Annotated in this window: 52 protein-coding genes, 1 tRNA gene and 2 pseudogenes (2 of these 55 only partly in view); 36 read left to right on the top strand and 19 right to left on the bottom strand. The window is 65.2% G+C overall.

Annotated features, from left to right (window positions below; translation table 11 throughout):
* The 6 genes from AABA51_RS06520 to AABA51_RS06495 form a co-directional block, all read left to right on the top strand.
* Positions 1 to 348 carry the final stretch of a sensor histidine kinase gene (locus AABA51_RS06520; RefSeq protein WP_338275642.1) on the top strand. 1461 nt of this gene lie to the left of the window's left edge, so the window shows 348 of its 1809 coding nt (coding positions 1462–1809); its start codon lies beyond the left edge, outside the window; the stop codon is at positions 346 to 348.
* On the top strand, positions 345 to 1694 hold the full coding sequence (locus AABA51_RS06515; protein WP_338275636.1) for a sigma-54-dependent transcriptional regulator: 1350 nt from the start codon (positions 345 to 347) through the stop codon (positions 1692 to 1694). Before AABA51_RS06520 ends, AABA51_RS06515 begins: the two co-directional genes overlap by 4 nt.
* A 422-nt stretch (positions 1695 to 2116) precedes the next feature.
* A complete protein-coding gene (locus AABA51_RS06510) occupies positions 2117 to 3106 on the top strand; it encodes a TAXI family TRAP transporter solute-binding subunit (protein WP_338275633.1) in 990 nt (329 codons plus the stop codon).
* 184 nt (positions 3107 to 3290) lie between these two features.
* Positions 3291 to 5840, top strand: coding sequence for a TRAP transporter permease (locus tag AABA51_RS06505; RefSeq protein ID WP_338275630.1), 2550 nt, complete (start codon positions 3291 to 3293; stop codon positions 5838 to 5840).
* A gap of 163 nt (positions 5841 to 6003) precedes the next feature.
* Positions 6004 to 7170: a cytochrome P450 gene (locus AABA51_RS06500; RefSeq protein WP_338276466.1), complete on the top strand. Its 1167-nt coding sequence runs from the start codon at positions 6004 to 6006 to the stop codon at positions 7168 to 7170.
* 26 nt (positions 7171 to 7196) lie between these two features.
* Entirely contained in the window at positions 7197 to 7655 is a 459-nt protein-coding gene (locus AABA51_RS06495; protein WP_338275627.1) for a hypothetical protein, read from the top strand.
* Between the two features lie 5 nt (positions 7656 to 7660).
* Here the strand turns inward: AABA51_RS06495 and AABA51_RS06490 are convergent, their stop codons facing one another.
* From AABA51_RS06490 to dusB, 5 genes are all read right to left on the bottom strand, one after another.
* Positions 7661 to 9064, bottom strand: coding sequence for a sigma-54-dependent transcriptional regulator (locus AABA51_RS06490; RefSeq protein ID WP_338275624.1), 1404 nt, complete (start codon positions 9062 to 9064; stop codon positions 7661 to 7663).
* A complete protein-coding gene (locus AABA51_RS06485; protein WP_425328835.1) occupies positions 9061 to 11310 on the bottom strand; it encodes a sensor histidine kinase NtrY-like in 2250 nt (749 codons plus the stop codon). Before AABA51_RS06485 ends, AABA51_RS06490 begins: the two co-directional genes overlap by 4 nt.
* Before the next feature lie 69 nt (positions 11311 to 11379).
* Positions 11380 to 12765, bottom strand: a complete 1386-nt coding sequence (locus tag AABA51_RS06480) for a response regulator (RefSeq protein WP_338275622.1) — start codon at positions 12763 to 12765, stop codon at positions 11380 to 11382.
* Positions 12766 to 12768: 3 nt separating this feature from the next.
* Complete coding sequence (locus AABA51_RS06475; RefSeq protein WP_338275620.1) at positions 12769 to 13851, bottom strand: two-component system sensor histidine kinase NtrB; 1083 nt, start codon at positions 13849 to 13851, stop codon at positions 12769 to 12771.
* Positions 13848 to 14813, bottom strand: coding sequence for a tRNA dihydrouridine synthase DusB (dusB, locus tag AABA51_RS06470; RefSeq protein ID WP_338276463.1), 966 nt, complete (start codon positions 14811 to 14813; stop codon positions 13848 to 13850). Before dusB ends, AABA51_RS06475 begins: the two co-directional genes overlap by 4 nt.
* Before the next feature lie 202 nt (positions 14814 to 15015).
* Between dusB and AABA51_RS06465 the strand changes: the two genes are divergently transcribed.
* The 5 genes from AABA51_RS06465 to AABA51_RS06445 all read left to right on the top strand — a co-directional run bounded on the left by AABA51_RS06465 (position 15016) and on the right by AABA51_RS06445 (position 18272).
* Positions 15016 to 16179, top strand: a complete 1164-nt coding sequence (locus tag AABA51_RS06465; protein WP_338275617.1) for a bifunctional 2-C-methyl-D-erythritol 4-phosphate cytidylyltransferase/2-C-methyl-D-erythritol 2,4-cyclodiphosphate synthase — start codon at positions 15016 to 15018, stop codon at positions 16177 to 16179.
* Positions 16176 to 16670, top strand: a complete 495-nt coding sequence (locus AABA51_RS06460; protein ID WP_338275614.1) for a phosphatidylglycerophosphatase A family protein — start codon at positions 16176 to 16178, stop codon at positions 16668 to 16670. Before AABA51_RS06465 ends, AABA51_RS06460 begins: the two co-directional genes overlap by 4 nt.
* The gene (locus AABA51_RS06455; RefSeq protein ID WP_338275611.1) at positions 16667 to 17146 is read left to right on the top strand and encodes a CinA family protein; all 480 of its coding nucleotides are present in this window, start codon (positions 16667 to 16669) and stop codon (positions 17144 to 17146) included. Before AABA51_RS06460 ends, AABA51_RS06455 begins: the two co-directional genes overlap by 4 nt.
* An 81-nt stretch (positions 17147 to 17227) precedes the next feature.
* Positions 17228 to 17674, top strand: coding sequence for a hypothetical protein (locus AABA51_RS06450; protein ID WP_338275608.1), 447 nt, complete (start codon positions 17228 to 17230; stop codon positions 17672 to 17674).
* A 58-nt stretch (positions 17675 to 17732) separates the two neighbouring features.
* Entirely contained in the window at positions 17733 to 18272 is a 540-nt protein-coding gene (locus AABA51_RS06445; protein ID WP_338275604.1) for a TetR/AcrR family transcriptional regulator, read from the top strand.
* Here AABA51_RS06445 and AABA51_RS06440 read toward each other — a convergent pair.
* Both AABA51_RS06440 and AABA51_RS06435 read right to left on the bottom strand, forming a co-directional pair.
* Entirely contained in the window at positions 18257 to 18664 is a 408-nt protein-coding gene (locus AABA51_RS06440) for a DUF6314 family protein (RefSeq protein ID WP_338275601.1), read from the bottom strand. The genes AABA51_RS06445 and AABA51_RS06440 overlap by 16 nt on opposite strands.
* Positions 18661 to 19026, bottom strand: coding sequence for a hypothetical protein (locus tag AABA51_RS06435; RefSeq protein WP_338275600.1), 366 nt, complete (start codon positions 19024 to 19026; stop codon positions 18661 to 18663). Before AABA51_RS06435 ends, AABA51_RS06440 begins: the two co-directional genes overlap by 4 nt.
* 65 nt (positions 19027 to 19091) lie before the next feature.
* Here AABA51_RS06435 and purB point away from each other — a divergent pair, with 65 nt between their 5' ends.
* The 4 genes from purB (at position 19092) to AABA51_RS06415 (ending at position 22587) form a co-directional block, all read left to right on the top strand.
* Complete coding sequence (purB, locus tag AABA51_RS06430; RefSeq protein ID WP_338275597.1) at positions 19092 to 20399, top strand: adenylosuccinate lyase; 1308 nt, start codon at positions 19092 to 19094, stop codon at positions 20397 to 20399.
* A 147-nt stretch (positions 20400 to 20546) separates the two neighbouring features.
* Entirely contained in the window at positions 20547 to 20714 is a 168-nt protein-coding gene (locus tag AABA51_RS06425; RefSeq protein ID WP_338275594.1) for a carbohydrate-binding module family 14 protein, read from the top strand.
* Positions 20715 to 20862: 148 nt separating this feature from the next.
* Positions 20863 to 21417, top strand: a complete 555-nt coding sequence (locus AABA51_RS06420) for a tetratricopeptide repeat protein (RefSeq protein WP_338275592.1) — start codon at positions 20863 to 20865, stop codon at positions 21415 to 21417.
* A gap of 108 nt (positions 21418 to 21525) precedes the next feature.
* Positions 21526 to 22587 carry a FliG C-terminal domain-containing protein gene (locus AABA51_RS06415; RefSeq protein WP_338275589.1) on the top strand — a complete coding sequence of 354 codons (1062 nt, stop codon included), beginning with the start codon at positions 21526 to 21528 and terminating at the stop codon, positions 22585 to 22587.
* A gap of 27 nt (positions 22588 to 22614) precedes the next feature.
* Here the strand turns inward: AABA51_RS06415 and AABA51_RS06410 are convergent, their stop codons facing one another.
* A complete protein-coding gene (locus AABA51_RS06410) occupies positions 22615 to 23091 on the bottom strand; it encodes a type II toxin-antitoxin system RatA family toxin (RefSeq protein WP_338275585.1) in 477 nt (158 codons plus the stop codon).
* Between the two features lie 89 nt (positions 23092 to 23180).
* Here AABA51_RS06410 and hpt point away from each other — a divergent pair, with 89 nt between their 5' ends.
* The 3 genes from hpt (at position 23181) to AABA51_RS06395 (ending at position 25294) form a co-directional block, all read left to right on the top strand.
* Entirely contained in the window at positions 23181 to 23753 is a 573-nt protein-coding gene (hpt, locus tag AABA51_RS06405) for a hypoxanthine phosphoribosyltransferase (protein ID WP_338275582.1), read from the top strand.
* A 132-nt stretch (positions 23754 to 23885) separates the two neighbouring features.
* Positions 23886 to 24350, top strand: a complete 465-nt coding sequence (locus AABA51_RS06400) for a c-type cytochrome (protein ID WP_338275579.1) — start codon at positions 23886 to 23888, stop codon at positions 24348 to 24350.
* Positions 24351 to 24400: 50 nt separating this feature from the next.
* Positions 24401 to 25294, top strand: coding sequence for a cytochrome c (locus tag AABA51_RS06395; RefSeq protein WP_338276462.1), 894 nt, complete (start codon positions 24401 to 24403; stop codon positions 25292 to 25294).
* A gap of 4 nt (positions 25295 to 25298) precedes the next feature.
* Here the strand turns inward: AABA51_RS06395 and lipA are convergent, their stop codons facing one another.
* Together lipA and AABA51_RS06385 are read right to left on the bottom strand one after the other, a co-directional pair.
* A complete protein-coding gene (gene lipA / locus AABA51_RS06390) occupies positions 25299 to 26339 on the bottom strand; it encodes a lipoyl synthase (protein WP_338275576.1) in 1041 nt (346 codons plus the stop codon).
* Positions 26340 to 26381: 42 nt separating this feature from the next.
* Positions 26382 to 27500 (bottom strand): DUF6456 domain-containing protein, encoded by a 1119-nt coding sequence (locus tag AABA51_RS06385; protein ID WP_338275573.1) that lies wholly within the window; start codon positions 27498 to 27500, stop codon positions 26382 to 26384.
* Positions 27501 to 27784: 284 nt separating this feature from the next.
* Between AABA51_RS06385 and AABA51_RS06380 the strand changes: the two genes are divergently transcribed.
* Positions 27785 to 28027: a DUF6477 family protein gene (locus AABA51_RS06380; protein ID WP_338275570.1), complete on the top strand. Its 243-nt coding sequence runs from the start codon at positions 27785 to 27787 to the stop codon at positions 28025 to 28027.
* A 63-nt stretch (positions 28028 to 28090) separates the two neighbouring features.
* Here the strand turns inward: AABA51_RS06380 and AABA51_RS06375 are convergent, their stop codons facing one another.
* The gene (locus tag AABA51_RS06375; RefSeq protein WP_338275568.1) at positions 28091 to 29638 is read right to left on the bottom strand and encodes a trimethylamine methyltransferase family protein; all 1548 of its coding nucleotides are present in this window, start codon (positions 29636 to 29638) and stop codon (positions 28091 to 28093) included.
* A gap of 156 nt (positions 29639 to 29794) precedes the next feature.
* Here AABA51_RS06375 and guaA point away from each other — a divergent pair, with 156 nt between their 5' ends.
* The 3 genes from guaA to AABA51_RS06360 all read left to right on the top strand — a co-directional run bounded on the left by guaA (position 29795) and on the right by AABA51_RS06360 (position 32985).
* Complete coding sequence (gene guaA, locus AABA51_RS06370) at positions 29795 to 31381, top strand: glutamine-hydrolyzing GMP synthase (protein WP_338275564.1); 1587 nt, start codon at positions 29795 to 29797, stop codon at positions 31379 to 31381.
* Between the two features lie 174 nt (positions 31382 to 31555).
* A complete protein-coding gene (locus AABA51_RS06365) occupies positions 31556 to 32209 on the top strand; it encodes an FkbM family methyltransferase (RefSeq protein WP_338275561.1) in 654 nt (217 codons plus the stop codon).
* 92 nt (positions 32210 to 32301) lie between these two features.
* Complete coding sequence (locus AABA51_RS06360) at positions 32302 to 32985, top strand: YdcF family protein (protein ID WP_338275559.1); 684 nt, start codon at positions 32302 to 32304, stop codon at positions 32983 to 32985.
* Positions 32986 to 32988: 3 nt separating this feature from the next.
* Here the strand turns inward: AABA51_RS06360 and AABA51_RS06355 are convergent, their stop codons facing one another.
* On the bottom strand, positions 32989 to 34362 hold the full coding sequence (locus tag AABA51_RS06355) for a PQQ-like beta-propeller repeat protein (protein ID WP_338275555.1): 1374 nt from the start codon (positions 34360 to 34362) through the stop codon (positions 32989 to 32991).
* Positions 34363 to 34400: 38 nt separating this feature from the next.
* Positions 34401 to 35279 (bottom strand): hypothetical protein, encoded by an 879-nt coding sequence (locus tag AABA51_RS06350; protein ID WP_338275553.1) that lies wholly within the window; start codon positions 35277 to 35279, stop codon positions 34401 to 34403.
* Between the two features lie 279 nt (positions 35280 to 35558).
* Here AABA51_RS06350 and AABA51_RS06345 point away from each other — a divergent pair, with 279 nt between their 5' ends.
* A complete protein-coding gene (locus AABA51_RS06345; RefSeq protein WP_338275551.1) occupies positions 35559 to 36854 on the top strand; it encodes an efflux RND transporter periplasmic adaptor subunit in 1296 nt (431 codons plus the stop codon).
* Positions 36851 to 40597 carry an efflux RND transporter permease subunit gene (locus AABA51_RS06340; protein WP_338275550.1) on the top strand — a complete coding sequence of 1249 codons (3747 nt, stop codon included), beginning with the start codon at positions 36851 to 36853 and terminating at the stop codon, positions 40595 to 40597. The genes AABA51_RS06345 and AABA51_RS06340 overlap by 4 nt, the downstream gene beginning before the upstream one ends.
* An 85-nt stretch (positions 40598 to 40682) precedes the next feature.
* On the opposite strand, the gene AABA51_RS06335 is transcribed toward AABA51_RS06340, so the two are convergent.
* The 4 genes from AABA51_RS06335 to AABA51_RS06320 form a co-directional block, all read right to left on the bottom strand.
* Positions 40683 to 42185: a tripartite tricarboxylate transporter permease gene (locus AABA51_RS06335; protein ID WP_338275548.1), complete on the bottom strand. Its 1503-nt coding sequence runs from the start codon at positions 42183 to 42185 to the stop codon at positions 40683 to 40685.
* Between the two features lie 12 nt (positions 42186 to 42197).
* Positions 42198 to 42701, bottom strand: coding sequence for a tripartite tricarboxylate transporter TctB family protein (locus AABA51_RS06330; RefSeq protein WP_338275546.1), 504 nt, complete (start codon positions 42699 to 42701; stop codon positions 42198 to 42200).
* A gap of 63 nt (positions 42702 to 42764) precedes the next feature.
* Entirely contained in the window at positions 42765 to 43736 is a 972-nt protein-coding gene (locus AABA51_RS06325) for a Bug family tripartite tricarboxylate transporter substrate binding protein (protein ID WP_338275543.1), read from the bottom strand.
* A gap of 133 nt (positions 43737 to 43869) precedes the next feature.
* Positions 43870 to 44724, bottom strand: a complete 855-nt coding sequence (locus AABA51_RS06320; RefSeq protein ID WP_338275541.1) for a universal stress protein — start codon at positions 44722 to 44724, stop codon at positions 43870 to 43872.
* Between the two features lie 196 nt (positions 44725 to 44920).
* Here AABA51_RS06320 and AABA51_RS06315 point away from each other — a divergent pair.
* The 9 genes and pseudogenes from AABA51_RS06315 to AABA51_RS06270 form a co-directional block, all read left to right on the top strand.
* Positions 44921 to 45495 (top strand): annotated as a pseudogene (locus AABA51_RS06315) (IS66 family transposase); the annotation flags it as partial.
* Positions 45496 to 45832: 337 nt separating this feature from the next.
* Complete coding sequence (locus AABA51_RS06310) at positions 45833 to 46357, top strand: MarR family winged helix-turn-helix transcriptional regulator (protein WP_338275538.1); 525 nt, start codon at positions 45833 to 45835, stop codon at positions 46355 to 46357.
* Positions 46358 to 46479: 122 nt separating this feature from the next.
* Positions 46480 to 47472, top strand: coding sequence for a TRAP transporter substrate-binding protein (locus AABA51_RS06305; RefSeq protein ID WP_338275536.1), 993 nt, complete (start codon positions 46480 to 46482; stop codon positions 47470 to 47472).
* 4 nt (positions 47473 to 47476) lie between these two features.
* Entirely contained in the window at positions 47477 to 47980 is a 504-nt protein-coding gene (locus AABA51_RS06300; protein WP_338275534.1) for a TRAP transporter small permease, read from the top strand.
* Positions 47977 to 49281, top strand: a complete 1305-nt coding sequence (locus AABA51_RS06295) for a TRAP transporter large permease (protein WP_338275532.1) — start codon at positions 47977 to 47979, stop codon at positions 49279 to 49281. The genes AABA51_RS06300 and AABA51_RS06295 overlap by 4 nt, the downstream gene beginning before the upstream one ends.
* A 94-nt stretch (positions 49282 to 49375) precedes the next feature.
* Entirely contained in the window at positions 49376 to 50830 is a 1455-nt protein-coding gene (locus AABA51_RS06290; protein ID WP_338275529.1) for an aminomethyl transferase family protein, read from the top strand.
* Positions 50831 to 50883: 53 nt separating this feature from the next.
* Positions 50884 to 52302 carry a phenylacetate--CoA ligase family protein gene (locus tag AABA51_RS06285; protein ID WP_338275528.1) on the top strand — a complete coding sequence of 473 codons (1419 nt, stop codon included), beginning with the start codon at positions 50884 to 50886 and terminating at the stop codon, positions 52300 to 52302.
* Complete coding sequence (locus AABA51_RS06280; protein ID WP_338275525.1) at positions 52302 to 52718, top strand: acyl-CoA thioesterase; 417 nt, start codon at positions 52302 to 52304, stop codon at positions 52716 to 52718. Before AABA51_RS06285 ends, AABA51_RS06280 begins: the two co-directional genes overlap by 1 nt.
* A gap of 409 nt (positions 52719 to 53127) precedes the next feature.
* Positions 53128 to 53319: pseudogene (locus AABA51_RS06270) on the top strand (integrase core domain-containing protein); the annotation flags it as partial.
* Between the two features lie 130 nt (positions 53320 to 53449).
* On the opposite strand, the gene AABA51_RS06265 reads toward AABA51_RS06270, so the two are convergent.
* Positions 53450 to 53539 (bottom strand) — tRNA-Ser (locus AABA51_RS06265).
* 168 nt (positions 53540 to 53707) lie between these two features.
* Between AABA51_RS06265 and AABA51_RS06260 the strand changes: the two genes are divergently transcribed.
* The 3 genes from AABA51_RS06260 to AABA51_RS06250 all read left to right on the top strand — a co-directional run bounded on the left by AABA51_RS06260 (position 53708) and on the right by AABA51_RS06250 (position 55614).
* A complete protein-coding gene (locus AABA51_RS06260; protein WP_338275524.1) occupies positions 53708 to 54130 on the top strand; it encodes a DUF2852 domain-containing protein in 423 nt (140 codons plus the stop codon).
* Between the two features lie 96 nt (positions 54131 to 54226).
* On the top strand, positions 54227 to 54664 hold the full coding sequence (locus AABA51_RS06255; protein ID WP_338275521.1) for an RDD family protein: 438 nt from the start codon (positions 54227 to 54229) through the stop codon (positions 54662 to 54664).
* A 113-nt stretch (positions 54665 to 54777) separates the two neighbouring features.
* Positions 54778 to 55614, top strand: a complete 837-nt coding sequence (locus AABA51_RS06250; RefSeq protein ID WP_338275519.1) for an arginyltransferase — start codon at positions 54778 to 54780, stop codon at positions 55612 to 55614.
* A gap of 267 nt (positions 55615 to 55881) precedes the next feature.
* Here AABA51_RS06250 and AABA51_RS06245 read toward each other — a convergent pair whose 3' ends face one another.
* A protein-coding gene (locus AABA51_RS06245) for a TRAP transporter large permease (protein ID WP_338275518.1) crosses the window boundary here: on the bottom strand, positions 55882 to 56179 show its 3' portion. The gene runs 2054 nt beyond the window's last position; only the last 298 of its 2352 coding nucleotides appear in the window; the start codon falls outside the window, past its right edge — the gene reads right to left on this strand; the stop codon is at positions 55882 to 55884.

Here is a 56179-nt window from a genome sequence, read left to right as displayed (position 1 = left end):
CGCCTGCAACAGGTCATCGTCAACCTGATCGGCAATGCGCTCGACGCGATGGAGGATGTGCCCCATCCCGTCGTCACCCTGTCGCTCCATGTGACCGGTCCGCGCTGCCGGATCGAGGTCGAGGATCATGGCCCCGGCCTCTCCGACGAGGCGCTGGCCCAAGCCTTCGATCCCTTCTTCACCACCAAACCCCCCGGTCAGGGGCTGGGGCTGGGGCTCTCGATCTCCTACAACATCGTGCGCGATTTCAACGGGCGGCTCATGGCCGCCAACCGCGCGGGCGGCGGCGCGGTCTTCACCGTGGAACTTGACGTGACCGACCCGCCCGGCGAAATGGCCGCCCAATGACCACGAGTGCCCCCGTCCTGTTCGTCGATGACGAAGCGCCGCTGCGCCACGCAGCCAGCCAGGCGCTCATGCTGGCCGATCTCGCGGCCATCCCCTGCGACACCGGCCCCGAGGCGCTCGCCCATCTCGACCGGGACTTTCCGGGCATCCTCGTCACCGATATCCGCATGCCCGGCATGGACGGCCTGACCCTCATGTCCGAGGCGCTGAAGATCGATCCCGAATTGCCCGTGATCCTTGTCACCGGCCATGGCGATGTCGATCTCGCCGTCGCCTCGATGAAGGGCGGGGCCTATGATTTCCTCGAAAAACCCTATGCCCCCGCCCGCCTGGTCGAGGCCGTGGGCCGCGCGCTCGAAAAGCGCCGCCTGACGCTGGAAAACCGGCGCCTGCGCGCGGGCGGCACGGCGCTTTCCCCCGACGATCCGGTCGCTGTGCGCCTTCTGGGCCGCTCCGCCCCCATGGTGCGCCTGCGCGCGCAACTCCGTGCCCTTGCCGCCACGCAGGCCGATGTCCTGATCGAGGGCGAAACCGGCACCGGCAAGGAGGTCGCGGCCCGCGCCCTTCATGCCGCAAGCCCCCGCGCCGACCGCGCCTTCATCGCCGTCAATTGCGCGGCCCTGCCCGCCGAACTGATCGAAAGCGAGCTTTTCGGCCACGAGGCGGGCGCTTTCCCGGGCGCCACCCGCGCCCGCTACGGCAAATTCGAACATGCCCGCGGCGGCACCCTCTTTCTGGACGAGATCGACAGCCTGCCCTTGGCACTTCAGGGCAAGCTTCTGCATGTCGTCGAACAGCGCAGCGTCACGCGGCTGGGCTCCAACGACCCGATCCCGCTCGATCTGCGCATCGTCGCCGCCTCCAAGCGCGACCTCGCCGCCGCAGCCCGGGAGGGCGCGTTTCGCCCCGACCTTCTCTACCGGCTGAACGTCGTCACCCTGCGCCTGCCCCCCCTCTCCGACCGGCGCGAGGATATTCCCGAGCTCTTCCTCTCCCTCCTCTCCGCCGCCGCCACCCGCACCGGCCGCGACGCCCCCGAGGTGCCCGGCGCGGTTCTCGCAGCCCTTGCCGCCCGCGACTGGCCCGGCAACGTGCGCGAATTGCGCAACGCCGCCGAACGGCTCGCCATGGGTCTCGACGCGGGCCTCTGGCCCCTCGCCCCCGAGGCTGAGGGCACGCTCGCCGACCGCATGGCCGCCCATGAAAAGGCGCTCATCGCCGCCAGCCTAGCAGCCCATGGCGGCAGCCTCAAATCCACCTACGAGGCGCTCGGCCTCTCGCGAAAGGCGCTCTACGAAAAGATGCAGCGCCACGGCCTCAGCCGCGACAGCTTCCGCGAGGATTAGAGCCTGTCGCGCAAAAGTGGGAACCGGTTTTGCGCTCCCCGGACAGGCGGAAACACAGAGCCTGTCGCGCAAAAGTGGGAACCGGTTTTGCGCTCCCCGGACAGGCGGAAACACAGAGCCTGTCGCGCAAAAGTGGGAACCGGTTTTGCGCTCCCCGGGCAGGCGACAACAAAAGGTCAGGGAGCGGCGCGTTGATGCGGGTGAACGCGCCGCCCGGCCCGCCCACAGCCGCCGATGTGTCGCCACGGGAACATGCCCTCCCGCCCCATGGGTCGGATCGCACCCATCCCCCCGGCAAAACCCCGCGAATTCCTGCAATCCCGCCATGCAGGGCTTGCATGACGCCGCCATGCGCCCCACAACCCGCCGCCAAGCGGCCCGGAGGGAGCCGGGCGCTTTCATCGTCAATCAGGGAGAGTGACATGACCTTCACCCGTATCGCAGTCCTCGCGGCCACCACCGCGCTGACCGCCACCGCCGTCTTCGCTCAGGAAGACCGCACCGGCTGGCCCGAAAGCTTCACCGTCGGCACCGCCTCGCAGGGCGGCACCTTCTTCGTCTACGGCTCCGGCTGGGCGAACCTCGTGGCCGACGAGCTCGGCATCTCCGGCGGCGGCGAAGTCACCGGCGGCCCGATGCAGAATATGGCGCTCGTCCACACCGGCGAAGTGCAGTTCGGCCTGACCACCATGGGTCCTGCCGCCGAATCCTATGCCGGCACCAACCCGATCGCACCCGGCCTGCAGATGACCAATGCCTGCGCGATGTTCCCGATGTACCAGACGCCCTTCAGCGTCACCGCGCTGTCCTCCTCGGGCATCGAGACCATCGCCGACATCCCGGCGGGCGCGCGCATCGGCTTCGGCCCGGCGGGCTCCACCTCCGACACCTATTTCCCGCTGATGCTCGAAGCGCTCGGCGTGGAATTCGAGCGTCGCAACGGCGGCTGGGATGACCTCGGCGGCCAGCTTCAGGACGGCCTGCTCGACGTCATCGCCTTCGCGGCCGGCGTTCCGATCCCCGCCGTCTCGCAGCTCGAGGTGCAGACCGACATCAACATCATCGAGTTCACCGAAGCAGAGCAGGCCCAGATCATCGAAGCCTTCCCCGTTTCGGGCTTCCAGATCGCGGACAGCACCTACACCACGCTCGAAGCGCCCGCGCGCTCGGTCGCGATGTGGAACTTCGCAATCGCCAACTGCGACCTGCCCGAAAGCTTCGTCTATGCCGTGACGGACATCATCATGTCCGACAACGAGCGCATGATGGGCATCCACTCCTCGGCACGTGAAACCCTGCCCGAGCATTGGGACAAGAACACCGCGCTGATGTGGCACCCCGGTGCGGCGCGCTGGTTCACCGAAAACGCCGGTGCAACCATCCCCGCCGACCGTATCCACGGCTCGATGTAAGACCCTTGGCGGGGTGCGGGCCTGTCCCGCACCCCGTTTCCAGACCATGGCGCGCGCCCGACAGGGCGCAGGCCACAAGGGGCCGACAGGCCCGACAAAAACCGAACAAACCCGATAAGACAGGCCCAAAGGGCCGTCAGTGCCGTGAGGCCCCAAGCGGGCCATCCGTGGGGGACACCGTAAAATGACCGATCAGACCAGCCAGACCGACCAGGTCCTTGCCGAAGGCGTCGACGAGGAACCGGTAGAAAGCTACCGCCGCCTGTTCACGGGCCGCGCCTACATGCTCATCGCCGCGATCGCCTTTCTCTATGCCGCCTTCCACATGGCCGCCCTCAACGGGCTTTCGGTCAGCGGGCTGATCGCCTCGCCCTGGTCGGTGCAAGCCACCATCGCCGAACGCGCCACCCAGGAAGGGTTCGAGGATCTGCGCGCAGCCCTCGGCCCCGCGGGCGAGGAATTCTCCGGCAATTCCATGCGCCGCCTGATGGCGCTGGCAGGCGAGGTTGCCCAAACCGCCGACAATGCCGAGGAAATCACGGCGCTCATGGCCGACATCGAGATCGCGCAGGACGAGGCATCCGAACTGCGCCGCACCGCGCGCGATATCCAATCCGTCTGGGCCGACCGGTTCTTTTTCCTTCCCACCCTCCCGATGGAGCCGTGGAATTTCCGCATGATCCACATCGCGGGCGCGCTCGTTCTGGGCTTCCTGCTCTTTGCCTCCCACAGCTTCCCGGCCAATGCGCCGCCCGCCCGCGACACGAAACTCGTGACCTATGTCGCAGCCGCGCTCGCCCTTCCCGCGCTTGTCGCCGCCGTCACGACGCTGGGCATCATCCAGTATCTGGGCACCGATCAGGTCATGGAAATGGGCGGCCGCGTGCTCTGGATGTCCATGCCCGAAATCCCCGAGAATTTCTCGGCCTATGATTGGGTCTATGCGCGCGAAATCTGGTGGTTCGGCGTGCCGCTCCTGATCGCGACCTTCGGGGCCATCGTCACCGGCTGGTTCGAACGCCGCGACCGCGCCGCCTTCACCGCCTCCGACATCGTGCTGGGCTTTTGCGCGGTGATCGTCGCGCTCTACCTCATCCCGATCTACGGGACGGCGGCGCGCAACGCGGTCGGCACGCCCCAGGTTCCCATCGGCGTGGCCTTTGCCGCGACCGCAGGCACCGCGCTCATCCTCGAACTGACGCGCCGCGTCGCGGGTATGGCGCTTGTCGTCATCGCGGGCATCTTCCTTGTCTACACCTTCACCGCCCATATGCTGCCCTCGATCCTGCGGGTCGAAACCCCCTACACGTGGCAGCGCTTCTTCGGCACCGTCTATTCCGACGTGGGCATCCTTGGGACCACCACCTCGGTCTCCTCGACCTACATCATCCTCTTCATCATCTTCGCGGCCTTCCTTCAGGCGTCGAAAGTGGGCGATTATTTCGTCAACTTCGCCTTCGCCGCTGCCGGTCGCGCGCGCGGCGGCCCAGCCAAGGTGGCGATCTTCGCCTCCGGTCTGATGGGCATGATCAACGGCACCTCGGCGGGCAACGTCGTGGCGACCGGCTCGCTCACCATCCCCTTGATGAAAAAGGTCGGCTACAAGCCCAAGACCGCCGGCGCGATCGAGGCCGCGGCCTCGACCGGTGGGCAGATCATGCCGCCGATCATGGGGGCCGGCGCCTTCATCATGGCCGAGGTGACGGGCATTCCCTACACGGAAATCGCCGCCGCCGCGATCATCCCCGCGATCCTCTACTTCGCCTCGATCTACTTCATGGTCGATTTCGAAGCGGCCAAGCTCGGCATGCGCGGGATGCGCGAGGATGAATTGCCCAAGTTCAACAAGATGATCCGGCAGGTCTATCTCTTCATCCCGATCATCATCCTGATCGCCGCGCTCTTCATGGGCTATTCGGTGATCCGCGCGGGCACGCTCGCCACGGTGGCCGCCGCCATGGTCAGCTGGCTCACCCCCTACCGCATGGGCACGCGGGCCATCGTCAAGGCTTTCGAGCTGGCGGGGATCATGTCGATCCAGATCATCGCGGTCTGTGCGGCGGCGGGCATCATCGTCGGCGTCATCAGCCTTACGGGCGTCGGCGCGCGTTTCTCGAACCTGCTTCTCGACCTCGCAGGCGTCAGCCAGCTCCTCGCGCTCTTCTTCGCGATGTGCATCGCCATCCTGCTCGGGATGGGCATGCCCACCACGGCGGCCTATGCGGTCGCGGCGGCGGTCGTGGCACCGGGCCTCGTGAACCTCGGCATCCCGCTTCTGACGGCGCATTTCTTCGTCTTCTACTTCGCCGTCGTCTCGGCCATCACGCCCCCCGTGGCGCTGGCCAGCTATGCCGCGGCGGGGATCTCGGGGGCGAATGCGATGGAAACCTCGGTCGCGTCGTTCAAGATCGGGATCACCGCCTTCATCGTGCCCTTCATGTTCTTCTACAACGCCGCCCTCCTGATGGACGGCACCTGGTTCGAGGTCATCCGCGCAGGCCTGACCGCCACCGTCGGTGTCTTCCTTCTGTCCGCAGGCGTGCAGGGCTGGTTCATGGGCGGACCCTCGGCCTGGTTCCTGCGCGTGGGCCTGATCATCGCCGCCCTCTTCATGATCGAAGGCGGGCTGGTGACCGATCTGGCAGGTGTGGGCATCGCGGGGGGCGTCTACCTGATCCAGCGCATCTTCCACCCCCGCCCCGGTGCCACCATCCCGGTGCGCGGCGCGGATTGAGAAGATATCCCTAACGACACGGGGGCGCGTTCATCCTTTCGCAGGATGTGCGCGCCCCCATTAACCTTTCGGCAAGAAACGTCCCGAAATCTTTACCCTTGGGAAAGGTTTCTTGCCCTCCAATCCGATGGAACGGCGCCCCGAAACCTGCGACAAAGCCGTCATGCAGCGCCTCGACCAATCCCCCACCGAACCGGGCTTCGTCCAGAACCCCTATCCGTTCTACAGCCGCGCCCGCGCCGCAGGACCGCTCGTGTTCTGGGCCGAGTATGACATGCCGATGGCCACCACCCATGGTGCTGTCAACACGATCCTCCGCGATCGCCGCTTTGGCCGCGAAACCATTGTTCCGATTGAATTTCCCGAACATTCCGCGCCCTTCTACGCGGTCGAACAGCATTCCATGCTGGAACTGGAACCGCCCCGCCACACGCGGTTGCGCGGCCTTGTCCTGCGCGCCTTCACCTCGCGCCGCATCCAGTCGCTCGCACCCGAAATCGCGGCGCTTGCCCATGATCTGGCGCGCAAAATCCCCGACGGCGACACCGATCTGCTGGACGCCTATTGCCGCCCGATCCCCGTCATCATCATCGCCCGCCTTCTGGGCGTGCCCGAGGAAATGGCACAAGATCTTGTGGGGTGGTCCAGCGCCATGGTCCAGATGTACCAGGCCCGCCGCACCAAGGCCGAGGAACTGGCCGCCGCCAAAGCCGCCTCCGACTTCGCCGATTTCCTGCGCGCCTATGTCGAAAAACGCCGCTCCGACCCGCGCGACGATCTCATCACCGCGCTTATCGCCGCCGAGGAGGAGGGCGAGAAACTCACCACCGACGAGCTGATCACGACCTGTATCCTGCTCCTGAACGCCGGTCACGAGGCGACCGTGCACACCATGGGCAACGGCATAAAACTGTTGCTCGATAACGGGTTACACCCCGCCACGCAGGTCGATCTCCTGGTCGAGGAAATCCTGCGCCACGACCCGCCGCTCCATCTGTTCACCCGCACCGCCTACGAGGATGTCACGCTGTTCGGCCATACCTTCCGCCGTGGCGATCAGGTCGGGCTTCTCCTTGCCTCCGCCGGACGCGACGAAACCGTTTATTCGCAAGCGGATCACTTCATCCCCGACCGACAAGACGGTCCCGCGAACCTCGCTTTCGGGGCCGGCTTGCATTTCTGCGTCGGCGCGCCCCTTGCCCGGTTGGAGCTGCAGATCGCGCTGCCGATCCTCTTCGAACATTGTCCGAACCTGCGCCTGACCGAGCCGCCGAAATACGGGAATATCTATCATTTTCATGGACTTGAACGGTTGATGACCCGCCGCTGACGACTGCTTTGACAAGGGACCGAACCATGCGCCGCCTGATCCTCGCCTCCCTCGCCGCAAGCCTGCTTTCGGCCTGCGTGACCGAAACCGTCTACCATGCCGCAGGCGTCACCCTCGCCACCCGCGACGCCGATATCGCGGGCTGCGAGCGCCACGCCCTGTCCCGCTTTCCGGTCCAGACCCAGATCCGCTACACGCCCCGCGTCTATGTCCCGCCCCGGCAGGTCTGCAACAGCGCGGGCAGCTGCACCATCCGCCCCGGCTATTTCGACGGTGGCGATCCCTATACCGTTGATCTCAATGAAAACTTCCGCCGCACGGCCTTTGCCGGCTGCATGGGCGCGCGCGGCTATACCGAGGTCGGCCTGCCCCGCTGCGAGGAGGGAGAGGCCATCGTGCTCAGCACGACCATGCCGCCCCTCACCGGCGGAACCTGCCTCTACCGCCCCGCGCCCGGTCCTGCGTTGATCGTGAACCCGGCCTGAGCGGCTTAGTCCTCGTCATCCTCCATCTGCGCCACACGCCCGCCCGCCTTGCCGCTGGTCACCACACCCAGCGATTTGAGCTTGCGGTGGAGCGCGCTGCGCTCCATCCCGACAAAGCTCGCGGTGCGGCTGATGTTGCCGCCGAACCGGTTGATCTGCGCCATAAGGTATTGACGTTCAAACAATTCCCGCGCCTCGCGCAGGGGCAGCGTGGTCAGTGTCGGGGACAGCGCAGCGCCCGCGTCATCGCCCGAGGCTTCGGCCTGCCCCGGCAGATCGCGCGCCTCGATCGGGCCGGTGCCATCGCCCAGGATCAGCACCCGTTCGATCACGTTCCTGAGCTGCCGCACATTCCCCGGCCAGCGCATGGTCTGCAGCATCGCCACCGCATCCTCGCCCAATTCACGCAGCGGCAAACCCTGTTCGCGGTTGAATTCATTGATGAAATGCCGCGCCAGCTCGGGGATGTCGTCGCGCCTGTCCTCAAGGCTCGGGACCTCGATCGGCACCACGTTCAGCCGGTGATAGAGTTCCTCGCGGAACCGCCCTTCGGCGATGAGCGCCATCAGGTCGCGCGAGGTCGAGGAGATGACCCGCAGATCCACCCGCACCTTGGCCGTGCCGCCGACGCGGGTAAAGCTCTGGTCCACCAGCACGCGCAGGATCTTGGATTGGGTCCCGGGGGGCATGTCCGCCACCTCGTCGAAATAGACGACGCCGCCATGTCCCTGTTCCAAAAGCCCTTGTTCCACACCGCGTTCCGGGCTTTCGCGCCCGAACAGCACCTCTTCCATGTGATCGGGCTGAATGGCCGCCGAACTGACCGTCACGAAAGGTGCGCCCGAACGGTTGGAATGGGCGTGGATGTAGCGTGCGGCCACTTCCTTGCCCGCGCCGGGACCGCCGGTCAGCATGACGCGGCCATTGGATTTGGTGACCTTGTCGAGCTGCCCCTTGAGCACGCGGAAGGCCGCGCCATTGCCCACCATCTCGGCCGATTTCACATCCTGCCGCCGCAGGCTCGCATTCTCGCGGCGCAGGCGCGAGGTTTCCATCGCCCGTCGGATCACCACCAGCAACTGGTCGATATTGAAGGGTTTTTCGATGAAATCATAGGCGCCCTGCTTGATCGCGGCGACCGCGATCTCGATGTTGCCATGGCCCGAGATGATCACGACCGGCACATCGGGATTGTCGCGCTTCACATGGCCCAGGATGTCGATCCCGTCCATGTTGCTGTCCTTGAGCCAGATATCGAGGATCATCAGACCTGGCTGGGCCTTGTTCAATTCGGCCATGCATTCATCCGACGATCCGGCCATGCGCGTGGCATAGCCTTCGTCCTGCAAGATGTCGCAGATCAATTCACGGATATCGCGTTCGTCATCGACGACCAGAATGTCGCTCATGCTGTCTCTCCGTTGGGCAAGATCGGCAGGGTAATGCGCGCCATGGCACCTGGATGGGCGCCCGCCTCGAAGGGCTCCGCATCCAGCAAGTCCAGCGTCCCGCCGTGTTCCTCGATAATCTTCTTGACGATGGGCAGGCCCAGCCCCGTCCCCTTGTCGCGCGTGGTGACATAGGGCTCGAACAGCTTGGCGCGGTCGGCCGGCAGGCCGATGCCATTGTCGCAAATGGTGATGGTGGCGATGGTGCCGCTTGTGCTGAGCGCCCCGCGCAACTGTGGGCGATGCCCCTCGGGCGCGCCCTTTTCCTGCAGGGATTCAATGGCTTCGCCGCCATTCTTCAACAGGTTGGTAAAGGCCTGCCCGATCATCGTGGCATCAAGCTCGGCCATGACCGGCCCCTCGGGGATGTCAAAGCCAAAGGCCACACCGGGCTGCCCTGCCTTTTGCAAGGTGATCGCCTCGCGGAAGAGTTTCGCCAGATCCTCGATCCGCGTTTCGGGCTCGGGCATGCGGGCGAATTTGGAAAACTCGTCGACGATGCGGCGCAGATCGTTGGTCTGGCGCACGATGATGCCGGTCAGTTCCGCAAGCTTGTCCTGTTCCTCGCCCTCGAGCGCGCGGGAAAAGCGGCGGTTGATCCGTTCGGCGGACAGCTGGATCGGGGTCAGCGGGTTCTTGATCTCATGCGCGATGCGGCGGGCCACGTCGCCCCAAGCGGCCATGCGTTGCGCACTGACCAGTTGCGTCACGTCGTCGAAGGCGACCACATAGCCTTCGAGCGTGCCTTCGGTCGTGCGGCGCACGGCCATGCGCACCAGCAGGCTTTCTTGTTTGCCGCCCCGTGTCAGCTTGATCTCCTCTTGCACGGATTCGGCGGTGGATTTCTGCAAGCGCTCGAAAAGATTGGCAAATTCGGGGATGGCGGCAGAAAGGCTCAGGCCGTTGTCGCGCGCATCGACCAGCTGCAGCAGCCGGATCGCCGAGCGGTTCATGAAATCGACGCGGCCCGCCTCGTTCAGGCCGATCACCCCCGCCGTGACCGACGAGAGCACGCTGTCAAACAGCCGCCTGCGCGCCTCGGTCGCGTCATTCTGTTCCAGAAGCGTGTCGCGCTGTCCCTTCAACTGCCGGGTCATCTGGTTGAACAGCCGACCCAGCATCGCGATTTCGTCATCGCCCGCCTCTTCGGCAACGCGCACCGACAGATCGCCCTGCCCCACGCGCTGCGCAGCCCCCGCAAGCTGGCCCACGGGCCGCGACAGGCGTTCGGCGAACCACAGGCCCAACCAGATCGCCGCCAGAACCATGATGATGGCAAAGCCCAGATAGAGCAGGCCGAATTCGAACAGGACACGGCCCCTGTCGGCCTCGAGCTGGCGATAAAGCTGCACGGTCTGCTGGGTTTCATCCAGAAGCGACAGGATCGCGCCATCCACCTCGCGGCTGACGTAGAGATAGCGGTCGGGAAAGGCCGAAAGCCGCAAGAGCGCGCGAAACTCGTTCTGGGCGCGATCCTCGATCAGGACCAATTCGCCCTCGGCGGCGCTCGCCAGATCCATGTCCAGCGGGCGGTCGTAATCGAAAAGATAGCTCGATTCCCCCCGCGCCCGGATCTCGCCCGCGCCATCGATGACAAAGGCCTCCTCCAGCCCGCGCTGGATGCGGCTTTGGCCCTGGCTGAGCAATTGGCGCAGATCGCCATCCGACAACAGCACCGTGGCGCGGCGGTTGAGGTTCAGGAAATTCGCCAGCGCCCGCGTATCCGTCTCCAGGTCGTTGCGGTGTTCCTCGCTATAGGCGACGGCTGCATCCACCGAATTGCCAAGCGCGCGCGACACGCGATCGGAAAACCAGCCCTCGAGGCCCATGTTGACGGTGATGGTGGCGAAAACGGCGACAAGGATGGTGGGCACGAGCGCCACAAGGGTAAAGACCCCCGTCAGCCGCAGGTGCAGACGCGACCCCGCCGATTGCGCCCGCCGCGAGGCGACGATGCGCGCCACCTCCCGCAGGACAAGGGCCGCGACGACAAGGATATAGACGAGATCCGCCAACAGGATCAGCCGCAGCCCCGGCGCATCGGCCATGTCGGAGAGGGGACCGAGAACCAGAAAAGTCAGAAGCGCCAGAACAGGCCCGAGCAGCACGAGGCCAAAGGTGGCCACGCTGCGCACCGACGGATCATCCTTGAACCGCCAGAAACGGTCCAGCAGTCCGCCTGCCTGCCTGTCCGCGGGTTCGTCCACGGGCTGCTCCCCCAAGGTGGCGCGGCCCGGGTTTCCCTGTCGCCCTTCGGCCACGCGACTGTTGCGGGTTTACATCAACTTGCGGCGGCGTGTCACGCGGATATCCAGATCGGTGATCTTTTTTCTCAAGGTATTGCGGTTGATGCCAAGAAGATCGGCACATTTTGCCTGATTGCCGCCGGTGGCATCCAGCGCGATCTCGATCAGCGGTGTCTCCACTTCGCGCAGGATGCGGTTGTAGAGCCCCGCGGGCGGCAACACCCCGCCATGCAGATCGAAATAGCGCCGCAGGTGTTTGGCGACCGAAGCCGACAGCTTGTCGCCCGATCCGCCCCCCATCAGCGGTTCGATGGCGGGCTGGTTGCCCAGCACCATTTCCACCTCGGCCTTGGTGATTTCCTCGGATTGCCCGGTCACCGTCAGGCGCTTGATGGTGTTTTCCAGCTGGCGCACGTTTCCGGGCCAGGAATAGGCGCGGATCAGGTCCATCGCCTCGGTCGAAAAGCGGCGCAGCGGCAGGCCGTCGCGTTCCCCCCGCGCCAGGAAATGGGCCGACAGAAGCGGGATGTCATCGACCCTTTCGCGCAAGGAGGGCACGTTCAGCGTCACGCCGCCCAGACGGTAGAACAGGTCCTGACGGAACTGCCCCGCCTCCATCCGTTCCATCAGGTCGCGCTGGGATGTGGCCATGACGCGCGGGGCGCTGTCGCCAAAGGCGTCGAGCATCCGCACGATGCGCGCCTGCGCCTCTTCGTCCAGATCGCCCACTTCGTCGAACAGGATCGATCCCCCCCGCGCGCGGGACACAAGAGCCGAGGGGCCGTCCATCCCCTCCATGTCGGCGGCGGTCGCCACGACAAAGGGCAGCGTGCGACGATCCGAAAAATCGTGGATGGCCCGCGCGATCAGCGATTTGCCCGTCCCGCTTTCGCCCGTCACCAAAACCGGCAGATCGGTGTTCATGACCCGCGCGACAAGCCGGTAGAGCGCCTGCATCGCGGGCGTGCGGCCCACCAGCGGCAGATCCTCCTGCTGGGCGGGAATGGCTGCGGGTGTATCCGCCGTGGGCGTGCGCGGGGGTTGCACGCGGCGTTTCTGGTCCAGCGCACGTGCGGCGCGTTTCATCAGATCGGGCAGGTCAAAGGGTTTGGGCAGGTAATCATAGGCGTCTTTTTCGGTCGCCTGGATCGCCGTCATGATCGTGTTCTGCGCCGAGATGATGATGACCGGCAGGCCGGGCCGTTTCTCGGTGATCTGGGGCAGCGTCTCCAACCCGTTGCCATCGGGCATGATGACATCGGAAATCACCAGGTCGCCCTTGCCCTCTTCGACCCAGCGCATCAGCGTCATCAGGCTCGAGGTCGCATGCACCTTGCACCCCGCACGCGTCAGCGCCTGGGTCAGAACGGTGCGGATCGTGCGGTCGTCGTCGGCGACAAGAACGGTGCCGTCCATGTGTCAGGTCTCTCCGGTTGTCTGGGCGTCTTTCGGCGCTATGGGTAGCGAAACGCGGAACACGGTGCGCCCCGGCACACTGTCGACCGCGATCCAGCCGTCATGGTCGGCCACGATCTTGCTCACGAGCGCGAGGCCAAGGCCCGTGCCATTCTCGCGCCCCGAAACGAAGGGTTCGAACAGATCCTCGGCGATATCGGGGCGGATACCGGGGCCGTCGTCGATCACTTCGATCTGGAGCGGCACGACGCCGCCGGTTCCGTCACGGCGCCGCACCTTTAGCGAGGTCTCGTAGAAGCTGCGCAGCCGGATGGTGCCGCCCGCGCGCCCGGCCTCGGCGGCGTTCTTGAGCAGGTTCAGGAACACCTGCTGCAACTGGTCGGGATCGGCCCATGTGGGCGGCAGGGAGGGGTCGTAATCATCCTCGATCGTCATATGGGCGGCAAAACCGATGGCCGCGGATTTGCGGGCACGGTCAAGGATGTCGTGGATATTGACGGCGCGCCGGTCGGGCGGGCGGACATTGCCGAATTCCTCGACCTGGCCCAAGAGCTTGAGGATGCGGCGCGTCTCTTCGACGATCAGGTCGGTCAGTTCCCGATCCTCTCCGCTCGCGTTCATCGAAATGAGCTGGGCAGCCCCGGTGATCCCCGCAAGCGGGTTCTTGATCTCGTGGGCCAGCATCTCGGCCATGCCGATGGCCGATTTCGCCGCCGATTTCGACGACATCGCACGGTCCATCCGGCCTGCAAGCTCGCGGCTTTCGAGCAGCACAAGCACATGGTCGGGCTTGTCGGCCAAGGGCGCGATCTGCACGTCGCAGGACACGGGCTTGCGGCTGCCGGTGCCCACGTCGACGGCATTGACGAAGAGGGGCGCGCTGGCGCTGCGGACGCGGGCGAACGCCTCTTCCAGGGGCGCATCGACAAAGATCTTGTCCCAGACCGGGCTCCCGTCCAGCGCCTTGCGCGAGGCGTTGAGGAACAATTCACCGGCGGGGTTCACATCGCGGATACGATCCTCGGCGTCGCAGATCAGCGCCGGAATGGGGAGCGAGGCCCAAAGACTTGTCGTCACCTGCGTCATGCCGCCACCCGTCTCTGCCGGGGTTCCAGCGCATCGGGCAGATGGGCGATCACCTGCGCCGGATCATGGGCTGTCAGGACAAGCCGGCGCAGATCGGCGGGCGTTTCCGCCACATCCATGTACCAGCCCAGATGCTTGCGCGCGACGCGCAGGCCCAGATCGCGCCCGTAAAAGGACAGCATCGCCTCGTAATGTCCGGCCACCAGCGCGACCAGCGCAGGGCCTTGCGGCACATCGGGGGGGGCCGTGCCACAGATATCCGCCGCGATCCGGGCCAAGGCCCATGGCCGCCCCTGCGCGCCCCGCCCCACCATGACGCCATCGGCCCCCGACAGGCGCAAGGCGCGCGCCGCCGACGCGGTATCGGTGATGTCGCCATTGGCGATGACGGGAATGGTCACGGCCTCTTTCACCGCGCGGATCGCGGCCCAATCGGCCTGTCCTTTGTAGAACTGGCAGCGCGTGCGGCCATGGATCGTGACCATGCGCACCCCCGCCCCCTCGGCCCGCCGCGCCAGATCGGCGGCATTCAGGCAGGCATCGTCCCACCCGAGCCGGGTCTTGAGCGTCACGGGCACAGTGACCGCGCCCACCACCGCCTCGATCAGGCGCAGGGCATGATCGGGATCGCGCATCAGCGCCGAACCGGAATAGCCGTTGGTCACCTTCTTGGCGGGGCAGCCCATGTTGATGTCGATGATGCGCGCGCCCTGCGCTTCGGCGATGCGGGCGGCTTCGGCCATCCAATGCGCCTCTCGGCCCGCGATCTGCACGGCGGTGCGGGCGGCATCATAGCCCAGTTCGGCGCGGGCCCGGACCGAGGCCTTGGCCTCCACCATCTCCTGGCTTGCGACCATTTCGGACACCACAAGCCCCGCGCCGAAGGAGGCGACGAGATCGCGAAAGGGCCTGTCGGTGATCCCCGCCATCGGCGCCAGAAGCACCGGGGGCGAGAGCGGCATATCTGCCAGTGAAACAGTCAAGTGCCTATTCCTTGTGCGCACGCCCTGCCGGGATAGGTCGGAGCGCGGGGGAGTTCAAAAGAAAGCAACAGGACGCCCGGGCCCCTCGGGGGTGGCGCTCAAAAATCGGGCGTCATGCGCATTATTTAAGCAAACATCTTGCCCCGTTGTGCGGCGCGCGTCCAGCGCCTATCACCGCGACATGACGCAAGACCCCGCTTCCGACCACCCCCGCATCGCCGCGCTGATCGTCGCGGCAGGCCGCGGTCTGCGCGCGGGCGGTGGGCTTGCCAAGCAATGGCGCAACCTTGCGGGCAAGACGGTCGCGCAATGGACGGTCGATGCCTTCGACCGGCATCCCGCAATCCGACGGATCGTTCTTGTCACCGCCGATGACGCCCCGCCCGAGCTTTTGCCGCAGGCAGGAGCAACGCCCATGACCCGTGTCACCGGGGGGGCGACGCGGGGGGCCTCGGTCATGGCGGGCCTCAGCGCGCTCGACGGTCTGGCCGATCTGGTGCTGATCCATGACGTGGCCCGCCCCGGCGTTCCGCCCAAGGTGATCGATGCCGTCATCGCGGCCCTTGCCGATCATCCGGGCGCTGCCCCTGCCCTTGCCGTGACCGATGCGCTGTGGCGCGGCGCGGGATTGGTCGAGGGGACGGTCGCGCGGGACGGGCTTTGGCGGGCGCAGACGCCGCAGGGCTTTCACCTTCCCGCGATCCTTGCCGCCCATGCGGCTTTCGTGGGTGATCCCGCCGATGACGTGGAGGTCGCGCGGGCCGCAGGGCTCGACGTGGCCATCGTGCCAGGGCACGAAGACAATCTCAAGATCACGACACCGGGCGATTTCGACCGCGCGGCCCGCATCCTCGAAAGGACAGACATGGATATCCGCACCGGCAACGGCTTTGACGTGCATCGTTTCGGCCCCGGCGATCACGTGATGCTGTGCGGCGTGGCCGTGCCGCATGATCGCGGCCTGCAGGGCCATTCGGATGCCGATGTGGGTCTGCACACCCTGACCGATGCGATCTATGGCGCCTTGGCCGAGGGCGATATCGGCACGCATTTCCCACCCAGCGACCCGCAATGGAAGGGCGCACAAAGCCATATCTTCCTGAGCCATGCCGTCGACCGGGCCGCCGCGCGCGGATTTGCCATCACCCATGCCGATGTGACGCTGATCTGCGAAAAACCCAAGATCGGGCCGCAGGCCGCCGCCATGCGCGCGCGTCTGGCCGAATTGCTGCGGATCGAGGTGGATCGCATCTCGGTCAAGGCGACGACGACCGAAAAGCTGGGCTTCACCGGTCGGGAAGAGGGGATCGCGGCGCTGGCCACCGTGACGCTGGTGAAGGCATGATCCGCGCGATCTGCACCCTTGGACCCATCGGCCATTTGCGCCCCGGCCCCGGCACATGGGGCAGTGCGGCGGCGGTCGTGCTGGCATGGGCCCTGCACGTTCTGGGCGGGTTCTGGCTGTTGCTGGCCGCGACTGTTGCCGTGACCGCGCTTGGCTGGTGGGCCGTGGGTGTTGCAACGCGGGACAGCGCCGACAAGGACCCCTCCGAGATCATCATCGACGAGGTGGCGGGCCAATGGATCGCGCTCTGGCCGGTCTCGCTCGGGGCGCAGATGGCGGGGGCGGAGTTCTGGGCGCTCTGGCCGGGTGTTCTGACGGCCTTCCTCGCCTTTCGCGCCTTCGACATCCTCAAACCCGGCCCGGTGGGCTGGGCCGACCGGCAGGAGGGGGCGCTTGGCGTCATGGCCGATGACCTGATCGCGGGCTGGATGGCGGCGCTGGTCGTGGCCGTTCTGGCCTTTGTCGCGCATCTGCCCCGGGTGATGGGATGACGGCGGCCGACGTGCTGGAGGCGTTGCGGCGGCGGGGCTGGAAACTTGCCACCGCCGAAAGCTGCACGGGGGGCATGATCGCCGCCGCGCTGACCGATGTGGCGGGATCGTCCGACGTGTTCGAGCGCGGCTTCGTCACCTATTCCAATGCGTCCAAGACCGATCTTCTGGGCGTGCGGCCCGAAACGCTGGCCACTCACGGCGCGGTGTCCGAGGCCGTGGCGGCAGAAATGGCATCGGGCGCGCTCGACCGCTCGCAGGCGCAGATCGCCGTTTCGGTCACCGGCATCGCCGGGCCCGGCGGATCGGAGCACAAGCCCGAGGGGCGCGTCTGTTTCGGCCTCGCCTCGGGGCGCAAGGTGCTGACCGAAACCCGCGAGTTCGGCGCCATCGGCCGGGCCGAGGTGCGGGCCGCCGCCCTGCGCCACGCCCTGACCATGGTGCTGAGCGCAACCTTCGAGACGGGCGCGCGCTGATATTCGGGGCTTTGACACGAAAGTGTCGAGCACATACCCTGCCGCCCGGCACCCCAAGGGGCCGAGACAGACAGGGTGCGGATGACCGATCTACCTGAATACTACTTTCGTATCCGCGAGAATGGCGCGGCCGTGTTCCGGGTTTGCACCGAGAACCGCCAGCGCCGCATCGAGATGGAGGAGATCGCCGTCGTCAACCTGCGCAACGGCAATATCCGCCCGCATGGCGATACCATTCTTGATGCGGATCAGCTGCGCATCATCGAAAGCTGGATGGAGGAGCGCCGCGCCGTGCTGGCCGAGCGTGACCTCGACGACATCCATCGCGCGATCGATCACCTGAACCTGACAACGCATTGGGCGCAGACCCGCGCCTCGGACGCCGCGCTGGAAGAGGTCACGGACCGGCTCCTCCTGGCGATGCATGACCTGCGGTCGGTGCTGGTGCGCAAGAAGGCCGACAGGCTCATGGCGGGCACGCCCGCGCCATCGCCACAGGCGCAGCCGCAAGACGAAACCGGCACCTGACCGCCCCCAGACCCGGGGCGTGGGACAATCCCGAACACGCAAGGATCGACACGGACCCATGACAAGCCTCGACAAAGCCGATCTCCTCCTTGCCATGTCGGCCCATGTGCGGGGAACCGGTCTTGCGGGGGCAAGCCTGCGGCCACTGGCAAAGGCGGCGGGCACGTCGGACCGGATGCTGATCTATCATTTCGGGTCGAAAGCGGCATTGATGGCCGAGCTGCTCGATCATCTGGTGACCGAGATCCTGTCGGCCATGGCGGCTGCCCTGCCCCCTGCCCCCGCGCCGACCGAGGCCGCCTGCGCCGCCGAGACCGTGGCGCTCTTGCAGACGCCGACCTTTCGGCCCTACCTGCGCGTCTGGCTCGACATCCTGTCGGCGGCGGCGCGGGGCGATGCCGATCATGGCACGGCCGCGCGCCGTCTGTTGGCCGGACAGGTAGACTGGATCGCCACCCGCCTGCCCGAGGCCACGCCAAGACCCAAGCAGCGGGCCGCCGAGATGCTGACCCTCGTCCAGGGCGCGCTGGTGATGGAGGTTGGCGGCATGTCCGCCGCCGCCCAGAACGCCATAACCCGCAGCTACGCCAAGGGCTGAAACCGGCTGACGATCCGCGCATCCTTGCGCGGCCCGGTGACCCGCCAGGATTGCGTCCAATCGGGCCAGCGGGCGACATCATAAGCCACGTCATAGGTATCGGGATCACACAGATGCCGGTCGGACAGCCGATCCGACAGCCGGTGAAAGGGTCGCCCATCCTCGAAAAACACGGCCAGATCCGCGCCCTCCTGTCGCCACAGATAGACCCGGCTGGCCTGCATCGGCGGCGCATCGCCGAAGTGCAGGATGCCGGTTTCTTCCTGCCTGAGGCCATGGCCATCGGGCAACCATCGGCAGGTGCCTTCCAGCATGCCGGTCTGACTGGTGCGGAAATCCTCGATCCGGCGCGTCAGGCGCCAGCGCCCCTCAAGATCGGCAAGCGCGATCATCGCGGCACAAGCCGCCCCGTGATCGCATTCCCCAAGGCGTCCGTCATGGTTATGCCCCCTGCCCCGTCCAGCTCGACGGCATAGCATTCCCAGTCCATCGCAGGGCGCCAGCGCAGGCAGCGCGCACCCTCGACGATCTGCCATTCGCCCAGGCTGGTCGTGCCATCGGGATCCTCCAGGCTGCGCAAGACGATACGGCCGCTCGCGGCATGGCGTTCCCAGGCGACACCGTCATAGACGATGTCATGGCTCACGAGAATGGCGGCAAGGTCGCTGTCGCCTTGCGCCTGCGCCATGGCTGTCGGCGGCGCGAGCATCAGGGCGACCGCAAGCGCCCGCGTCCATTTGCGTGCTGTGCTCACCTTGTTCCTTTCCGTCCCTGCCCCTATGAGAGCGCGAACCCCGTCCAGAACGCAAGGCCCTGCCCATGATCCCCCGCTATTCCCGCCCCGAGATGGTCGCCCTTTGGGAACCCGCCACCAAGTTCCGCATCTGGTTCGAGATCGAGGCCCATGCCTGCGACGCGCAAGCAGCGCTTGGCGTGATCCCCAAGGCCAATGCAGAGGCCGTCTGGAAGGCGCAGGACGTGGAATTCGACGTGGCCCGCATCGACGAGATCGAGGCGGTGACCAAGCATGACGTGATCGCCTTTCTGACCCATCTGGCCGAGATCGTGGGCGCGGACGAGGCACGCTTTGTCCACCAGGGGATGACATCCTCGGATGTGCTCGACACGACCTTCAACATCCAGTTGATGCGCGCGGCCGATCTGCTCCTCGCTGATCTGGATCAGCTCCTCGCCGCGCTCAAGCGTCGTGCGATGGAACACAAGATGACGGTGCGCATCGGGCGCAGCCACGGCATCCATGCCGAACCCGTCACCATGGGCCTGACCTTTGCCCGGTTCTACGCCGAGATGGAGCGCAACCGGAACCGGCTGGAAAAGGCGCGTTGGGAGATTGCCACCGGCGCGATTTCGGGGGCGGTCGGCACCTTCGCCAATATCGATCCGCGGGTCGAGGAACATGTCTGCGAGAAGCTGGGCCTGCGCCCCGAGCCGATCTCGACCCAGGTGATCCCGCGTGACCGGCACGCGATGTTCTTTGCCACGCTGGGCGTCATCGCCAGCTCGATCGAGAATATCGCCATCGAGATCCGCCACATGCAGCGCACCGAAGTGCTTGAAGCGGAAGAGTTTTTCTCAAAGGGGCAAAAAGGCTCCTCGGCCATGCCGCACAAGCGCAACCCGGTCCTGACCGAGAACCTGACGGGTCTGGCGCGGATGGTGCGCGCGGCCGTTGTGCCGGCGATGGAAAACGTGGCGCTCTGGCATGAGCGTGACATCAGCCATTCCTCGGTCGAGCGGATGATCGGGCCCGATGCCACGATCACGCTGGATTTCGCGCTCGCGCGCCTGACCGGGGTGATCGACAAGCTGGTGATCTATCCCGACAACATGATCGCCAACATGAACAAGTTCCGCGGCCTCGTACATTCGCAGCGCGTGCTTCTGGCGCTGACGCAGGCAGGCGTGAGCCGCGAAGATGCCTACCGGCTGGTGCAGCGCAACGCGATGAAGGTCTGGGAAGAGGGCCGCGATTTCCGCGAGGAATTGCTGGGAGATGCGGAGGTGACGGCGGCGCTCGGCCCCGCCGAGATCGAGGAGAAATTCGATCTGGGCTACCACACCAAGCATGTCGACACGATCTTTGCCCGCGTCTTTGGCGAAAGCTGAGGGCGCGCGGCGCCGCTTTTGCCCGCGATTTCAGCAAGAAAGGCAATGATTCACGCCGTTTGGCGCAAGATCGTTGCCTTTTCGCGCCTCCGTGCTACCCTTTCATCTGCAACAGACGACCAGACCGCAGCTGAAACAGGAGACGCGATGATGCGCATCAAGACCTTTCTTGCCGCTTTCGTTCTGACCGCCCTTCCCGGCTTTGCCTATGCGGAATGTTCCTGGGGCCGGGCGCATGAGGTCACCATGAGCTGTGCGGAGGGCACGACATGGGATGCGGCCTCGCAATCTTGTGTCACCACCGCGACCAGCTGACCCACGCCGCCAGACCAGACAAGACCACGCCGCGCGTGACCACACCGGTCGCGCGCGGTTTCTCTTTTGTTGTCATGGAGATGTCATTTGATCTTCGTCCTTTATACCCCATGATTTCAACCTCGTTTTGCGGAAGTTGGGCGGTTTGATGAACAGGCGCGCGGGGATCTTTGGCTGTGTCCTGATGCTGGTTCCCGGCATCGTTCTGGGCGTTGGGCCGGAGGATGAGGGGGTGCCCGCCTCCTCCCCCACCACGACGGTCTGCCCGGAAGGGACAGTCTGGGATATCGAGGAGGCGCTCTGCCTTCCCATCGCCGAAAGCGGGCTTGTCACCGATCCCGAGGCCTTGATCGCGACGGCGCGGGAGCTGGCCCATGCCGGGCGTCATGGCGATGCGCTGGCGCTTTTGTCGCGCGCGCCGGACCCCGAGGATACGATGGTGCTGACCTATATCGGGTATTCGACGCGCAGTCTGGGATACATGTCGCGGGGGCTGGCCTTCTACGACCGGGCGCTGGCTGTCGATCCCGACAACCTGCTGGCGCGCTCCTATCTCGGGATGGCTTACCTGATCCTCGGCTCAACGGACCGTGCGCAGGGGCAATTGGCCGAGATCCGCGCGCGCGGCGGGGTCGGCAGCTGGCCCGAACGGGCGCTGGCCGAGGCCATCGCCCAAGGGGCGGTCGATGGTTTCGATTACTGAGCCAATTCTAAACAAATCCTTGTCGTTTGACCCCCTTCCATAAGCGGAACGTTAACCCCTGCCCCGCAGATTAACCCTTGGGTGAGCTTTGTCAGGGATGGGTGGGTCATGGGCCTGCAACAGGAGATTTGTGATGCCGAAACCGGCATCGGCGGCATGCGCGTGGTCGAGATGCCGCAACGGCTGGGATCGCGGCAGAAGGCTGCGGTGATCGTGCGTCTGCTGCTCAGCCAGAACGTGGCGCCGGGGCTCGACCGCCTGTCGCCCGCGATGCAGGCGGATCTGGCGCGCGCGATGGCGGGGTTGGGACCGATCAGCCGCGCCACTCTGGCCGAGGTCGTGGGCGAATTCACCGCGCGGCTGGATGGTCTGGCGCTTGCGGGGCCGAACGGGCTTGCCGGGGCGCTGGCGCTCCTGGAGCCGCATCTGTCGCCTATCGCGCGGGACGGGCTGCGCGCCGAAGCGGAAGCAGGCGATCCGACCGATCCCTGGACGCGGCTGGCGACGGCAGAGCCCGACAGGCTGCGCCCGCTGCTCTTGAGCGAAAGCGCGGAGGTGGCGGCGATCCTGTTGTCCAAGCTGGGCGCGGCCAAGGCTGCGGCGCTTTTGGCAGGCCTGCCCGAGGCGCGGGCGCAGGTCATCGCCCATGCCGTGTCGCTGACGGCGACGGTGACGCCCGTGATGGTGGAGCGGATCGGCGCGCAGCTGGCCGCGCAACTGGCGGCAGAGGCTGAACCGGCATTCCGCATCGGGCCGGTCGACCGGGTGGGCGCGATCCTGAACGCGGTCAGTGCAGCGCTCCGCGAGAGCCTGCTCGGCGGGCTGGAAGCGCGCGATGCGGGCTTCGCGGGCGAGGTGCGCAAGGCGATCTTTACCTTTCAGCACATTCCCAAGCGGGTGGAGGGAAAGGACGTGCCCCGCATCCTGCGCCGCGTCGATCCCGAGGTGGTCACGCGCGCCGTTGCAAGCGGGCTGGACGCGGCCCCGCTGGCGGTCGAATTCCTGCTCGAGAACATGTCCAAGCGGCTGGCCGAACAGATCCGCGACGAGGCTGCGACCGGCCCCAAGCCCCGCCCCGACGAGGGCGAAGCGGCCATGGCCGAGGTTGTCGCGGCGATCCGCGCACTGGAGGAGGAGGGAGAAATCCGCCTGATCCCGCCCGAGGATTAGGGCCGGCCCCGCCCGCAGCGGCAGGCGTCAGGCCGTGACGGCACCGCCGCCGGGACCATAGAGCGCCTCGGCCCGCGCCTCGAAGGCGCGCACGATGCGCTGCATCGCCTCGTGAAAGAAGAGGCCGGCGGCGCCTTGCAGGATCTTGTTGCGGAATTCGAAATCGACGGAGAAATGCACCTCGCAGCCGGTCTTGCCCTCGGGCGCGGGGGTGAAGGCCCAGGTGGAGATCATGTGCTTGAAGGGACCGTCGACATATTCGGTGTCGATCTTGCGATCCTCCTCCCACAGGGTGACGCGGCTGAGGAAGCGTTCGCGAAACATCTTGAAGCCGATCACGAGGTCGGCGAGCATCACGGCGTGATCGCCCTCGGGCGTGATGGAGCGAACGCGCGAGGCGCTGATCCACGGGATGAACTGCGGATAGCGCGCCACATCGGCCACAAGCGCATACATCTGCTCGGGGCTGTAGGGCAGCGCCCGCGTTTCGGCATGTGTCGGCATCTTTGCTTTCGTCTTTCTTCCGTGACCCCCATGTCATAAAAGCGGCGCGGCAGATCAAGAGGTTCGGGCCGTATCGGCCGGGGGGCATTATGGCGCAGGCAAGCACGGGCGCGGGCAAGGCTACGGCCTATGACGTGGTCCAGATGATTTCGGCCAAGGCCATCGCGGCAAGGATCGAGGACCTGGCGCGCGAGATCGAGGCGGATTTCACGGGCACGGACAAGCTGGTGGTGGTGGGGCTGTTGCGCGGCTCCTTCATCTTCATCGCGGACCTGGTGCGGGAGCTGGACCTGCCTGTCGAGGTCGATTTCCTGGAGGCGTCAAGCTACGGGAATGCCATGGAAAGTTCGCGCGAGGTGCGCATCCTGAAGGATCTGCGCGGCGAGATCGCGGGGCGCGACGTTCTGGTGGTCGAAGATATCGTCGACACGGGCCATACGCTGCATCACGTGGTGAACCTGTTGCGGTCCAAGGGGCCTGCGCGGCTCAAGACCATCGCGCTGCTCGACAAGCCGTCGCGGCGCGAAGTGGCGATCAAGGCGGATTGGATCGGGTTCGAGATCCCCGATGAATTCGTGGTGGGCTACGGGATCGATTACGCGCAGCGCAACCGCAACCTGCCCTTCATCGGCAAGGTGCGGATGGGCGCCGACCCCTCCTGAGGTGGGCGGCACGGGGATTCGCGCACCATCACCCTGCGCGAAGTCACAATAGCGTTTGTTGACCCGTGATGGAGAGACGGTAGCGTGGGGATCGGACGACCGTGAACCTTGCCACCCGAAGGGAGCCATTCGATGACCGCCCGTTCCACCCTTTTGACCATTGGCCTTGTTGCGAGCACCGTGATTGGCCTTCCCGCGCTGGCACAAGATGTGCCCGCCGCGGTTCAGGCCCGTCAGGGCCAGTTCCAGATCATGGCGCTGAATATCGGCGTGGTGGGCAACATGGCCCGCGGCAACACCGAATATGATGCCGAGGCGGCGCAGGCAGCCGCCGACAACCTGGTTGCCATTTCGATGCTGGACCAGAGCTTTCACTGGCCCGAAGGCACCGACAACATGTCGATCGACGGCACCCGCGCCCTGCCCGCGATCTGGGAGAACCTGCCCGACGTGGTCGCGAAATGGCAGGCCTTCGGCGCGGCGGCGCAGGGTCTGGCCGAGGTTGCAGGCACGGGGCTTGAGCCGATGCGCGCAGCGGTCGGTGCGGTCGGCGGCACCTGCGGGGCCTGCCACGACGCCTATCGCCAGCCGATGTGATGAAGGAAAAGGGCCGGTCGCCCGAGGCGGCCACCGGCCCGACCATTCCGATGCGATCCTTTCTGACCTATCTGGCCGCCCTTGGGCTTGCGGTGCTGGCCGCAGGCCTGTTGGTGACGCGCCCCGAAGTTGTGCCTGACAGCGCGCTGGCGGGGCTGGCGGGCGATCCGGTCGCGGGGGAAGCGGTGTTCTGGGCTGCGGGCTGCGCGTCTTGCCATGCCGCCGAAGGGGCCCAGGGCGAGGATCGGCTGATCCTGTCCGGGGGCCAGCGGTTCGCGTCGGATTTCGGGACCTTTGTCGCGCCCAATATCTCACCCCACCCCGATGCGGGGATCGGGGAGTGGGATTTTGCCGATTTCGTCACCGCCCTTCAGGAAGGGACAAGCCCCGAGGGGCGGCATTATTACCCGGCCTTTCCCTATACCGCCTATCGGTTGGCCGAGCGGCAGGACCTGGCGGATCTGTGGGCGTTCTGGCAGGGTTTGCCGCCCTCGGAGGTACCGAGCCTGGCGCATGAGGTGGGGTTTCCCTTCTCGATCCGGCGGGCGGTGGGTGTCTGGAACCTGTTGAACCTGCAAGATGATTTTGCCCTCGCGGGCGATCTGGACGCGGAGGAGGCGCGCGGGCGCTACCTGGTCGAGGCGCTCGCGCATTGCGCGGAATGCCACACGCCGCGCGACGCCTTGGGGGGGCTTGATCGGTCGGCCTGGATGGCGGGGGCACCCAACCCGTCCGGGTCGGGGACGATCCCCGCGCTGACGCCGGACAGGCTGACATGGTCGGTGGGCGAGATCGCGGCCTATCTGAACGACGGCTTCACCCCCGATTTCGACAGCGCGGGCGGGCATATGGTGTCGGTGATCCGCAACATGGCCATGCTGCCCGAGGCGGACCGCTTGGCCATCGCCGCCTATCTCAAGACGCTGCCGCCCGCGGGCGAGTGACGCCTCAGGCCATCCCGAGCTTTTTGAGACGCGCTGCGCGCAGGCGGGTGAAATCGTCGCCCGCATGGTAGGAGGAGCGCGTGAGCGGCGTGGCCGAGACCATCAGGAAGCCCTTGCCATAAGCCGCTTTTTCATAGGCCGCGAATTCGTCGGGATGGACGAACCGGTCGACGGCATGGTGTTTCGGCGTCGGCTGCAGGTATTGGCCGATGGTCAGGAAATCGACATCGGCCGCGCGCATGTCGTCCATGACCTGCAGGACCGATTGCCGATCTTCGCCCAGGCCCACCATGATGCCGGATTTGGTGAACATGGTGGGGTCAAGTTCCTTGACCCGCTGCAAGAGCCGCAGGGAATGGAAATAGCGCGCGCCGGGCCGGACCGAGGGGTAGAGCCCCGGGACGGTTTCGAGGTTGTGGTTGAAGACATCCGGTTTCGCCGCGACCACGGTTTCAAGGACCGAGGGGTCGCATTTCAGGAAATCGGGGGTCAGGATCTCGATCGTGGTGTCGGGCGCGCGTTTGCGGATCGCGCGGATGGTCATGGCGAAATGTTCCGCCCCGCCATCCTCGAGATCGTCGCGGTCGACCGATGTGATCACGACATGGTTGAGGCCGAGCTTGGCCACCGCATCGGCGACGCGGCCCGGCTCGAACAGGTCGAGCGCCTGCGGCTTGCCGGTGGCGATGTTGCAAAACGAGCAGCCGCGCGTGCAGATGTCGCCCATGATCATCATGGTGGCGTGGCCCTGGCTCCAGCATTCGCCGGCATTGGGACAGCCCGCTTCCTCGCAGACGGTCACGAGCTTGTTCTCGCGCATGATGCGGGCGGTTTCCTGATAGCCCTTGCCCACGGGTGCCTTGACGCGGATCCAGCTCGGTTTCTTGGGCTGGGCATTGTCGGGGCGATGCGCCTTTTCGGGGTGGCGCTGTTCGGGGATCTTCAGGTCGCGCATGGCGGGGCCTCTCTGGTCGGTCTTGGCCCTATGTAGCGCATTCGAAACGGGTCTGCATGTGCATTTCGGCGCAGGGGCCTTGCGCAACATGCAAACCCGCCTTTCGGTTGGATTTGATATGAATGGGAGAGATCAGCCGCGCAAGGCGGGCACGAAGCCGTAGCGCTCCTCGTAATGCTTGAGCAGGCGCTGCAGGCCGATCTTGAGCACGATCTTGCCCGAGCGCGCCGACCAGCCCAGCCGTTTCTCGGCTGATTCCAGCCCTTCGAGGAAGCAGCAGACGCGCAGGACCACGTCCGACAGGCCCGGCCCCAGCTCGTCGAGCGCATCGGAGACACGTTGCCGGGCGGCGCGCGGACCCTCGGCCAGGCCGTTGTCGTTGAGGAACCCGCCGCGATCGCCGCCGGTCAGGAAGCGGTCCCAGTTCTGGCCGACGCGGGGGCCCATCTGGGCGCGTTCGAAATCCTCGCGCAGGCGTTCACCGGCCTGGACGAGGGCGGGCGCAAGAAAGGCGCGGCCGTCGTTGTCCTTGCGCCGGGCGAGCACGGTCAGGGGCGATTCCGCGAGGTTCACCCGCATCTTGCGCGCCCCCCCGCCCGGCTGGGCGACATCGGCCTGCCCCCAGCGCATGTGCTGGGCCTGAAAGGCGGTCGTGGCCTCGGCAAAGCCGAGCGCCTCGTGTCTGCGGCGGCGATCCTCGTCGATCAGGCGGCGCAGGGCGGATTTGCCCGCCGCCGTGATCGTGTAGCGGGCGACACGACCGGGTTTGAGACAGGCGATCCAATCCTTGACCGCGAAAGCCTGCGCGATCTTGCGATCCACCACGGCGGTGCGGGTCTGTTCGCCGTCCGGGCCGGGACGCAGCACTACGGCCTTGTCGAGATCGGCCGCCACGGCGAGGACCGCATCGGTTTCGCACAGGCGGCGCAGAATGCGGCGGGCCTCGCGCGCAATCGTGCCTTCGTCGCCGAGCGGCGACCGGAAGGGGGCTGTCATGGTCTGGGACTCCTTTGGCTGGTCGTTCTGGAGAAATCCGTCGGGGTCCTGCCCGGCACTGTGCGGGGCGGCTTGTCCGGCGTCGTCGAGCAAGAGCGTGAGCGCCTCGTCGAAGAGCGGATCCTCGCGCCGCGCTTCGATGCGGCGGACGCGGCGGCAGATGGTCGATGGCGCCTCGCCCGAAACGCGGGCGATGTCGCGCAACGACAGGCCGCGCGCGGTATGCGCCAGATATTGTCGTGTGGAGATCGGCACCCATCCGGGCAGGACCGGAAAGGGTGGGGTTCGATCAGGCAAAGGGCTGCCGTGATCAGCCGAGGCCGATGTCATGGGTCCACCTCCCTCGTGGTCGGATAACGGAGGCAGATTTTCGGGGAATTGATTACCGAATGGTTAAAATCTGTGGATAATCCAGATTTTGTTTCCGTTTTGTAAACGGATAGCGGGGCAGCGACCGGTGGATAAAATGATCGGCAACACCCCTGCCGGGCAGGTCAGGCTGGCGGAACAGGATTCATGTTCCGAAAGGTTTGCCCAAGATGACCGACGTGATCGCCACCCTTGCCGGGATGCGCAGGCCGGGCCTGCTGGTTCAGGCAGCGCGCATGGCCGCGCTGACGGGCGATGCCGAAAGACGGGCACGCCGCCGCCCCCTGCCCACGCTTCTGGCCGAAGAGGACCGGCTGAACGCCGCGCGATTGGGCGGGGGCCTTGGCTATTCGCCGACCCGCCACGTGGAGGTGATGAGCGCGATCTTGTGTGCCGCGCGCTCGGTGGTCTGAGCTGACGGCAGCCCGGAGGCGCGCGGCGCAAGGCGATTGCAGCCCTTGCGCCGCGCGACGGGCTCAGATGAAGGCGTCGGGCATCGATGCCTTTTTCTGGATCATGTAGGCCTTGAGCGCCTCGTCCGTGGCGGGGTCGAGATAGGGCTGGCGGTAATCGGCCAGCATCTTGTCGAGCTTGGCCGAGGCCAGCGCCTCGGTGTCGCGCGCGCCTTCTTCGGCCCAGGTCTCGTAGGGTTTGTAATCCAGAAGGCCCGTGCGCCAGAAGGCGGTGGCGTAATTGGCCTGCGTATGGGCGCAGCCCAGGAAATGGCCCCCCGGCCCCACTTCGCGCAGCGCGTCCATGGCCTGGGCATTGGCATCGACCGGAACGCCTTCGGCCAGCTTGTGCAAGATGCCGAGCTGGTCGGCATCCATCACGAATTTCTCGGGGCTGGCGACAAGCCCCCCCTCGAGCCAGCCACAGGCGTGGAGCATGAAATTCACGCCCGACAGGAGGCCCGCATTGAGCGAATTGGCCGATTCATAGGCGGCCTGCGCATCGGGCAGTTTCGACCCGTTGAAGCTGCCCGCCGAGCGGTAGGGCAGGTTCAGGCGGCGGGCCAGCTGGCCCGCGCCATAGGTGATCTGCGACGCCTCGGGCGTGCCGAAGGTGGGGGCACCCGAATTCATGTCGATCGAGGTGACGAAGGCGCCGAAAATCATCGGGCTGCCGGGGCGCACGAGCTGGCTGTAGGCGATGCCGGCCAGAACCTCGGCCAGAACCTGCGTCAGCGTGCCCGCGACGGAGACGGGCGCCATCGCGCCGCCCACGATGAAGGGCGAGACGATGCAGGCCTGCCCCGCGGCGGCGTAGTGTTCCAAGGCCCCCATCATCACGCTGTCGAAGGTGAGCGGCGAGTTGATGTTGATGAGCGAGGTCATCACGCAATGCGTATCGACCACGTCCGAGCCGAAGAGGATGCGCGCCATCTCGATACTATCGGCAGCGCGCGAGGGTTCGGTGACCGATCCCATGAAGGGTTTGTCCGACAGGCTCATATGGGCGTAGAGCATGTCGAGATGGCGCTTGTTGACCGGCACGTCCGTCGGCTCGCAGACCGTGCCGCCCGAATGGTGCAGCCATTTCGACATGTAGGCGAGTTTCACGAACATCTCGAAATCGGCCATGGTCGCATAGCGCCGCCCGCCCAGGCGGTCGCGCACGAAGGGCGGGCCATAGACCGGGGCGAGGACCAGCGAATTGCCCCCGATCTCGACGTTTCGGGCCGGGTTCCGGGCGATCTGGGTAAACCGCGAGGGGGCTGTGGCGCAAAGCTTGCGCGCAAGGCCGCGCGGGATATGGACCCGTTCGCCCTGCACATCGGCCCCCGCCTCGCGCCAGCGCTGGAGCGCTGCGGGGTTTTCGACGAAATTGACGCCGATTTCCTCGAGGATGGTTTCGGCATTTGTCTCGATGATCTCGAGCGCCTCTGCGGTCAGGATCTCGAAATTGGGGATGTTGCGTTCGATGAACCGCGCGGTCTCGAAGCTGACGGCAGAGCGCTCGGCGCGCCGTGCAGCCCCGCCACCACCGCGCCCGCGCCGTGCCGTCTGTTCCGCTGCCGCCATGATCTTTTGCCCCCTTGGTGAGGTGATGCCTTTGGCGCTGTCCTAACGCGCAGGGGCGCAAAGCCGCGGGTCGATTGCGGCACCTTGCGGGGGAAAGCGACATGCGGGCCGCGCCGCGGGCTTGCGCGGGGTCGCGCCGGGTTCTAATGCGGGTCCATGAGCACATCCGCCACGCCAGACCCGCTTGACCATGACCGCCTGCTGATCATCGATTTCGGCAGCCAGGTCACGCAATTGATCGCCCGCCGCCTGCGCGAGCTGAATGTCTATTGCGAGATCCACCCCTACCAGAATGTCACCGATGCCTTTCTGGACGATTTCGCGCCCAAGGCCGTGATCTTTTCCGGCGGCCCCGACAGCGTGACGCGGGAGGGGTCGCCCCGGCCGCCGCAATCGGTCTATGCGCGCGGCATCCCGATTTTGGGCATCTGCTATGGCCAGCAGGTGATGATGCAGGATCTGGGCGGCAAGGTGGAGGCGGGCGAACATGCCACGGCCGAATTCGGGCGGGCTTTCGTCAAGCGGGCGGGCGAGGCGTCGGATTTCCTGACCGGCTGGTTCGGGGATACCGGGCGCGAGCAGGTCTGGATGAGCCATGGCGACCACGTGTCGGAGATCGCGCCGGGTTTCGCGGTTCTGGGTGTCTCGCCCGGTGCGCCCTTTGCGATGACCGCCGATCTGGAGCGGCGGTTCTACGCGGTGCAATTCCACCCCGAGGTGCATCACACGCCCAATGGCGCGAAGCTTTACGAGAATTTCGTGCGGCTGGCGGGGTTCAAGGGCGATTGGACGATGAAAGCCTACCGCGAGGAGGCGATCCGCGCCATCCGCGAGCAGGTGGGCGATGCCAAGGTGATCTGCGGCCTGTCGGGGGGCGTCGACAGTTCGGTCGCGGCCGTGCTGATCCACGAGGCGATCGGCGACCAGTTGACCTGCGTCTTCGTCGATCACGGGCTTCTCAGGCAGAACGAGGCGGAGCAGGTCGTGACCATGTTCCGCGATCATTACAACATTCCCCTGATCCATGCCGATGAGAGCGAGCGCTTCCTGACCGCGCTCGAGGGCGTCACCGACCCGGAGGTCAAACGCAAGACCATCGGCAAGCTCTTCATCGACGTGTTCCAGCATTACGCGGACGGGATCGAGGGGGCGGAATTCCTGGCCCAGGGCACGCTTTACCCCGATGTGATCGAATCGGTCAGTTTCTCGGGCGGCCCGTCGGTCACGATCAAGTCGCACCACAATGTCGGCGGCCTGCCGGAGAAGATGGGGCTGAAGCTGGTCGAGCCCTTGCGCGAACTGTTCAAGGACGAGGTCCGCGCCTTGGGCCGCGAATTGGGCCTGCCCGAGAGCTTCATCGGCCGCCACCCCTTTCCCGGCCCCGGTCTGGCGATCCGCTGCCCCGGCGAGATCACGCGCGACAAGCTTGCCATCCTGCGCAAGGCGGATGCCGTTTTCATCGACCAGATCCGCAAGCACGGGCTTTATGACGAGATCTGGCAGGCTTTTGTCGCCATCCTTCCGGTCAAGACGGTGGGGGTGATGGGGGACGGGCGGACCTATGATTACGCCTGCGCGCTGCGCGCGGTCACGAGCGTCGACGGGATGACGGCGGATTACTATCCGTTCAGCCACGATTTCCTGGGCGAAACCGCGACGCGGATCATCAACGAGGTCAAGGGGATCAACCGCGTCACCTATGACATCACTTCGAAACCGCCCGGAACGATCGAGTGGGAGTGACAGCGACCCCTGTTGCCCCCCTCCCGTGCGCCAGGCCAAGCCGTGACCGTTCCGCGCCATCGGAGACCAGTGATGTTCAAGGTCGTCCATAAGATTTCAAGACAGATCGACCTGCTCAGGCAGATGGGTTTGGGGTCTTTTGTCACTTACAGGCTGGCACGGCGTGGATCACAGGTGAGGATCACGCTGACAGGTCAAGAGCTGACGATCCGCAAGGGGACAACCGACCTGAAGGTCGCGATGGAATGTCTGTCAGGAGAATTCGACATCATCCGGGGCCATCTGCAGCCGGATTTCGCGGGCGTCATCGTGGATGCAGGGGGCTATATCGGTGCCTCCGGCATGGCGTTGAAGGCGCTTTTCCCGAAAGCAAAGCTCGTGATCGTCGAGCCGTCGGATGACAACATACGGATCTTGCGGGAAAACCTGGGCAACAGGCCGGATATCAGGATTATCCATGGCGCGCTTGTCGGGGGGGCGGAAAGATCGATCAAGCTCTTCAACCGCAGCAGCCGGGAATGGGGGTTTTCGACCATTCCCGACCATGATGGCGATGTCGAACAGGCGTTTTTGGGCGAAGTGCCCGCATTCCGGTTGAGCGATCTCTTGGAGGATGGCGAGCGCATCGGCCTTTTGAAGCTCGATATCGAGGGGGCGGAGCTTGACCTGTTTCTGAACGATAGCGGGACGCTCGAAACGATCCCGGTCGTTTTCGTCGAACTCCATGACCGCATCGTGCCCGGTTGTTCCGAGAAATTCCGTGAATTCTCGCGAAACCGGAAGGTGATCAAGGGTGATGGCGAAAAGTACCTGTCCCTTGCACAATGATCCCTGAGCAGCGACATCACGGCAAGACCGCGCGAAACGGTCGCGTGAGCGCGCGGAAGGCGTGGTTAGTGTAACCAGTTAGGGTTTGGCCCATGGCGCGATCAGGGCCGGGACGGGGGCAAGGGATCGGGCGCACTCTGGGGCGGGTGGCGCTGCTGGGTCTGGTGCTCTGGTCCCTGACCTTCCTGGCCGTTGTTGCGGCGGCGCTGATGCTGGCGCGCCCTGGCCCCCTGCCCTTGCCTGCCGATGCCGTGATCTGTCTGGGCGCAGGCGTGGCGCGCGACGATCCCCTTTTGCCCGATGCGGCCTCGGCCCGGCGGGCGGGGGTTTGTGCGGAGTTGCAGGCGCAAGGCGTGGCACCCGTGGTGATTTTCACCGGCGCGGGTCCGGGTGGGCAATCCACCGCCGGGGCCATGGCGCGGCACGCCATCGCCCTTGGCCTGCCGCCCGATGCGGCGCTGCGGGAGGATGTGGCGCGCTCGACCATCCAGAATGCGGTCTATTCCCTCGCCCTATTGCCCGAGACGAACCGCCGGGTGGTTCTGGTCAGCGATGCCTTTCACCTGCCCCGGAGCGCGGTGATCTTTCGGCTGGCGGGATATCGGGAGGTGCAGCTGCACCCCGTGCAGGTGACAGCGCGCCAGAGCCTGTCCACATGGCGCTGGATGCTGCGCGAAAGCGTCGTCATCTGGGTCAATGCCGCGCGGGGGCTGGCCTATGTCGCGGGCGGTTGGTTGGGGATCGACCACGCGACGCGGATCGCGTGGTTCGATTGACCCCTAGCGATAGGCGTGCAGACGCCCATCCTCGCTCACGACCAGAAGCATGTCTTCGACCAGGATCGGGTGGGCGGCAGCACCAGAGCGCAATTCCATCGTGCCGGTCAGATCGCCGCTTTCGGGCGAGAAGAAACGGATCAGCCCATCGCCCGAGGCGACGACCAGTCGACCACCGGCCAGAACCGGGCCGTAATGGGTAAAGACCGCCTCGCGCCGCCGGGGGCGGTCCCGCTGGTAGAGCGGCAATTCCGTGCCCCAGACGCGGCTGCCGTCGGTGGCGTCGAGCCGGATCAGCTCGTTCCGGTCGGAGACGAAGAAGACGGCATCGCCCGCGACGACGACCGGGGAATAGGCCCCTTCGGTCGCGGTCCAGCTGCGGGTGCCGGTGCGCGCATTCATCGCCACGACGCGGCCCGCCTGATTGCCCGCATAGATCGTGCCACCCACGATCACGGGGTCGGAGGTGATGTCGTTGATCCCGGCATAGGCCGTGCCCAGACGCCCACCCGCAACAAAGGAATTCCACAAGGCGACGCCGGTATTGGGCATCGCCGCCACGATCTCGCCCGAGGGGAAGGGGAAGATCGCACGGCCATCGGCCACGGCGGGCGCGGAGCCGCCGACCAGAACGGAGGGCACGTCCGAGGACGGGATGCGCCAGCGCTGGCGGCCATCATCGGCATCGAGCGCCCAGGCCTCGGAATTGCGACCGACGACATAGACAAGCCCGCCCGAGACGGTCGGCGCGCCCAGAACGGTGCCAAGACGCTGCCGCCAGATCACGGCACCCGTCGCGGCGTCGAGCGCCACGATCTCGCCATATGGGGTGGTGGCGTAAAGCCTGTCGCCCGCCAATGCGAGGCCACCGCCCGAGGCATTCGCGCCGCGGTCGAAATCGGGAACAAGGCTCGTGATCCATGCGGGCGCTCCGCCTGCAAGCGAGGTGGCCTGAAGCTGGGAGCCGGAATCGATCGTGTAGACCAGTCCGCCGCCTGCGACCGGATCGGCGGCGATGCGGTTGCGGCGGCTGTTGCCGCTGCCGATGGAAGTGGCCCAGATCTCGGCGGGATTGGCCGACAAGGTGCCGTGCGGCAAGCGGTTGGCCGCGCTGTAGCCCCGGCTTGGCCAATCGGCGAGCCGCGTCGGGCTGGGCAGGCTGATGGCACGGGGCGCATCGGTGGATACGAGATCGGAGGCGGCGGCGCGGCCATCCTCGCCCGGCAAGGTCGCCTCGAGCGCGGTGCGGGTTCCGAAGCGTTCGCCGGGCAGAACCGTGTCGCGCTCGCAGGCGGCCAGCACAAGCGCCGGAAGGACGCCAAGGACGGCAATCCGCGCGAAACGGTGGGTCGACACTCTGCCCTTGCGCACGCTCATCTGCCCCGGCCTTCCTGTTCTTCCGCCCTGGCGGCGGTTCAGTTGCTTGCGGCGGGCGCCGGTTCGGCGGCCCCTGCCTCGGTCTCGGTCTCGGTCTCGGTCTCGGTCTCGGTCGTCGTCCCTGCCCCGGTCGCGGGTTCGGGTGTCGTGTCGTCTCCGGTTGCGGCCGCGCCCTCGTCCGTTGCGGGAACGGTATCTGCCGCGTCTTCGGCCGCGCCCGCGGGCGCCACCGTTTCGGGTGGGGCGACCGGTTCGGGCGCGGTGTCGACAAGCTGCGATCCCGCTTCCAGCGCCACAATCAACTGAGACGCGCGTTGTTGCAAGCCCGGCGTGGCGGCAGAGCTGCGTTCCAGGCCGCGCAGGCGGTCAAGACCGGCTTCGAGATCGCCGTCCCGGATGTCGAGAAGCGCGAGTTGTTCCTCGGCGAGCGCCGCGAAGGGGGCGCCGGGTTCTGCCAGCGCGCCCAGCACCAGCCGCGCCGTGGCCGGATCGGAGGGGGCCAGCATCTCGGCGCGCAACAAGGCGAGATCGCGATACTGTCGGGGCAGATCGGCCGCTTCGGCGGCGGTGCGCAGACGCTGGGCGGCGGCGGCCGCATCCTGGCCGCCTTGGGCCACTTCGCCCGCGGCCATCAGCGCGACGAGCATCCGGGCGCTCGGCGTTTCGGCCTCTATGGCATCGAGGGCTGCGACGCGGGCCTCGGGGTCGGGAAGATCGAGCGCGGCAAGCAGGCCATCACCGAAGGCTTGCGCCATCGCACGGTCCTGCGCGCGCTGGTATTCCACCCAGGCCGCGCCGCCCACGATGCCAGCCACGACGAGCGCCGCCACCCAACCCCAACGCCGCATCAAGGCGAAAAGCCGGTCGCGACGAAGCTCTTCGCTGACTTCGTCGATGAAACTGTCGCTGTTGGCCATGCTGCCCCCGCCCCAGCCGTGCCGGGATACCCAAAGTTGCCCGCGTCTTAGCCCGAGGCGGGCCGCCGCCGCAAGGCCCGCACCACACAAGAGGGTGTTTGGCGGCACCTCTTGCGCCACGATCTGAACGGATTAGTTCAGTCTTGCGCGAAGGCCGTGAAAAATCTAATCTGAACCGGTCGGTTCAGCGTAGACCCAGCCAGACCGCGAACCGATGGCCGGACGTGGGCCCGGGAAGGGCCAGCCGTGGGACCGGCCAAGCCGAACAAGAGGACAGGAATGCGCATTTTTCCGATCATCACGGCGACGCTGGTTTGCGTTGCATTGTATTTTCTTATCCTCGACCGGGAGACGCTTTTGTCCTTTGCCGGTCGGTTCGGCGGCGAGACCCTCGAGGCGACGACCGGGGCGGAGGATGGCACACCGGTCCAATCCGGCGATGCGATGGCCGAAGCCGATGAGCGCGTGCATGTGGTGGTGCGGCGCTCGCAGGCGCAGGTGACGGAAAATGCCGTGGTGCTGCGCGGCCGGACCGAGGCGTTGCGCCAGGTCGTGGTTGCAGCCGAGACCTCGGGGCGGATCGTGTCCGAACCGTTGCGCGCGGGCGCGCAGGTGAGCGAAGGCCAGCTTTTGTGCGAGATCGACGCTGGCACGCGGCTGTCGGCCTTGGCCGAGGCTGAGGCGCGGCTTCTGGAAGCGCAGGCCCGCCTGCCCGAAGCCCGGGCGCAACTGCCCCTGGCCCGCGCCCGGCAGGCCGAGGCCGAAGCGGCCCTTGCGGCGGCCCGGATCGACGGCAATGCCGCCACGCGGTTGAGCGAAAGCGGCTTTGCCTCGGAAACGCGGGCGGCCAATGCGGTGGCGGGCGTGTCATCGGCAGAAGCGGCGGTTTCTTCGGCGGCGGCGGGCGTGGAAAGCGCGCAGGCCACGATCCAATCCGCCGAAAGCGGTATCCGCGCGGCCGAGGCCGCCGTGATCCGCGCCGAGGAGGAATTGGACCGCCTGACCATCCACGCGCCCTTTGCGGGCCTGCTGGAAAGCGACACGGCGGAGCTGGGCAGCCTGATGCAGCCGGGCGCGCCCTGCGCGACGATCATCCAGCTCGACCCGATCAAGCTGGTGGGGTTCGTGCCCGAGGCGCATGTGGACCGCGTGATGCTGGGGGCGCGGGCCGGTGCGCATCTGGCCTCGGGGCGGGACGTGACGGGTGAGGTCAGTTTCGTCAGCCGCTCGGCCGATCCGCAGACCCGCACCTTCCGGGTGGAGATCACGGTTCCCAATGCCGACCAGTCGATCCGGGATGGCCAGACCGCCGATATCTTGATCCAGAGCGAGGGGATGCCCGCGCATCTTTTGCCCGCCTCGGCGATGACGCTGAGCGACGAGGGCGCGTTGGGGGTTCGGACCGTGGTTGACGGAATGGTGCAATTCGTCCCCGTCCGCATGATCCGCGACACGGCCAATGGCGTCTGGCTGACCGGGCTGCCCGAGACGGCGGATGTCATCACGGTGGGCCAGGAATTCGTGACCGACGGGGTCGCGGTGCGCGTGACCTATGAATCGGAGCGGACGCAATGATCGGCCTCATCGATTGGGCGGCCAGCCGCGCCCGGATGATCGTGGCATTTGTCATCCTGTCGCTCACCGTGGGCACGGCGGCCTATGTCGGCCTGCCCAAGGAGGGCGAGCCCGACATCGACATTCCGGGGCTGTTCATCTCGGTCCCCTTCCCCGGCATTTCGGCCGAGGACAGCGAGCGGCTGCTGGTGCGGCCGATGGAGGCCGAGTTTCAGGATCTGGACGGGCTGACCACGATCACGGCGACCGCCTCCGAAGGGTTCGCGGGGGTGTTTCTCGAATTCGAATTCGGCTGGGACAAATCGGCCACCATCGCCGATGTGCGCGACGCGATGAGCCGGGCCGAGGCCGATTTCCCGGCCGGTGCCGAAAGCTTCCAGATCTCGGAGATCAATTTCTCGGAGTTTCCGATCATCATCGTGGCGCTGTCGGGCGACGCGCCCGAACGCACGCTGATCCGGCTTGCGACCGAGATGCAGGATGCGCTGGAATCGCTGACGCCCGTTCTGGAGGCAGGTCTTGCCGGCACCCGCGACGAGATGCTCGAGGTCATCCTCGATCCGCTGGCGCTGGAGGCCTATGACGTCACCGCCGCCGATCTGGTCAACGCGGTCGTCAACAACAACCAGTTGATCGCCGCGGGCGAGGTCACGACCGAAAACGGCGCGATCTCGGTCAAGATCCCGTCGAGTTTCGACAGTTCCGCCGATGTCTATGCGCTGCCGATCACGGTGAACGGCGATAGGGTCGTCACGCTGGGCGAACTGGCCGATATCCGCCTGACCTACGAGGATCGGCTGGGCACGGCGCGGTTCAACGGCGAAACCTCGATCGCGCTGCAGGTGGTCAAGCGGCAGGGCTTCAACATCATCGACACCTCGGCACTGGTGCGCGAGACGGTCGAACAGGTCCGCGCGACCTGGCCCGAGGATCTGCGCCAATCGGTGCATGTGACCACGACGCTCGATCAATCGGTGACGGTGCGCGACATGGTGCGCCAGCTCGAGGGTTCGGTGCTGACGGCCATCGCGCTGGTGATGATCGTGGTTCTGGCCGCCCTTGGCACGCGGTCGGCCATGCTGGTCGGTTTCGCGATCCCTACCTCCTTCATGCTGGCCTTTGTCCTGTTGGGGATCATGGGGGTCGCGATTTCCAACATCGTGATGTTCGGCCTGATCCTTGCGGTGGGGATGCTGGTCGATGGCGCTGTCGTGGTCGTGGAATATGCCGACAAGCGGCTGCAGGCGGGCGCGCGGCCCATGCAGGCCTATACGGATGCGGCCAAGCGGATGTTCTGGCCAGTCGTCTCTTCGACCGCGACGACGCTCTGCGCCTTTTTGCCGATGCTGTTCTGGCCGGGGGTTCCGGGCGAATTCATGGGGATGCTGCCTGTCACGATGATCTTCGTGCTGTCGGCCTCGTTGATCGTGGCGCTGATCTACCTGCCTGTTCTGGGCGGGGTCGCGGCACGGTTCACCCGGATCGTGGATCGCGGCAGCGCTGTCGTGACGGCGCTGGTGCCGTGGTATGCGGCGCGGGTCGCTGTCACGGTGGCGGTGGGCTACCTGATGTTCCTTGCCGCGCTTCAGACGATCAATCCCGGCGTTCTGGTCGCGGTGGCGGAAGACGCGCCCGCGATGATCCGCATGGCGCCGGGGGTGATCTTGTTCGTCATCGCCTCGGCCCTGATGTCGGTGATGCTGGGCAGCGTGCAGATCGCGCGGCGTGCCAAACCGGTCGAGGCCGGCTACCGCCGCACGCCCTTTGGCTGGGTGATCCATTCCATCGTGGGCAACCCGGTCATGCCGGTCGTGACCATCGTCGCCGTGATCGGCTTTGTCATGGCGACCTTCAGCTATTTCGGGGCCAACAACAACGGCGTCGAATTCTTCGTCGAGAGCGAGCCGGAAAACGCCATCGTCTATGTCCGCGCGCGCGGCAACCTGTCGGTCGCGGAACAGGACGCGCTGGTCCAGCAGGTCGAGGCGATCGTGCTGCAGGAACCGGGCGTGCGCGACGTCTTTGCCTTTGCGGGCGAAGGCGGGTTGAACAACAACACCGGCGGCGTCGCGGCCCCGTCCGACACGATCGGCCAGGTGCAGCTCGACCTCGAGCCCTGGGGCGCGCGCGAGGATGGGGACCTGATCCTCGATCGGTTGCAGGCACGGTTGAACGCATTGCCGGGTATCCGGACCGAGATTTTCTCGCAATCGCGCGGCCCGGCCGCGGGCAAGCCGATCAACCTGCGGCTGTCGGGCGACAATTGGGAAGAATTGCAGGCCGCGACCCGGATGGCGCGCGCCTATTTCGAGGAGTTGGCGGGTCTGACCCTGATCGAGGATACGCTGCCGCTGCCCGGGATCGACTGGCAGATCGATGTCGATGTGGAGGCTGCGGGCCGGTTCGGGGCCGATGTCTCGACCGTGGGGGCGATGGTGCAGCTGGTCACGCGGGGCATCTTGCTCGATACGATGCGGGTGCCAAGTTCGGACGAGGAGATCGAGATCCGCGTCCGCTTCCCCGAGGATGCGCGGGTCCTGTCGACGCTCGACACGCTCAGGGTGCGCACGCGCGACGGGCTAGTGCCCTTGTCGAATTTCGTCACCTACACGCCCACCCCGCAACTGGCCGAGATCCAGCGCATCGACCAATCGCGCGTCTTCGACGTGAAGGCGGATGTGGTGGCGGGCCTGTCGCGGGTCGTGGATGGCGCGGGCGAGACGCGGGGCTATATCCGCGACCTGTCCACCATCGCGGAGGGCGGAACAGCGGATTTCACCTTGGGTGAAACGGCTTACACGATCTACCGTTTGCCGCCCGGAGAAACGGGCGAGGCGCTGGCCGAGGGCTTGCGCGCGGGCGATCTGACGCTGTCGCCGGTCAATGCGAATGAACGCATCGCGATGCTGACGGAATGGTTGCAGGGCGAAAACCCCCTGCCCGCTTCGGTCAGTTGGGAATGGGCGGGCGATCAGGAAGAACAGGCCGAAAGCCAGGCGTTCCTGGGACAAGCCTTTGGCGCGGCGCTGGGGCTGATGTTCATCATCCTGCTGGCGCAGTTCAATTCGGTCTACAATTCGATCCTCGTGCTTCTGGCGGTGATCTTGTCGACCACGGGCGTGCTGATCGGGATGCTGGTGATGGACCAGACATTCTCGATCATCATGACGGGAACGGGGATCGTCGCCTTGGCGGGGATCGTGGTGAACAACAACATCGTCCTGATCGACACCTACCAGGAATACGCCCGCTACATGCCGCGTCTGGAGGCGATCACGCGGACGGCGGAATCGCGCATCAGGCCGGTGTTGCTGACGACGATCACGACGATGGCGGGGCTTGCGCCGATGATGTTCGGCATCAGCCTCGATTTCGCCAACGGGGGTTACACGATCGACAGCCCCACGGCCTTGTGGTGGAAGCAATTGGCGACGGCGGTTGTCTTTGGTCTTGGCATCGCGACGGTGCTGACGCTGGTTGTGACGCCCTCGCTTCTGGCGCTGCGGATCTGGTTCTGGACGATCCTTGGCTGGGCGGCGCGCTGGATCGCGCGGATGGGGGCCAAAGGGCTTGGCCGGCGGGCGCAGGATTACGCGCTGATGCGCGAGGCGCGGCGGACGACGAACCCGACGATCTACTGGGACGAGGACCCAAGCCCGCAGGAATCCGTTGTCGCCGAGCCGGAGACGGCGGAGGAAACCCCGGAAGAGCCTCCCAAGACACCGCTCCGCGCGGCGGAGTGAGGGGACCAAAAGAAACCGCCGCCCGTGCGATGCAGGGGCGGCGGTTTTGGTTCACGGCCTTTAAGAAAGGTTACGAAACCCTTTCTCAGGCGGGCTTTTTCTTTCTGAAAAGTTTCACCAGCGGCAGGAGGATCAAGATCACGGCAATGATCGTGATCGGGGCCGCGATGGGACGGTTCAGGAAGATCATCGGATCGCCCCCGGACAGAAGCAGCGACTGGCGCAGCGTCGGTTCCGCGATGGGGCCGAGCACGATGGCCAGAACTGCGGGCGCCAGCGGATAATCCATCCGCCGCAGCACGAAGGCCCCGATCCCGAAGACGAGGATCATCCAGATGTCGAACATGTCGCGCGTCGCGGCATAGCCGCCGATGATCGACAGGACGAAGATCACGGGCGCGAGGATCGTGAAGGGCATCCGGAGCATCCAGATGAAGACCGGGATGAAGGCGAGGTTGATCACGAGCGCCGCCACATTCGAGATGTAGAAGGACCCGATCAGGCCCCAGACGAATTCCGTCTGGTCGACGAACAGGCGCGGTCCGGGCGTCAGGCCCCAGATCACCATGCCCCCGAGCAAGATCGCGGTGGTGGGCGAGCCGGGAATGCCCAAGGTGAGCATCGGCAGCATGGAACCCGTGGAGGCGGAATTGTTCGCCGCCTCGGGCGCTGCCACGCCGTCGACGCTGCCGCGCCCGAAATCCTGCGGGCGGCGCGAGATCATCTTGGTCACGCCATAGGACATGAGCGAGGCGGGTGTCGCGCCGGCGGCGGGCAGGATGCCGACGAAAAAACCGATGAGCGAGCCGATCGTGGTCCCGCGCCAGCCCCGGCGCAAGGATTCCGCCGTATCCTCGGCCATGCCCTTGGCCGTCATGCGGGGCGTGGTGTTTTCCACGTCGCCGCGCGTCTGTTCGATGGTCCAGATCATCTCGCCCAGACCGTAGACGCCGATGGCCAGCACCAGAAAGCCGATGCCCTGCAAGAAGCCCGTCATGTCGAACAGGACCAGACGGGGTGCGCCCGAAATCTGGTCAAAGCCGATGGCCCCCAGGACAAGGCCGAAACAGATCGAGAAGATCGTCTTGGGGATATCGTCGCTGCCCAGCCCCACGAAGGTCGCAAAGGCCAGAAGCATCAGGGCAAAGATCTCGGGCGGGCCGAAAGAGAGCGCCACGCCCGCCAGAAGCGGGGCAAAGCCCGTGAAGATGATATTGGCGACCGTCCCCCCGATGAAGGAGGCGATGGCCGCCGTCACCAGCGCGAGCGAGGCCCGCCCCTGCATGGCGAGTGGTCGCCCGTCAAAGGTCGTGGCCACCGCCGTGGACGCGCCGGGAATGCCCAAGGTGATGGACGAGATCGCCCCCCCATACATCGCCCCGTAATAGATCGCGGCAAGAAAGATGATCGCGCCCGTGGGCGGCACGAGAAAGGTGATGGGCAAAAGGATCGCCACGCCATTGACCGAGCCAAGCCCCGGCATCGCGCCGATGAACAGGCCGACGGTCACGCCGATCACGATCAGAAGCAGGTTGACCGGCTGGAGCGCGATCAACATGCCGTCGCCAAGAAGGCCGAGAATTTCCATGATGAGGCGCGCCTAGTAGATGATGTCGTAAAGGATGTCGAAAACGGGGTCGGTGAAGGACCAGCCGCTCGGCATGGTGATGCGCATCGCCCCTTCGAAGAAGAAGAAGAGCGCGATGGGGGCCACGATGGCAAAGACCAGTGTCAGGGCCCAGGAATGCCGCCCGAGAAACCGCAGGTAGTAGATCAGGAAGACCGCGATCGCCCCATACATCGACAAGACGTCGATGAGCGCGACAAAGCCCAGGAGCCCGCCCCCCACCAGGACCAGCGTGCGCCAGCCATAGCCGTCGAGAAACGGTTCATCCGATTGCGAGGCGGGAGAGGTCCCGCGCCACCATTTGACCATGACCAGGATGCAGCTCAGCAGCATGATGGCCGAAAGCCAGAAAGGCCAGGCACCGCCGCCTGGCCCCCTGCCCTCGATGAAGCCGATGGGCAGTTCCGTGCTCTTCCACATCAGGTAGATGGAAAAAAGCGCCAGAACGCCCGCCGTCAGAAGTTCGCCGTAGCGCATTCGTCTTCCCCTTGCCCGTCCGGCCGGCACGGCGCGGACGGGGCCCTGTTGCCCGAGGGCGGATTACTGGCCCAGAGAGGCCAGAAGTTCGCGGTGATTGGCGACCTGGGTGTCCCAATAGGCGCGCTGTTCCTCGGGGCTCATCCAGAGCGGCGAGAGGCTTTCGGATTCGAGATAGCCCTGCCATTCGGCGCTTTCGTAGACCTGGGTGAAGACGGTCTGGTAATAGGCCGCCGCCTCGTCCGACATGCCGGGCGCGCCCACGACGGCCCGCTGGTTGGCATAGGAGAAATCATGCCCCAGTTCGCGGATGGTCGGGATATCGGGGAATGCGGGCAGACGTTCGTCGGAGAAGGCCAGAAGCGGCACGACATCGCCCGCCTCGTAGAAGCCCTTGGCCTCGGCGGGGTTGTTCACGGTGGCCATGATCTGCTGGCCCGCCAGATCGCGCGCCACGGCACCGCCGCCATCATAGGGGATATAGGTGATGTCGAGGTCATAGGCATTGGACAGGAAGGCGATGACGATGCTGTCTTCCTGCCCCGAGCCGGTGCCGCCCATGACGTAATCGCCGTTCATGCCGCGCACCGTTTCGAGCCACTGGTCGAAATTGGTGATGCCGCTGTCGCGGTGCACCCAGAGCACGAAGGGATCGACGCCCATCATCGCCACGGGCGTGAAGGTCTGGATGTCGATGCCGAGATTGGCCTGACGCAAGGGCGTGGTGAAGAAGGAATTCAGCGTCACGAGGATCGTGTGATCGGGATCGCTGGCGTTGTTGAGATGCAAGAGCGCCTCGGCCCCCGAACCGCCGCCCTGGTTGTTGGGCACGAGCGGGCGCGAGGTCAGGTCATAGCGCTCGGCCACCGACTGGATGAAGCGCGCGATCTGGTCGGCACCGCCGCCGGGACCGGCCATGATGACGAAATCGATGGGGCGGCGCGGTTCCCAATCCTGCGCGAGCGCGGGAAGCGGCGAAAGCGCGACGAGAGCCGCGCAGGACAGTTTCAAGACAGCACGCTTGGTGAACGACATGACGGCTCCTCCTCCGTAACTTTGCAAGATGCGGCACGGGACCCCTCGCCCCGCGCCGCCTGTTCGTGGAGGAGTAACTATCTTTCCGTTTTAACCCTTCAAGAATTATTTTATTTCGCGATGAAACGATTGCTCAATGCGCGAGCACCACGGGAATTTCCGCTTTGTCGACAACGGATTGGGTGTTGCCGCCGAAAAGCGTCTCGCGCTCGTGGCTTTGGCCGTAAGCCCCCATGATGAGCATTCCGGCCCCGAGTTCCATCGTGCGCTCAAGCAGCGCAAGGCCGGGATTGCGCGCCTCGAAACGGATCAGATCGGCGGTGATGCCGCGCAGGCGGTAGTATTCCAGAAGATCCTCGGGCGTGGCGCCATGCGGCTTGCCGGTGCCCGCGGCCAGGACCGTCACCTTTTCGGCGGCGGCCACAAGGTCGAGCGTGAGCGCCACGGCGCGCGACGCCTCGATCGAGCCGTTCCAGCCCACGGTGACATGGCGCCCCAGCGTCTGCGGAACCTCGCCCGCAGGCGGACACATCAGGACCGGGCGCCCGGTCTGGAACAGGCCCGATTTGAGCGCGTTCTGACCCAGGTTGCGGTCGCGGTCAGGCTTGGCCACCACGATCAGATCGGCAAGGCGGCCATTGTGCTTGATCATGTCGGGAAGGCGTCCGTGTTCCTCGACGAATTGCACGGTGGCCACATCGCCCGCCGGGCGGTCGGCCTCGCGCAGGTCGAGGGCCATGGCAGCGGCATGCAGGCGGTCGCGCAGGCTGTTTTCCTCGTGGTCGGCCATCTGGGAGGCCTGTTTGAGGATCGCATCGCGCACGAACCCGGGCAGAGGGATGCCATGGGGCATCATGTCCTCGGGGCGGGCGCGACAATGGGCGACGACGATATGCGCCTTGTGCCGATGCGCGAGCTGCGCTGCATGTTCGAGCACCGCATCGCCCATGCCTTCGCCCCAGACGGGCACCAGAATTCTTGCCAACATGCCCTGTTCCTCCCTTGAACGGGGCGGGTCCTGCCGCCCCCGGCCCCTCAAGTATAGTGCGGATTTTGCCGTGGGGATGCCGGAATTTGACGCGAAGGGTCAAAGGCCGCGCCGCCGTCAGCAAAGCGCCCCGGCCCTGAGGCGGTGTCGTGGGTGGTTTTTTGGTGATGTGGGGGTGGCGGACAGTGAAGGATAAAACCGGCTGATCATTCCAGACCGTGCTGGCCCTGGTATCCAGCTTGCCTATTTCTGGGCGCATGCGCGGCGCAAGCTGGTCGAGATCACCCGCGCCGGCCCTGCGCCGATTGCCGAGGAAGGCGTGGCTCTCATCCGTGATCTCTGTGCCATCGAATCCGAGATCCGCGGCAGTGACCCCGCCACCCGACCGGATCGATCCGCTCCGACCCTCACACGAATTGATGATTGGCTGATCCATCACCGCGGACGCGCCTCGGCCAAATCGCCCTTGGGCGAGGCGCTGTCCTACATCGCCAAATACCGCGAGGGCCTTGGTCGCTTCTTGACCGATGGCCGTGTCGAGATCGACAGCAACGCAGTCGAGCGCACCATCCGCCCCATTGCCCTAAACAAAAAAATGCACTCTTCGCTGGCCATGATGCCGGCGCTGAAAACTGGGCCGTCATCGCCTCGCCAATCGAGACCTGCAAGATGAACGGCGTCGATCCCCATACCTGGCTGGCCGCCACGCTCACCGCCATCGTCCAAGGCCACAAGCGGAGCCAGATCGACGATCTGCTCTCTTGGAGCTGAGCCGTCACCGTGTGATCGGCACAACGCTTACGTCGCCGTCATTTGCTCCACGCTCGCACTGCAGGGATCTTGGCGATCGCAAAACTCGGTTGGCGCCCGGCTTTCGCACGGCTCCGCGCTGTTCTGAACGTTTTGACCGAAGTCTGGAGCAGAAGAGGGACCCGGCGCAGTTCGGCGTTTTCCAACATGCGGCCAAGCCCATGTTGCGGACCGCCTCGAGCCATCTCGCAAGTACCATTTGGCGCTTTCTTGGCATTCGGCGTTTTGTGGCCTAAGACCTCGGGGGGCAGCAGAGGTCCGTCTGCAATTTACCGCTCATCTGCAAGAGGTCGCGCGGGTGCTGAACGAAAAAATGACAGAACACGGGGACGAAGCTGTGTCATCGGACCGGATCTCGCAATCGACACGCGAGCGGGACGGACGGTTGGTCGTCGATCTGGAAAATTATGTGCCCCATCTGTTGTCGGCCGTGAACAACGCGCTGTCGGGGGGGGCGTCCAAGGTTTATCTTGAACGTTTCGATATCGGCATCGCCGAATGGCGCGTGATGTCCATGCTGGCCATCGAGCCACGCATCCAGGCCTCGCAGATCTGCGACATCATCAAGATCGACAAGGGTGCCGCCAGCCGGGCCTTGTCTCGGCTCGATGCGAAGGGGTTGCTTGGTTACGACGCAGTGGTGACCGACCAGCGCAAGCGCATCTGGTGGCTTAACGAAGCCGGCCTGTCGCTGCACGACACGATCCTGCAGGTTGCGCTTGGCCGTGAGCAGAAGCTCGTCGAGGGGATCGAACCGCAGGATCTGGAGGCGTTCTTGCGGGCCATTCGCACCATGGTCCGCAACGTCGACTCCGTCCGCTGACCCGAAAGCAGACGGTTTTCCGACTATAGGCTCGAGAAGTGGCCGATCCCACAAGTTGCGATGTCAAGTTGACATTGCAACAGTTGGTGCTAGCGTGACTGCATCGAGAATGGGAGGTTCCGATGATGTTCAAAGCACTTGCCCGCGCCGTTTTACTCGGCGCGGTCGCGGTATCGGGCAGTTCTGCTTTCGCGCAGACCGAGATGCGATTGGCGGATTTTCTGCCACCCCAGCATCCCTATCAAACACAGGTTTATGGCGTGATGGCCGACATGATCGCCGAGGCCACGGGCGGCGCGGTGACCGTGCAGATCTTTCCCGGCGGCGCACTTGGCGGCAATCCGATCGAACAATATGACCGCGCGCTCAACGGCGTGGCCGAGATCGCCTTCAGCCTGCCCGGCTATACCGCATCGCGCTTTCCGCTGACATTGCTGGCCGAATTGCCCGGCATGATCACCGAGGAAAATGGTACCGAGCAGATCTGGAACGCCATGAATTTACTGTCAGAAGAGCATCGCCGCGTGCATCTCCTGTCGATCTGGACCAACGGCGAAAACGTGCTTTACACCCGCGACAGGCCGGTGCGCAGCGTGGCCGACGTGCAAGGCATGAAGATCCGCGTGCCATCCGCCAATGCCGGCCTCATCGTCGAGGCTTGGGGCGCGGTTCCGGTCTCCATGCCGCCTGCCGAAGCCTATAACGCGCTTCAGACCGGCGTCATCGATGCTGTCATGATCGACGCGACAGCGACCTATGCCTTCCGCCTGGGCGAGGTGGCGAATTACGTCACTTCGGGCATGAACACCACGATTTCATCCTTTGCGCTGTTCATGAACCGCGATGCCTATGATGGCCTGAGTGCGGACCACCGAGCGGCCTTTGACCGGATCGGGCGCGAGATCGCCACCGTTGCGAACGGTGTGCAACTTGCCGGTGTGGCGCGCGGCGAGCAGATGTTCCGCGAAACAACAGGGCGCGAATGGATCGAACTCTCGCCCGAGGCGGCCGCGGAATTCAATGCTGCCTCTGCTGGGGTCGTCGAACAGGTGGTCGCAGCGACCGAGGCTGCCGGACACCCGGCGCGCGCTTTCGTGTCAGCCCTGCAGAACTGACGCGATGACCCCCGACCTTGAAGACCGGCCGCTCCCGCGCGGCCGGTTCGACATCTGGCTGGCGATGGGCTCGGCGATGGTTCTGGGCTTGATGATGCTCTTCGTCTTTGCCGGCGTCGTGATGCGCTACGCCTTCAACGCGCCGATCCTGGGCGCGAACGAGGTGCTGGAGCTGGCCTCTGTCGCGGTCGTGATGCTGGCCATTCCCTATTGCACGGTCGAGGATGGGCATGTGCGGATCGACCTGTTGGACGGTGCCCTCGGTCGTCTTGGCCGGTGGATCACTGAAATCCTGTATCGCGTGGTAGGGGTGGCGGTCCTGTTCTTCGTCACGCGATCCTATTTCGATCGCACGCTCGATGCCTGGGCATATGCGGACACGACCAACCTGTTGCGCATTCCGATCTGGCCGTTCTACGGTTTGGTGCTGATCGGCATGGGGCTTTTCGCGGCCATATTGGCGCTGCAAATGCTTCGGATGATCCTCAGGCCCGGACCGATCCGATGACGGCCTCGGCCATCGGCCTTCTGGCGATCGCGGGCCTTTTCGCGATGCTGGCGCTCAGGGTGCCTGTCGCCATGGCGATGTTGGCTGCTGGCTTCTTCGGCACTTGGATGCTGAACGGGCCACGCCCGGCGGTCGCGCTTCTGACCACGGAAACCTTTTCCTCGGTCTCGGCCTACGCGTTGATCGTGATCCCGCTCTTCGTCTTGATGGGCAACATCGCGACCGCGGCAGGCTACAGCCGGGGGCTATACGATCTGGCCTATTCATGGGTCGGGCGCTATCGGGGCGGGCTTGCCTCGGCCTCGATCCTTGGTTGTGCCGGGTTCTCTGCCGTAAGCGGTTCGTCGGTGGCGACCGCTGTGACCATCGGCAAGGTCGCCATTCCCGAAATGCAGCGCTTTGGCTATTCCAACCGTCTTGCCACGGGTGCGGTCGCCGCTGGCGGTACGCTGGGCTATCTCATCCCACCTTCGACCGGTTTTGTCCTTTATGCCATCCTGACCGAAGAATCGTTGGGCCGCCTTTTCATGGCAGGGATCGTGCCGGGGGTGTTACTGACGGCGCTTTTCGTGCTGACGATCATGATCATCGCCCGTATCGATCCCGAAAGCGCGCCGGCCGGTCGACCCGTTTCGATGGCCGAACGCCTTGCCTCGCTGACGGGCGCGCTGCCCTTGCTGGCGGTCGTCGTGATCTCGATCGGTGGCATCTATGCCGGGGTCTTTACCCCGGTCGAGGCCTCCGGTGTGGGCGCGTTCCTGATCCTTGTCTTCGCGTTGATTGGCCGAAAGCTAAATGCCGCGCGGTTGCGTGGCGTGTTTCTCGATACCGTCAAGACCAGTGCGATGCTCTATCTCATCGTGATCGGCGCTGCGATCTTCAGCCCCTTTCTGGCCATGACGCAGATCCCGCAGAACCTTGGCGATTGGCTGGTGGGTCTGGGCCTCGGCGCCCTGGGGTCGCTGATCCTCATCTTGCTGGCCTATATCGTGCTGGGCATGTTCATGGATGCCTTGTCGATGCTGGTGATCACGATCCCCATCGTCTTCCCGGTGATCTTGGAGCTGGGCTACGATCCGATCTGGTTCGGGGTCATTGCGGTGATCGTCATCGAGATGGGGATGATTACACCGCCGGTCGGGATCAATGTGTTCGTCGTCAAGGCCATTGCGCAAAAGGTCCCGATGGCGACGGTGTTTCGTGGCGTTCTGCCGTTCTGGTTTGCCATGGCCTTTTGCTTGGCGCTGCTTGTCATGTTCCCGCAACTCGCCCTGTTCCTTCCGAATTCGATGTTCGACTGATGTCCCGAAACATGAGTTGCCATTGCAACTCATCATGCCTAGTAAGTTGATAAATCAACTCGTTGACCTGACCATTCCGCGGAGAAGCACCAAAATGACCCAGACCGACGCCCCGAGGACCATGAATGACCTGCTCGAGGTCATTCCGAACATCACCGACCATCTGTTCCGGAATGCGCCCAAGAACGCGCTGACGATCTACACCCAGATGATGCCGGGCGATGGCGTGCGTCCCGAATTCACCACGTGGCGCGACGAACAATGGGCGTGGCGTAACACCATCGCGGTCCATGACCAGAGCTATCACATGTGTTCCACCCATGTGCGCGGTCCCGATGCGCTGGCCTTCACGCAATACCTCTCGGTCAACAGCTTCCGCAATTTTGAGATCGGCGCCGCCAAGCAACTGGTCTGTTGCTCGCCCGAGGGCTACCTGATCGGCGACGCGATCCTCTATCGTCAGGGCGAGGACGACTACATGGTGGTCGGCAATCCGGCGACCACCGAATGGGTCGAATACAACGCCGAGGCGCTGGGATTCGATGTCACCGTAGCTTCTGACCCGATGTGGACACTGAACAAGGCCAAGGCGCGCGAATTCTATCGCTTTCAGGTCGAAGGACCCAAAGCCTGGGAGTTGCTCGAGGAGTTGCATGGCGCGCCCCTTCCCGAGATCAAGTTCTTCAAATCGGCCGAGATCAGGCTGGGCTCGCACGTCGCACGGGGCATGCGCCATTCGATGGGAGGGATGCCGGGGCTGGAAATCTACGGGCCTTGGGCGGAATACCGAGAGGTCAAGAACCTGATCCAGAAGGCGGGCCGGAAATACGGCCTGCGCATGGTCGGCTCGATCGCCTATTTCACCACCGTCATCGAAAGCGGCTGGTGGGCGGTGCCCGTGTCGGCGGTCTATACCGGTCAAGGCACCAGCGGCTACCGCGACTGGATGTCGTCCAAGAACGCCTCGATGCGGATGTCGCTGGGGGGAAGCTTCTATTCCGAGAACATCGAGGACTATTACCTGACCCCGTATGACGTGAATTACGGCCACATCATCAAGTTCGACCACGACTTCATCGGTCGTGACGCGCTTGAGGCGATGAAGGACGCACCCCATCGCAAGAAGGTGACGCTCGTCTGGAACGCAGATGACGTGCTGTCGGTCATGCAGGCGCAGTTCGAGGGCGGCGCGCAAGCGGACAAGCCGCTGACCATCACCTTGCCTCTCGCTGCCACGGCGCGGATGCATTACGACAAGGTCACGGACGCGCGCGGCACCCTGATCGGGCTTGCCACCTATCCCGGCTATACCGAGAACGAGCGCGCCATGATGTCGTTGGCCTCGATCGATGCGGGTTTCGCCGAACCGGGCACCGAAGTGATCCTGCATTGGGGCGAGGACGGGGGCGGCGTGCGCAGCGCCGGCAACATCGAACCGCACAAGCAGGTCAAGATCCGCGCCACCGTCGCGCCCAGCCCCATCAGTCGCGCAGCGCAAAGCTATCGCAGCGAAATCGGCATCAAGCGCGGTTCCTTGCAGGATGTCTGAGACAAAAGCGGGCGCGGCGAGGCACAGCCCGTCCAGTTGAGCGAGCAACAGGCATGACCCATCCGATGAACCGCGCCGCCGAGACCCGCACACGCTGGAAACAGCTGCTTTTGGACACGCTCGATGAACGCGACACGCCCGCAACCGCGGCTTACTGGTCGCCCAAGGATGCTTGGACGCGCGACCGAATCCGCGCGGTGCAGGATGAAAAGATCGCGGCTGTTGCCCCCTTTCTCTATGAGAACAGCACCTTCTACCGGCGGCGCTTCGATCGGCTGGGTGTTGCGCCGAGCGACATCACCTCGGTCGAGACGCTGATCGCCAACTGGCCCGTCGTCACCAAGCAGGAGATGATGGAAGACGCGATCCAGAACCCGCCATATGGCACCTACACCACCTGCGGGCCCGAGGATTGGGCCGACCGGGGCTGGATGCTGTTTTCTTCCTCGGGATCCACGGGGGTGCCAAGAGTCTTTCGCTACACCCACTTCGACCGCAAGTTCTGGGAACAGGCGAATGCCCGCGCGCTCTATTCAGGTGGTCTGCGCAAGGGCGATAGCGCGATCCCCATGGTCGGTTTCGGGCCTCATGTCTTTGCATGGGGTGTGCAATACACCTTGCAGGCGATGAACCTCCCGGTGATCCCCGGTGGCGGCATGGACGGGCCCGCCCGCGCCGCCCTTATCGAGCGGTTCAATCCGACAACGCTGGTCTGTACGCCGTCTTACGCCTTCTACCTCGCGCGCGTCATGCAGGAGATGGGGCGCGATCCCGCCGACTCCTCGATCAGATGGATCGTCACCGGCGGTGAGCCCTTCTCGGGCGTCGCGGGCACGATCGAAAAGCTGCAGTCGCTCTGGGCGGCCACGGCGATCGAATTCTATGGCTGCACCGAGGCAAGCCCGCATTGCGGCGGCTATTCCTGCCCTGAATACCAGTCGGGCGAGCGGAACTTCATCCACCTGATGGACGACATCCAGCTTTGGGAAACCGTCGATGCCGATACGCTGGCGGTGACGCGCGAGGGCGAAAAGGGACTGTCGGTCTGCACCAACCTGACCTCGGAAAGCTCGGCGCAGCTGCGCTTTCTCGTGGGCGATTACACCACCCTGAGCGCGGAACCCTGTGCCTGCGGGCGCAATCATACCAAGGCCTTGGGTTGCATGACGGGGCGCGCCGACGATCTGATCAACCTGCGCGGCATCAAGTTCTTCCCGGTCCAGATCGAAGAGGCCGTGCGCGCCGTCCAAGGCACCGGCGACGAGTTCCAGATCCATCTGCGCACCCAAGAGGATGGCCTGGACGTGATGACCGTCACGATCGAACACCGCGATGCCTCGGCGGCGGGGGCTGTCGCAAGGGAAATCCGCAGCCGCTGCGAAATCCGATGCGGGGTGCAAGTGGTGGCTCCCAACTCGCTGCCGAAATCGCAGATGAAGGCCAAACGGGTCTTTGACGAAAGGGGAAAGTGATGTTGTCGAACACCCTCAAGCGCCGGATCGAATGGGGCGATTGCGACCCTGCGGGCATCGTCTTCAACCCGCAATTCTTTCGCTGGTTCGATCACGGTACGACGATGCTCTACGAGGCAGCGGGCTGGCCCAAGCAAGAGATGCTGGCGCGCTTCGCTGCCGCCGGCTGTCCGCTGGTCGACACACGCGCGATCTTCAAGGTGCCCTGCCGCTACGGCGAGGATGTCGAGATCACGACAGAGGTGGCCGAGATCAAGGAGCGCAGCTTCGACATCCGCCACAGGCTGACAAAGGGCACAACGCTCTGCGTCGAGGGTTTCGAGACCCGGGTCTGGACAGTGAGAGATCCCGCGCGCGGCCTGAAATCGGCGCCGCTTCCCACCGAACTGATCGCGCGGTTTCGCGGCGAGGGTTGAGATCCTGCGTCGCGCGACCCGGAACCAGGCTCACCCGCCAAAGGGCCGACCAAGGCGCAGACGGGTTTGCCGCGCGCGGATACCTAGGCCCGCTTCCCGATCCGCACCAGGCCTGACGTTGCCTCCAACTTTTATCCAGCGTGAGCGGGGCTCCGGGTTTGAGTTTTGCCTGCTTGGGCGGGTTGGGCAACGGGGGCTGGCGCGGAGCTTTGCAGGTTGCGCAGCGTCAGGCCCCGTTGCGGGGTGTAGGTCTTGGCGAACTCGGCTGGGGTCTGCCAGCCGAGGGGGAATGGGGGCGTTCGGTGTTGTTGTCCTTGCGCTAGGCCGCGAGCGTGGCGCGGGCATGGCCCAGGGACGGGAACCGCGTCTCGTTCAGGAGTTCATCCCGCGGGCGGCCGTCTTCCCCATCAACGGCAGGCTCCTGGACGAATGCCTGAACGAGCACCTCTTCGTCGGGCTGCGCCATGCCCGCCAATTGATTGCGGCATGGCGCGACGACGACAATCACCACCGCCCGCACACGAGCCTCGATGGGCTTACGCCACGGGAATACTTCAACCGGTCAGAGAAGGACCAAACACGGAACCGACTTAACTTCTGATCAAGGACAATCCGGGGAGCAGGTCAGTATCGGAATCGTTGCTCCGGCGCCAAATGATACCCCGCGCGATACCCTGACCAGGGCACGGCGGAGGAACAAAAATTCAATCAAAGCGTTATCGGAAGGGTAGTGGCGGACAGTGAGGGATTCGAACCCTCGAGACGGTTCCCCGCCTACACACTTTCCAGGCGTGCGCCTTCGACCACTCGGCCAACTGTCCGTTCGCGGCGGGATAGCGCAGGCATGGGCGAAAAGGCAAGAGCCATACGTCCGATCCGTCGATGTGAAGCTTTTTTACTTTTTTCGCCCCGCCCCTCTTGATGATCGGAGGCGATCTCCCATCTGTGTGAATGTGTTTAACATTAACATCCCCACAGAGGAGACGCCGATGACCGACACCCTGACCAATACCGGCCCCATGCGCGATGCGCGCGGCTGGTTTTCGCGTGCCGAAGAGTGGCTCGATCAGCGCGGCAAGGGCGCGTGGATCGCGGCCATGGTGCTGGGCTTCATCCTGTTCTGGCCCATCGGCCTTGCCCTTCTTGCCTACATGATCTGGAGCAAACGCATGTTCAATTCTTCCTGCTCGTCCCGCCGCCGCACCGCCAACCATGGTGTCAACCGGACCTCCGGCAACAGCGCCTTTGACGCCTACAAGGCCGACACGCTGCGCCGCCTGGAGCAGGAACAAGACGCGTTCGAGGCCTTCTTGCAGCGCCTGCGCGAGGCCAAGGACAAGGCGGAATTCGACCAGTTCATGGATGACCGCGCAAGGAGTGGCCGCCAGACGACCGACGGCAGCGAGGCCTGAACCGCCCCGCGCCTGCGCCCTGCCGCTTGTGCGGCGGGGCGTTTTTTGCAGTCTTTCCCCTTTCCTTTCACGCGGAGCCGCGCCATGTCCCGGATCATGCCTACGACCCTGCCCGACCCTGACTATGACGCCGCCTTTTACGAGGGTGTTCCGGCCAAGCGGCTGTTCGCCTGGCTGGTGGATGTGGTCATCGTGACCGCCATCACCTTCGTGCTGGGGCTTTTGACGCTGACGGCACTGTGGTGGATCTGGCCGCTGGCTTTCATCATGACCAATTTCCTGTATCGCGCAGGAACTATCGCTTATGGATCAGCGACTTGGGGGATGAGGTTGATGAACCTCGAACTGCGGGGCGCGACGGGGGCGCGGCTGTCGGGGGGCGAGGCCGTGGTGCATACGCTGGGCTACATGGTGGCGACGGGCTTTGTCATCTTGCAGGTGATCTCGATCCTGATGATGGCCTTTGGCGCGCGGCACCAGGGGCTGCATGACCTGCTCATCGGATCGGCGGCGATCAACCGGCCGGGGCGGTGACGCAAGCAACGATGGCATCGGTCAATCCTTGCCTAAAAAACTGTTGCGGGCGCCCGTTGGGCTGGTGCACCCTCTGGCTGAACTGACCACGCGGCTTCGGCCGGAAAAGACGCATGCGCCACACCCTTCCCATTGCGCCGCAATTCTATGTGACGGCCCCGCAAACCTGCCCGTATCTCGATGGGCGCAGGGAGCGAAAGCTGTTCACCGCGCTGCAGGGCGAGCAGGCGGAAAAGCTCAATAACGCCTTGAGCAAGCAGGGTTTTCGTCGCTCGCAGAATGTGCTCTACCGGCCGTCCTGCACCGATTGCGCGGCCTGTCTTTCGGCGCGCATCCGGGTGGCGGATTTCGTGCCGAAAAAGGCCCATCGCCGGGTGTTGAAGCGCAACTCAGGCTTGCAGCGCGGTGCGCGGTCGGCTTGGGCGACGGAGGCGCAATATGCGCTGTTCCGGCGCTATCTGGATGCGCGGCATGCCGATGGCGGGATGGCAGACATGGATGTGTTCGAATTCGCCGCGATGATCGAGGAAACGCCGGTCCGCACGCGGGTGATCGAATACCGCGACGAAAGCCTGCCGAGCCAGGGCGAGGAGGCGCCGCTGGTGGCGGTTTGCCTGACCGATATCCTCGATGACGGGTTGAGCCTGGTCTATTCGTTTTTCGACCCGGACCGGATGGCCGACAGCCTTGGAACCCATGTGATCCTGGACCATGTGGCGCTGGCGCGCGAGGCGGGATTGCCCTTTGTCTACCTGGGCTATTGGGTGCCGGGGTCGTCCAAGATGGGCTACAAGGCCGGTTTCCCGGCGCTGGAGGTCTATGTCGACGGGCAATGGCAACCCATCGGGGACCCGGACGGCTATTCGAACCAGATCCATCCGCTGTCGGTCGAACCGATCGCGCAGCAGGTGGCGCAGATCACCCTGCCCGACCTGCGGTCGGAGGAGTGAGGGCCCGCAAAGGTCCTGACAATCGGTTAACAGCACGCGCCAAAGCTTTCGGAACGGTTAAGGCCACGAGGACTTTCCTGACGAAAGGTTAAGGCGGGCATGCGCGGGCAAGGGAATATCAACCTTGATCAGGGTTAAGAATGCCTTGCCGGGCGCGGCGGGGCTTAACCAAGGTTAACGCCGCGATTTCTGGATTTACCTTTCGGAAAGCACAAAGGCCGCCCGTTTCGGGGCGGCCTTTGGCTTTTTCCGGTGACTGCCCTGCCCTCAGCCAAGGAGGCGCGGCAAGATCGTCACGATGCCCGGGAAGAGCCACAGGAGGCCCAGACCGATCACCTGGATCCCGACGAAGGGAATGACGCCCCGGTAGATGTGGCCCGTCGTCACCGATTTTGGCGCGACGCCGCGCAGGTAGAAGAGCGCGAAGCCGAAAGGTGGCGTCAGGAAGGAGGTCTGCAGGTTGACCGCGATCATGATCGTCACCCAGGCCGGGTCGAGCGTGCCGCCATAGATCACCGGACCCACGATGGGGACCACGATGTAGATGATCTCGAGGAAGTCGAGC

The sequence above is a fragment of the Roseicyclus marinus genome, assembly GCF_036322625.1.
Taxonomy (GTDB): domain Bacteria; phylum Pseudomonadota; class Alphaproteobacteria; order Rhodobacterales; family Rhodobacteraceae; genus Roseicyclus; species Roseicyclus marinus_A.
Note: the sequence above shows the minus strand (reverse complement) of the source record. Positions and strands in the feature narration are given on the sequence as shown.

What these genes read in the sequence shown, in the direction of transcription:
- AABA51_RS06515 (WP_338275636.1), top strand. Translation starts at nt 345, where the DNA reads ATGACCACGAGTGCCCCCGTCCTGTTCGTCGATGACGAAGCGCCGCTG.
- AABA51_RS06510 (WP_338275633.1), top strand. Translation starts at nt 2,117, where the DNA reads ATGACCTTCACCCGTATCGCAGTCCTCGCGGCCACCACCGCGCTGACC.
- AABA51_RS06505 (WP_338275630.1), top strand. Translation starts at nt 3,291, where the DNA reads ATGACCGATCAGACCAGCCAGACCGACCAGGTCCTTGCCGAAGGCGTC.
- AABA51_RS06500 (WP_338276466.1), top strand. Translation starts at nt 6,004, where the DNA reads ATGCAGCGCCTCGACCAATCCCCCACCGAACCGGGCTTCGTCCAGAAC.
- AABA51_RS06495 (WP_338275627.1), top strand. Translation starts at nt 7,197, where the DNA reads ATGCGCCGCCTGATCCTCGCCTCCCTCGCCGCAAGCCTGCTTTCGGCC.
- AABA51_RS06490 (WP_338275624.1), bottom strand. Translation starts at nt 9,064, where the DNA reads ATGAGCGACATTCTGGTCGTCGATGACGAACGCGATATCCGTGAATTG.
- AABA51_RS06480 (WP_338275622.1), bottom strand. Translation starts at nt 12,765, where the DNA reads ATGGACGGCACCGTTCTTGTCGCCGACGACGACCGCACGATCCGCACC.
- AABA51_RS06475 (WP_338275620.1), bottom strand. Translation starts at nt 13,851, where the DNA reads ATGACGCAGGTGACGACAAGTCTTTGGGCCTCGCTCCCCATTCCGGCG.
- dusB (WP_338276463.1), bottom strand. Translation starts at nt 14,813, where the DNA reads ATGCCGCTCTCGCCCCCGGTGCTTCTGGCGCCGATGGCGGGGATCACC.
- AABA51_RS06465 (WP_338275617.1), top strand. Translation starts at nt 15,016, where the DNA reads ATGACGCAAGACCCCGCTTCCGACCACCCCCGCATCGCCGCGCTGATC.
- AABA51_RS06460 (WP_338275614.1), top strand. Translation starts at nt 16,176, where the DNA reads ATGATCCGCGCGATCTGCACCCTTGGACCCATCGGCCATTTGCGCCCC.
- AABA51_RS06455 (WP_338275611.1), top strand. Translation starts at nt 16,667, where the DNA reads ATGACGGCGGCCGACGTGCTGGAGGCGTTGCGGCGGCGGGGCTGGAAA.
- AABA51_RS06450 (WP_338275608.1), top strand. Translation starts at nt 17,228, where the DNA reads ATGACCGATCTACCTGAATACTACTTTCGTATCCGCGAGAATGGCGCG.
- AABA51_RS06445 (WP_338275604.1), top strand. Translation starts at nt 17,733, where the DNA reads ATGACAAGCCTCGACAAAGCCGATCTCCTCCTTGCCATGTCGGCCCAT.
- AABA51_RS06440 (WP_338275601.1), bottom strand. Translation starts at nt 18,664, where the DNA reads ATGATCGCGCTTGCCGATCTTGAGGGGCGCTGGCGCCTGACGCGCCGG.
- purB (WP_338275597.1), top strand. Translation starts at nt 19,092, where the DNA reads ATGATCCCCCGCTATTCCCGCCCCGAGATGGTCGCCCTTTGGGAACCC.
- AABA51_RS06425 (WP_338275594.1), top strand. Translation starts at nt 20,547, where the DNA reads ATGATGCGCATCAAGACCTTTCTTGCCGCTTTCGTTCTGACCGCCCTT.
- AABA51_RS06420 (WP_338275592.1), top strand. Translation starts at nt 20,863, where the DNA reads ATGAACAGGCGCGCGGGGATCTTTGGCTGTGTCCTGATGCTGGTTCCC.
- AABA51_RS06415 (WP_338275589.1), top strand. Translation starts at nt 21,526, where the DNA reads ATGGGCCTGCAACAGGAGATTTGTGATGCCGAAACCGGCATCGGCGGC.
- AABA51_RS06410 (WP_338275585.1), bottom strand. Translation starts at nt 23,091, where the DNA reads ATGCCGACACATGCCGAAACGCGGGCGCTGCCCTACAGCCCCGAGCAG.
- hpt (WP_338275582.1), top strand. Translation starts at nt 23,181, where the DNA reads ATGGCGCAGGCAAGCACGGGCGCGGGCAAGGCTACGGCCTATGACGTG.
- AABA51_RS06400 (WP_338275579.1), top strand. Translation starts at nt 23,886, where the DNA reads ATGACCGCCCGTTCCACCCTTTTGACCATTGGCCTTGTTGCGAGCACC.
- AABA51_RS06395 (WP_338276462.1), top strand. Translation starts at nt 24,401, where the DNA reads ATGCGATCCTTTCTGACCTATCTGGCCGCCCTTGGGCTTGCGGTGCTG.
- lipA (WP_338275576.1), bottom strand. Translation starts at nt 26,339, where the DNA reads ATGTTGCGCAAGGCCCCTGCGCCGAAATGCACATGCAGACCCGTTTCG.
- AABA51_RS06380 (WP_338275570.1), top strand. Translation starts at nt 27,785, where the DNA reads ATGACCGACGTGATCGCCACCCTTGCCGGGATGCGCAGGCCGGGCCTG.
- AABA51_RS06375 (WP_338275568.1), bottom strand. Translation starts at nt 29,638, where the DNA reads ATGGCGGCAGCGGAACAGACGGCACGGCGCGGGCGCGGTGGTGGCGGG.
- guaA (WP_338275564.1), top strand. Translation starts at nt 29,795, where the DNA reads ATGAGCACATCCGCCACGCCAGACCCGCTTGACCATGACCGCCTGCTG.
- AABA51_RS06360 (WP_338275559.1), top strand. Translation starts at nt 32,302, where the DNA reads ATGGCGCGATCAGGGCCGGGACGGGGGCAAGGGATCGGGCGCACTCTG.
- AABA51_RS06355 (WP_338275555.1), bottom strand. Translation starts at nt 34,362, where the DNA reads ATGAGCGTGCGCAAGGGCAGAGTGTCGACCCACCGTTTCGCGCGGATT.
- AABA51_RS06350 (WP_338275553.1), bottom strand. Translation starts at nt 35,279, where the DNA reads ATGGCCAACAGCGACAGTTTCATCGACGAAGTCAGCGAAGAGCTTCGT.
- AABA51_RS06345 (WP_338275551.1), top strand. Translation starts at nt 35,559, where the DNA reads ATGCGCATTTTTCCGATCATCACGGCGACGCTGGTTTGCGTTGCATTG.
- AABA51_RS06340 (WP_338275550.1), top strand. Translation starts at nt 36,851, where the DNA reads ATGATCGGCCTCATCGATTGGGCGGCCAGCCGCGCCCGGATGATCGTG.
- AABA51_RS06335 (WP_338275548.1), bottom strand. Translation starts at nt 42,185, where the DNA reads ATGGAAATTCTCGGCCTTCTTGGCGACGGCATGTTGATCGCGCTCCAG.
- AABA51_RS06330 (WP_338275546.1), bottom strand. Translation starts at nt 42,701, where the DNA reads ATGCGCTACGGCGAACTTCTGACGGCGGGCGTTCTGGCGCTTTTTTCC.
- AABA51_RS06325 (WP_338275543.1), bottom strand. Translation starts at nt 43,736, where the DNA reads ATGTCGTTCACCAAGCGTGCTGTCTTGAAACTGTCCTGCGCGGCTCTC.
- AABA51_RS06320 (WP_338275541.1), bottom strand. Translation starts at nt 44,724, where the DNA reads ATGTTGGCAAGAATTCTGGTGCCCGTCTGGGGCGAAGGCATGGGCGAT.
- AABA51_RS06305 (WP_338275536.1), top strand. Translation starts at nt 46,480, where the DNA reads ATGATGTTCAAAGCACTTGCCCGCGCCGTTTTACTCGGCGCGGTCGCG.
- AABA51_RS06300 (WP_338275534.1), top strand. Translation starts at nt 47,477, where the DNA reads ATGACCCCCGACCTTGAAGACCGGCCGCTCCCGCGCGGCCGGTTCGAC.
- AABA51_RS06295 (WP_338275532.1), top strand. Translation starts at nt 47,977, where the DNA reads ATGACGGCCTCGGCCATCGGCCTTCTGGCGATCGCGGGCCTTTTCGCG.
- AABA51_RS06290 (WP_338275529.1), top strand. Translation starts at nt 49,376, where the DNA reads ATGACCCAGACCGACGCCCCGAGGACCATGAATGACCTGCTCGAGGTC.
- AABA51_RS06285 (WP_338275528.1), top strand. Translation starts at nt 50,884, where the DNA reads ATGACCCATCCGATGAACCGCGCCGCCGAGACCCGCACACGCTGGAAA.
- AABA51_RS06280 (WP_338275525.1), top strand. Translation starts at nt 52,302, where the DNA reads ATGTTGTCGAACACCCTCAAGCGCCGGATCGAATGGGGCGATTGCGAC.
- AABA51_RS06260 (WP_338275524.1), top strand. Translation starts at nt 53,708, where the DNA reads ATGACCGACACCCTGACCAATACCGGCCCCATGCGCGATGCGCGCGGC.
- AABA51_RS06255 (WP_338275521.1), top strand. Translation starts at nt 54,227, where the DNA reads ATGCCTACGACCCTGCCCGACCCTGACTATGACGCCGCCTTTTACGAG.
- AABA51_RS06250 (WP_338275519.1), top strand. Translation starts at nt 54,778, where the DNA reads ATGCGCCACACCCTTCCCATTGCGCCGCAATTCTATGTGACGGCCCCG.